This is a genomic window from Photobacterium sp. GJ3, assembly GCF_018199995.1.
Taxonomy (GTDB): Bacteria; Pseudomonadota; Gammaproteobacteria; order Enterobacterales; family Vibrionaceae; genus Photobacterium.
Genome location: NZ_CP073578.1, coordinates 3,055,206 through 3,109,371 on the forward strand (window position 1 = coordinate 3,055,206; position 54,166 = coordinate 3,109,371).

72 protein-coding genes and 1 pseudogene (2 of these 73 only partly in view) are annotated in these 54,166 nt (G+C 51.8%); 9 read left to right on the plus strand and 64 right to left on the minus strand.

Annotated elements, in window-relative coordinates; all coding sequences use genetic code 11:
- The 38 genes from rpoA to fkpA all read right to left on the minus strand — a co-directional run.
- On the minus strand, positions 1-884 hold the 5' portion of the coding sequence (gene rpoA / locus KDD30_RS14100; RefSeq protein ID WP_211646401.1) for a DNA-directed RNA polymerase subunit alpha. 106 nt of this gene lie to the left of the window's left edge; the window shows 884 of its 990 coding nt (coding positions 1-884); its start codon is at positions 882-884; its stop codon lies beyond the left edge, outside the window.
- Between the two features lie 23 nt (positions 885-907).
- On the minus strand, positions 908-1,528 hold the full coding sequence (gene rpsD / locus KDD30_RS14105; protein ID WP_036751101.1) for a 30S ribosomal protein S4: 621 nt from the start codon (positions 1,526-1,528) through the stop codon (positions 908-910).
- A 32-nt stretch (positions 1,529-1,560) separates the two neighbouring features.
- Complete coding sequence (gene rpsK / locus KDD30_RS14110) at positions 1,561-1,950, minus strand: 30S ribosomal protein S11 (protein ID WP_027251961.1); 390 nt, start codon at positions 1,948-1,950, stop codon at positions 1,561-1,563.
- A 19-nt stretch (positions 1,951-1,969) separates the two neighbouring features.
- Positions 1,970-2,326 carry a 30S ribosomal protein S13 gene (rpsM, locus tag KDD30_RS14115; RefSeq protein WP_211646402.1) on the minus strand — a complete coding sequence of 119 codons (357 nt, stop codon included), beginning with the start codon at positions 2,324-2,326 and terminating at the stop codon, positions 1,970-1,972.
- Between the two features lie 144 nt (positions 2,327-2,470).
- A complete protein-coding gene (gene rpmJ / locus KDD30_RS14120) occupies positions 2,471-2,584 on the minus strand; it encodes a 50S ribosomal protein L36 (RefSeq protein WP_000868186.1) in 114 nt (37 codons plus the stop codon).
- A gap of 29 nt (positions 2,585-2,613) precedes the next feature.
- Complete coding sequence (gene secY, locus KDD30_RS14125; protein ID WP_211646403.1) at positions 2,614-3,945, minus strand: preprotein translocase subunit SecY; 1,332 nt, start codon at positions 3,943-3,945, stop codon at positions 2,614-2,616.
- Positions 3,946-3,967: 22 nt separating this feature from the next.
- On the minus strand, positions 3,968-4,402 hold the full coding sequence (gene rplO / locus KDD30_RS14130) for a 50S ribosomal protein L15 (RefSeq protein WP_211646404.1): 435 nt from the start codon (positions 4,400-4,402) through the stop codon (positions 3,968-3,970).
- 5 nt (positions 4,403-4,407) lie between these two features.
- Entirely contained in the window at positions 4,408-4,587 is a 180-nt protein-coding gene (gene rpmD / locus KDD30_RS14135) for a 50S ribosomal protein L30 (protein ID WP_211646405.1), read from the minus strand.
- A 5-nt stretch (positions 4,588-4,592) separates the two neighbouring features.
- Positions 4,593-5,090, minus strand: coding sequence for a 30S ribosomal protein S5 (gene rpsE / locus KDD30_RS14140; protein ID WP_036751114.1), 498 nt, complete (start codon positions 5,088-5,090; stop codon positions 4,593-4,595).
- A 12-nt stretch (positions 5,091-5,102) separates the two neighbouring features.
- Complete coding sequence (gene rplR, locus KDD30_RS14145; RefSeq protein ID WP_211646406.1) at positions 5,103-5,456, minus strand: 50S ribosomal protein L18; 354 nt, start codon at positions 5,454-5,456, stop codon at positions 5,103-5,105.
- 9 nt (positions 5,457-5,465) lie between these two features.
- Entirely contained in the window at positions 5,466-5,999 is a 534-nt protein-coding gene (gene rplF / locus KDD30_RS14150) for a 50S ribosomal protein L6 (protein WP_211646407.1), read from the minus strand.
- Positions 6,000-6,012: 13 nt separating this feature from the next.
- On the minus strand, positions 6,013-6,405 hold the full coding sequence (gene rpsH / locus KDD30_RS14155; RefSeq protein ID WP_211646408.1) for a 30S ribosomal protein S8: 393 nt from the start codon (positions 6,403-6,405) through the stop codon (positions 6,013-6,015).
- Between the two features lie 35 nt (positions 6,406-6,440).
- Positions 6,441-6,746, minus strand: a complete 306-nt coding sequence (rpsN, locus tag KDD30_RS14160; protein WP_211646409.1) for a 30S ribosomal protein S14 — start codon at positions 6,744-6,746, stop codon at positions 6,441-6,443.
- 15 nt (positions 6,747-6,761) lie between these two features.
- Complete coding sequence (gene rplE / locus KDD30_RS14165; RefSeq protein WP_211646410.1) at positions 6,762-7,301, minus strand: 50S ribosomal protein L5; 540 nt, start codon at positions 7,299-7,301, stop codon at positions 6,762-6,764.
- Positions 7,302-7,316: 15 nt separating this feature from the next.
- Complete coding sequence (gene rplX / locus KDD30_RS14170) at positions 7,317-7,631, minus strand: 50S ribosomal protein L24 (RefSeq protein WP_211646411.1); 315 nt, start codon at positions 7,629-7,631, stop codon at positions 7,317-7,319.
- A gap of 12 nt (positions 7,632-7,643) precedes the next feature.
- Positions 7,644-8,015: a 50S ribosomal protein L14 gene (rplN, locus tag KDD30_RS14175; protein ID WP_211646412.1), complete on the minus strand. Its 372-nt coding sequence runs from the start codon at positions 8,013-8,015 to the stop codon at positions 7,644-7,646.
- A 163-nt stretch (positions 8,016-8,178) separates the two neighbouring features.
- Positions 8,179-8,433, minus strand: coding sequence for a 30S ribosomal protein S17 (rpsQ, locus tag KDD30_RS14180; RefSeq protein ID WP_211646413.1), 255 nt, complete (start codon positions 8,431-8,433; stop codon positions 8,179-8,181).
- Positions 8,433-8,624, minus strand: a complete 192-nt coding sequence (gene rpmC / locus KDD30_RS14185) for a 50S ribosomal protein L29 (protein WP_027251947.1) — start codon at positions 8,622-8,624, stop codon at positions 8,433-8,435. Before rpmC ends, rpsQ begins: the two co-directional genes overlap by 1 nt.
- Positions 8,624-9,034, minus strand: coding sequence for a 50S ribosomal protein L16 (gene rplP, locus KDD30_RS14190; RefSeq protein ID WP_027251946.1), 411 nt, complete (start codon positions 9,032-9,034; stop codon positions 8,624-8,626). The genes rpmC and rplP overlap by 1 nt, the downstream gene beginning before the upstream one ends.
- Positions 9,035-9,045: 11 nt before the next feature.
- A complete protein-coding gene (gene rpsC, locus KDD30_RS14195) occupies positions 9,046-9,738 on the minus strand; it encodes a 30S ribosomal protein S3 (protein ID WP_036751135.1) in 693 nt (230 codons plus the stop codon).
- Positions 9,739-9,757: 19 nt separating this feature from the next.
- Positions 9,758-10,090, minus strand: a complete 333-nt coding sequence (gene rplV, locus KDD30_RS14200; protein ID WP_211646414.1) for a 50S ribosomal protein L22 — start codon at positions 10,088-10,090, stop codon at positions 9,758-9,760.
- 14 nt (positions 10,091-10,104) lie between these two features.
- Positions 10,105-10,383, minus strand: coding sequence for a 30S ribosomal protein S19 (gene rpsS, locus KDD30_RS14205; protein WP_007469141.1), 279 nt, complete (start codon positions 10,381-10,383; stop codon positions 10,105-10,107).
- 20 nt (positions 10,384-10,403) lie between these two features.
- On the minus strand, positions 10,404-11,228 hold the full coding sequence (gene rplB / locus KDD30_RS14210) for a 50S ribosomal protein L2 (protein ID WP_211646415.1): 825 nt from the start codon (positions 11,226-11,228) through the stop codon (positions 10,404-10,406).
- Positions 11,229-11,246: 18 nt separating this feature from the next.
- Positions 11,247-11,549: a 50S ribosomal protein L23 gene (rplW, locus tag KDD30_RS14215; RefSeq protein WP_036751141.1), complete on the minus strand. Its 303-nt coding sequence runs from the start codon at positions 11,547-11,549 to the stop codon at positions 11,247-11,249.
- Complete coding sequence (gene rplD / locus KDD30_RS14220; protein WP_211646416.1) at positions 11,546-12,148, minus strand: 50S ribosomal protein L4; 603 nt, start codon at positions 12,146-12,148, stop codon at positions 11,546-11,548. Before rplD ends, rplW begins: the two co-directional genes overlap by 4 nt.
- Positions 12,149-12,164: 16 nt before the next feature.
- Positions 12,165-12,794, minus strand: a complete 630-nt coding sequence (gene rplC / locus KDD30_RS14225; RefSeq protein WP_211646417.1) for a 50S ribosomal protein L3 — start codon at positions 12,792-12,794, stop codon at positions 12,165-12,167.
- Positions 12,795-12,808: 14 nt separating this feature from the next.
- Entirely contained in the window at positions 12,809-13,120 is a 312-nt protein-coding gene (rpsJ, locus tag KDD30_RS14230) for a 30S ribosomal protein S10 (protein WP_005501283.1), read from the minus strand.
- Positions 13,121-13,463: 343 nt separating this feature from the next.
- The gene (bfr, locus tag KDD30_RS14235) at positions 13,464-13,940 is read right to left on the minus strand and encodes a bacterioferritin (RefSeq protein ID WP_211646418.1); all 477 of its coding nucleotides are present in this window, start codon (positions 13,938-13,940) and stop codon (positions 13,464-13,466) included.
- An 82-nt stretch (positions 13,941-14,022) separates the two neighbouring features.
- On the minus strand, positions 14,023-14,256 hold the full coding sequence (locus tag KDD30_RS14240) for a (2Fe-2S)-binding protein (protein ID WP_211646419.1): 234 nt from the start codon (positions 14,254-14,256) through the stop codon (positions 14,023-14,025).
- A 261-nt stretch (positions 14,257-14,517) separates the two neighbouring features.
- Positions 14,518-15,702 (minus strand): elongation factor Tu, encoded by a 1,185-nt coding sequence (gene tuf, locus KDD30_RS14245; protein WP_211646420.1) that lies wholly within the window; start codon positions 15,700-15,702, stop codon positions 14,518-14,520.
- Positions 15,703-15,807: 105 nt separating this feature from the next.
- On the minus strand, positions 15,808-17,904 hold the full coding sequence (gene fusA, locus KDD30_RS14250; protein ID WP_211646421.1) for an elongation factor G: 2,097 nt from the start codon (positions 17,902-17,904) through the stop codon (positions 15,808-15,810).
- An 87-nt stretch (positions 17,905-17,991) separates the two neighbouring features.
- A complete protein-coding gene (gene rpsG, locus KDD30_RS14255; protein WP_211646422.1) occupies positions 17,992-18,462 on the minus strand; it encodes a 30S ribosomal protein S7 in 471 nt (156 codons plus the stop codon).
- Between the two features lie 98 nt (positions 18,463-18,560).
- Positions 18,561-18,935 carry a 30S ribosomal protein S12 gene (gene rpsL / locus KDD30_RS14260; protein ID WP_004399892.1) on the minus strand — a complete coding sequence of 125 codons (375 nt, stop codon included), beginning with the start codon at positions 18,933-18,935 and terminating at the stop codon, positions 18,561-18,563.
- 176 nt (positions 18,936-19,111) lie between these two features.
- Positions 19,112-19,402: a sulfurtransferase complex subunit TusB gene (gene tusB, locus KDD30_RS14265; protein ID WP_211646423.1), complete on the minus strand. Its 291-nt coding sequence runs from the start codon at positions 19,400-19,402 to the stop codon at positions 19,112-19,114.
- 21 nt (positions 19,403-19,423) lie between these two features.
- A complete protein-coding gene (tusC, locus tag KDD30_RS14270; protein ID WP_211646424.1) occupies positions 19,424-19,777 on the minus strand; it encodes a sulfurtransferase complex subunit TusC in 354 nt (117 codons plus the stop codon).
- A 16-nt stretch (positions 19,778-19,793) separates the two neighbouring features.
- Positions 19,794-20,186, minus strand: coding sequence for a sulfurtransferase complex subunit TusD (gene tusD / locus KDD30_RS14275; RefSeq protein WP_211646425.1), 393 nt, complete (start codon positions 20,184-20,186; stop codon positions 19,794-19,796).
- Positions 20,183-20,905 carry a transcriptional regulator gene (locus tag KDD30_RS14280; RefSeq protein ID WP_211650032.1) on the minus strand — a complete coding sequence of 241 codons (723 nt, stop codon included), beginning with the start codon at positions 20,903-20,905 and terminating at the stop codon, positions 20,183-20,185. The genes tusD and KDD30_RS14280 overlap by 4 nt, the downstream gene beginning before the upstream one ends.
- A gap of 223 nt (positions 20,906-21,128) precedes the next feature.
- Positions 21,129-21,947 (minus strand): FKBP-type peptidyl-prolyl cis-trans isomerase, encoded by an 819-nt coding sequence (gene fkpA, locus KDD30_RS14285; protein WP_211650041.1) that lies wholly within the window; start codon positions 21,945-21,947, stop codon positions 21,129-21,131.
- 194 nt (positions 21,948-22,141) lie between these two features.
- Here fkpA and KDD30_RS14290 point away from each other — a divergent pair, with 194 nt between their 5' ends.
- Positions 22,142-23,143, plus strand: a complete 1,002-nt coding sequence (locus tag KDD30_RS14290) for a hypothetical protein (protein ID WP_211646426.1) — start codon at positions 22,142-22,144, stop codon at positions 23,141-23,143.
- Positions 23,140-23,364: a SlyX family protein gene (locus KDD30_RS14295; RefSeq protein ID WP_211646427.1), complete on the plus strand. Its 225-nt coding sequence runs from the start codon at positions 23,140-23,142 to the stop codon at positions 23,362-23,364. The genes KDD30_RS14290 and KDD30_RS14295 overlap by 4 nt, the downstream gene beginning before the upstream one ends.
- A 57-nt stretch (positions 23,365-23,421) precedes the next feature.
- On the opposite strand, the gene slyD is transcribed toward KDD30_RS14295, so the two are convergent.
- The 4 genes from slyD to kefG all read right to left on the minus strand — a co-directional run bounded on the left by slyD (position 23,422) and on the right by kefG (position 26,655).
- Positions 23,422-23,943, minus strand: a complete 522-nt coding sequence (slyD, locus tag KDD30_RS14300) for a peptidylprolyl isomerase (protein ID WP_211646428.1) — start codon at positions 23,941-23,943, stop codon at positions 23,422-23,424.
- Positions 23,944-24,034: 91 nt separating this feature from the next.
- Entirely contained in the window at positions 24,035-24,244 is a 210-nt protein-coding gene (locus KDD30_RS14305; RefSeq protein WP_211646429.1) for a YheV family putative zinc ribbon protein, read from the minus strand.
- Positions 24,245-24,290: 46 nt separating this feature from the next.
- On the minus strand, positions 24,291-26,096 hold the full coding sequence (gene kefB, locus KDD30_RS14310) for a glutathione-regulated potassium-efflux system protein KefB (protein ID WP_211646430.1): 1,806 nt from the start codon (positions 26,094-26,096) through the stop codon (positions 24,291-24,293).
- Positions 26,086-26,655, minus strand: a complete 570-nt coding sequence (kefG, locus tag KDD30_RS14315) for a glutathione-regulated potassium-efflux system ancillary protein KefG (protein WP_211646431.1) — start codon at positions 26,653-26,655, stop codon at positions 26,086-26,088. The genes kefB and kefG overlap by 11 nt, the downstream gene beginning before the upstream one ends.
- 248 nt (positions 26,656-26,903) lie before the next feature.
- On the opposite strand from kefG, the gene KDD30_RS14320 reads away from it, so the two are divergent.
- Positions 26,904-28,832, plus strand: coding sequence for an ABC transporter ATP-binding protein (locus KDD30_RS14320; RefSeq protein WP_211646432.1), 1,929 nt, complete (start codon positions 26,904-26,906; stop codon positions 28,830-28,832).
- Positions 28,819-29,304 (plus strand): TIGR02444 family protein, encoded by a 486-nt coding sequence (locus tag KDD30_RS14325; protein ID WP_211646433.1) that lies wholly within the window; start codon positions 28,819-28,821, stop codon positions 29,302-29,304. The genes KDD30_RS14320 and KDD30_RS14325 overlap by 14 nt, the downstream gene beginning before the upstream one ends.
- 19 nt (positions 29,305-29,323) lie before the next feature.
- On the opposite strand, the gene KDD30_RS14330 is transcribed toward KDD30_RS14325, so the two are convergent.
- Positions 29,324-29,926 (minus strand): LysE family translocator, encoded by a 603-nt coding sequence (locus tag KDD30_RS14330; protein WP_211646434.1) that lies wholly within the window; start codon positions 29,924-29,926, stop codon positions 29,324-29,326.
- 128 nt (positions 29,927-30,054) lie between these two features.
- Between KDD30_RS14330 and KDD30_RS14335 the strand changes: the two genes are divergently transcribed.
- Both KDD30_RS14335 and KDD30_RS14340 read left to right on the plus strand, forming a co-directional pair.
- Positions 30,055-31,455, plus strand: coding sequence for a PLP-dependent aminotransferase family protein (locus tag KDD30_RS14335; protein ID WP_211646435.1), 1,401 nt, complete (start codon positions 30,055-30,057; stop codon positions 31,453-31,455).
- Between the two features lie 14 nt (positions 31,456-31,469).
- A complete protein-coding gene (locus tag KDD30_RS14340; RefSeq protein WP_211646436.1) occupies positions 31,470-32,441 on the plus strand; it encodes a hydrolase in 972 nt (323 codons plus the stop codon).
- Between the two features lie 65 nt (positions 32,442-32,506).
- Here the strand turns inward: KDD30_RS14340 and KDD30_RS14345 are convergent, their stop codons facing one another.
- From KDD30_RS14345 to KDD30_RS14355, 3 genes are all read right to left on the minus strand, one after another.
- Complete coding sequence (locus KDD30_RS14345) at positions 32,507-33,376, minus strand: phosphoribulokinase (protein WP_211646437.1); 870 nt, start codon at positions 33,374-33,376, stop codon at positions 32,507-32,509.
- 125 nt (positions 33,377-33,501) lie between these two features.
- The gene (locus tag KDD30_RS14350; RefSeq protein WP_211646438.1) at positions 33,502-33,723 is read right to left on the minus strand and encodes a YheU family protein; all 222 of its coding nucleotides are present in this window, start codon (positions 33,721-33,723) and stop codon (positions 33,502-33,504) included.
- A 32-nt stretch (positions 33,724-33,755) separates the two neighbouring features.
- Positions 33,756-34,160, minus strand: a complete 405-nt coding sequence (locus tag KDD30_RS14355) for an OsmC family protein (RefSeq protein ID WP_211646439.1) — start codon at positions 34,158-34,160, stop codon at positions 33,756-33,758.
- Between the two features lie 274 nt (positions 34,161-34,434).
- Between KDD30_RS14355 and crp the strand changes: the two genes are divergently transcribed.
- A complete protein-coding gene (crp, locus tag KDD30_RS14360) occupies positions 34,435-35,067 on the plus strand; it encodes a cAMP-activated global transcriptional regulator CRP (RefSeq protein ID WP_027250650.1) in 633 nt (210 codons plus the stop codon).
- A 207-nt stretch (positions 35,068-35,274) separates the two neighbouring features.
- Entirely contained in the window at positions 35,275-35,484 is a 210-nt protein-coding gene (locus KDD30_RS14365; RefSeq protein WP_211646440.1) for a hypothetical protein, read from the plus strand.
- A gap of 73 nt (positions 35,485-35,557) precedes the next feature.
- Here KDD30_RS14365 and KDD30_RS14370 read toward each other — a convergent pair whose 3' ends face one another.
- From KDD30_RS14370 to rpe, 9 genes are all read right to left on the minus strand, one after another.
- Positions 35,558-36,352: a DUF1338 domain-containing protein gene (locus tag KDD30_RS14370; RefSeq protein ID WP_211646441.1), complete on the minus strand. Its 795-nt coding sequence runs from the start codon at positions 36,350-36,352 to the stop codon at positions 35,558-35,560.
- Between the two features lie 33 nt (positions 36,353-36,385).
- Positions 36,386-37,843 carry a succinylglutamate-semialdehyde dehydrogenase gene (gene astD / locus KDD30_RS14375; RefSeq protein WP_211646442.1) on the minus strand — a complete coding sequence of 486 codons (1,458 nt, stop codon included), beginning with the start codon at positions 37,841-37,843 and terminating at the stop codon, positions 36,386-36,388.
- Between the two features lie 17 nt (positions 37,844-37,860).
- The gene (gene astA, locus KDD30_RS14380; RefSeq protein WP_211646443.1) at positions 37,861-38,877 is read right to left on the minus strand and encodes an arginine N-succinyltransferase; all 1,017 of its coding nucleotides are present in this window, start codon (positions 38,875-38,877) and stop codon (positions 37,861-37,863) included.
- 139 nt (positions 38,878-39,016) lie between these two features.
- Positions 39,017-40,234 (minus strand): aspartate aminotransferase family protein, encoded by a 1,218-nt coding sequence (locus KDD30_RS14385; RefSeq protein ID WP_211646444.1) that lies wholly within the window; start codon positions 40,232-40,234, stop codon positions 39,017-39,019.
- 378 nt (positions 40,235-40,612) lie between these two features.
- Positions 40,613-41,203: an aminodeoxychorismate/anthranilate synthase component II gene (locus KDD30_RS14390; protein WP_211646445.1), complete on the minus strand. Its 591-nt coding sequence runs from the start codon at positions 41,201-41,203 to the stop codon at positions 40,613-40,615.
- A gap of 108 nt (positions 41,204-41,311) precedes the next feature.
- On the minus strand, positions 41,312-43,660 hold the full coding sequence (locus KDD30_RS14395; protein WP_211646446.1) for an ExeM/NucH family extracellular endonuclease: 2,349 nt from the start codon (positions 43,658-43,660) through the stop codon (positions 41,312-41,314).
- A gap of 236 nt (positions 43,661-43,896) precedes the next feature.
- Positions 43,897-44,901 carry a tryptophan--tRNA ligase gene (trpS, locus tag KDD30_RS14400; RefSeq protein ID WP_211646447.1) on the minus strand — a complete coding sequence of 335 codons (1,005 nt, stop codon included), beginning with the start codon at positions 44,899-44,901 and terminating at the stop codon, positions 43,897-43,899.
- Between the two features lie 90 nt (positions 44,902-44,991).
- Positions 44,992-45,675, minus strand: coding sequence for a phosphoglycolate phosphatase (locus KDD30_RS14405; RefSeq protein WP_371826048.1), 684 nt, complete (start codon positions 45,673-45,675; stop codon positions 44,992-44,994).
- Positions 45,672-46,349, minus strand: a complete 678-nt coding sequence (gene rpe / locus KDD30_RS14410; RefSeq protein ID WP_211646448.1) for a ribulose-phosphate 3-epimerase — start codon at positions 46,347-46,349, stop codon at positions 45,672-45,674. The genes KDD30_RS14405 and rpe overlap by 4 nt, the downstream gene beginning before the upstream one ends.
- Positions 46,350-46,546: 197 nt before the next feature.
- Here rpe and KDD30_RS14415 point away from each other — a divergent pair, with 197 nt between their 5' ends.
- A complete protein-coding gene (locus KDD30_RS14415; protein ID WP_211646449.1) occupies positions 46,547-46,744 on the plus strand; it encodes a DUF2970 domain-containing protein in 198 nt (65 codons plus the stop codon).
- Here the strand turns inward: KDD30_RS14415 and KDD30_RS14420 are convergent.
- From KDD30_RS14420 to KDD30_RS14460, 9 genes and pseudogenes are all read right to left on the minus strand, one after another.
- Positions 46,722-47,549 carry a Dam family site-specific DNA-(adenine-N6)-methyltransferase gene (locus tag KDD30_RS14420; RefSeq protein WP_211646450.1) on the minus strand — a complete coding sequence of 276 codons (828 nt, stop codon included), beginning with the start codon at positions 47,547-47,549 and terminating at the stop codon, positions 46,722-46,724. The genes KDD30_RS14415 and KDD30_RS14420 overlap by 23 nt on opposite strands.
- Before the next feature lie 134 nt (positions 47,550-47,683).
- On the minus strand, positions 47,684-49,288 hold the full coding sequence (locus tag KDD30_RS14425) for an AAA family ATPase (protein WP_211646451.1): 1,605 nt from the start codon (positions 49,286-49,288) through the stop codon (positions 47,684-47,686).
- A 14-nt stretch (positions 49,289-49,302) separates the two neighbouring features.
- On the minus strand, positions 49,303-50,376 hold the full coding sequence (gene aroB, locus KDD30_RS14430; RefSeq protein WP_211646452.1) for a 3-dehydroquinate synthase: 1,074 nt from the start codon (positions 50,374-50,376) through the stop codon (positions 49,303-49,305).
- Positions 50,377-50,396: 20 nt separating this feature from the next.
- Positions 50,397-50,915: a shikimate kinase AroK gene (aroK, locus tag KDD30_RS14435; RefSeq protein WP_211646453.1), complete on the minus strand. Its 519-nt coding sequence runs from the start codon at positions 50,913-50,915 to the stop codon at positions 50,397-50,399.
- A 206-nt stretch (positions 50,916-51,121) separates the two neighbouring features.
- Positions 51,122-52,358, minus strand: a pseudogene (locus KDD30_RS14440) (type IV pilus secretin PilQ); the annotation flags it as partial.
- A 125-nt stretch (positions 52,359-52,483) separates the two neighbouring features.
- Entirely contained in the window at positions 52,484-52,915 is a 432-nt protein-coding gene (locus KDD30_RS14445) for a hypothetical protein (RefSeq protein WP_211646454.1), read from the minus strand.
- On the minus strand, positions 52,906-53,427 hold the full coding sequence (locus KDD30_RS14450) for a type 4a pilus biogenesis protein PilO (protein WP_211646455.1): 522 nt from the start codon (positions 53,425-53,427) through the stop codon (positions 52,906-52,908). The genes KDD30_RS14445 and KDD30_RS14450 overlap by 10 nt, the downstream gene beginning before the upstream one ends.
- Before the next feature lie 105 nt (positions 53,428-53,532).
- Positions 53,533-54,096 (minus strand): PilN domain-containing protein, encoded by a 564-nt coding sequence (locus KDD30_RS14455; RefSeq protein ID WP_211646456.1) that lies wholly within the window; start codon positions 54,094-54,096, stop codon positions 53,533-53,535.
- Positions 54,090-54,166: the end of a pilus assembly protein PilM gene (locus KDD30_RS14460; RefSeq protein ID WP_211646457.1), read on the minus strand. The gene runs 685 nt beyond the window's last position; 77 of the gene's 762 nt are visible here — the last part of the coding sequence; its start codon lies off the right edge, out of view; the stop codon is at positions 54,090-54,092. Before KDD30_RS14460 ends, KDD30_RS14455 begins: the two co-directional genes overlap by 7 nt.

Sequence of the window (54,166 nt, forward strand, 5' to 3'; positions counted from 1 at the left end):
AGGTTTGGCGTTTTCAGAAGCTCAACCTCAGTGCGCTGAACAAGATCACCGATGTAGTGGATCGCTTCTGCTTTCAAACAGTTAGCAGAGCGAACAGTTAGTTCAAGATCGTCTACAGGACGCAGTAGGATCGGATCGAACTCCGGCTTCTCTTCTTTCTCTTCAGGAACACGTACATCACGCAGATCTACGAATGCATCCAGCTGTTCAGCCAGAATCGTAGCGGCACGACGAATCGCTTCTTCAGGATCAAGAGTACCATTGGTTTCCATATCGATAACCAGTTTATCAAGGTCAGTGCGCTGTTCAACACGCGCAGCCTCGACTGAGTATGCGATACGATCAACTGGGCTGAAAGTTGCATCAACTAACAGACGACCAATTGGACGCTCATCTTCATCATTATGAATACGAGCAGATGCTGGTACATAGCCGCGACCACGCTCTACCTTGATGCGCATGCTGATGTCAGCATTGTCATCAGTTAAATGGCAGATCACGTGCTCTGGGTTCGCAATCTCAACATCACCATCATGGGTGATGTCACCTGCAACAACAGGGCCTGCACCAGATTTGCTGAGAGTCAGGGTGACTTCGTCTTTTCCTTCAACCTTAACGGCCAGGCCTTTCAGGTTCAGTAGGATTTCAAGAACGTCCTCCTGGACTCCCTCTTTGGTGCTGTACTCGTGTAACACACCGTCGATCTCGACTTCAGTCACTGCGCAACCTGGCATAGATGACAGAAGAATACGACGTAGAGCATTACCCAGAGTGTGGCCAAAACCACGCTCCAGTGGCTCAAGAGTTACTTTTGCATGCGTCGTGTTAACTTGTTCAATATCAACAAGACGCGGCTTAAGAAATTCTGTTACAGAACCCTGCATTGTGTCCTCTCTTAACTATAGCCTTACTTAGAGTAAAGCTCGACGATCAGGTGTTCGTTGATGTCGGCAGACAAATCAGAACGTTCTGGAAGACGCTTGAACGTACCTTCCATCTTGTTGCTGTCTACTTCGACCCAAGTCGGCAGTTCACGCTGAGTAGCAACTTCAAGAGCTGCTTTGATGCGTGCTTGGTTCTTAGCTTTCTCACGAATGCTAACAACGTCGTTCGCAGCCACCTGGAAAGATGGGATGTTTACGACTTTGCCGTTAACCAGGATCGCTTTGTGGCTTACCAGCTGACGTGCTTCAGCGCGAGTTGCACCGAAACCCATGCGGTAAACTACGTTGTCCAGACGACCTTCCAGAAGTTGCAGCAGGTTTTCACCTGTATTGCCTTTCAGGCGAGCAGCTTCTTTGTAGTAGTTACGGAATTGCTTTTCCAGTACGCCATAAGTACGGCGAACTTTCTGCTTCTCACGAAGCTGAACGCCATAGTCAGACAGGCGGCCACGACGAGCACCATGCTGGCCCGGCGCGTTATCAATTTTACACTTGGTATCAATCGCGCGAACACCAGACTTGAGGAACAAGTCAGTGCCTTCACGACGGCTAAGCTTCAGCTTAGGACCCAAATATCTTGCCATGTTCTTTCTCCAATATTCCTAGAAACGAAACGTTATACGCGACGTTTCTTAGGTGGACGACAACCGTTATGAGGGATCGGAGTCGCATCAACAATGTTAGTGATACGGAAACCCGCTGCGTTCAGAGCACGGATTGTAGACTCACGACCAGGACCAGGGCCCTTCACCATAACTTCCAGGTTCTTAACGCCATATTCTTTGGCCATTTCACCACAACGTTCTGCAGCAACCTGTGCAGCAAACGGAGTAGATTTACGAGAACCACGGAAACCAGAACCACCGGCAGTTGCCCAAGCCAGAGCATTACCTTGACGGTCAGTAATGGTAACGATTGTGTTGTTGAAAGAAGCGTGGATGTGCGCTACGCCATCAGCAACTTGCTTGCGTACGCGCTTACGAGCGCGTGTTGGTTGTTTTGCCATTGTACTCTACCTTATCCGATTATTTTTTGATCGGCTTGCGCGGACCCTTACGGGTACGAGCGTTGGTTTTAGTACGCTGTCCACGTAGAGGTAGACTGCGACGATGACGAAGACCACGGAAACAACCAAGGTCCATCAGACGCTTGATGTTCATGGAAACTTCACGACGTAGATCACCTTCTACAGTGTACTTAGCTACACCATCACGCAGTTGATCGATCTGCTCTTCAGTCAGTTCACTGATCTTAACACTTTCAGCAATACCCACTTCAGCTAGAATAGCTTTAGAACGAGTTTTACCGATGCCGTAAATCGCAGTCAGTGCGATTACAGCATGTTTCTGATCAGGAATGTTAATGCCTGCAATACGGGCCACTATTCACTCCTAGTACTTATCAAGAATAACCGCTGCAAAGCCCGTTTAGGATACGCAGCGGTGTCACAATTCTTTTGCACACACAAAAGATGGTTGGCTAATGTAGCCAACCTACCTTCAATTTGCAAGAAATATTTCTGCTGATTAGCCTTGGCGCTGCTTGTGCTTTGGCTCACTGCAAATTACACGCACAACACCGTTGCGCTTGATAACTTTACAGTTACGGCAGATTTTCTTAACGGAAGCACGAACTTTCATTGCTAAACTCCGTAAATGGATAACCAAACTTAACGGCCGGGGCCTTTAAGATTAGCCTTTTTCAAAACCGACTCATACTGTTGAGACATTAGGTGCGTCTGAACTTGAGCCATGAAGTCCATAATAACCACAACTACAATCAGTAGTGACGTACCGCCAAAGTATAAGCGAACGTTCCAAGCAATCATCATGAACTCGGGGATCAGACAGATAAAAGTAATATACAGTGCACCTGCCAATGTCAGGCGTGTCATTACTTTATCGATGTACTTTGCAGTCTGCTCGCCCGGACGAATACCAGGTATGAACGCACCGGATTTCTTCAGATTATCTGCTGTTTCACGCGGGTTGAACACCAACGCGGTATAGAAGAAACAGAAGAAGATAATCGCAGCCGCATAGAGCATAACGTACAGTGGTTGACCTGGGCTGAGTGCGATAGACACATCAGTCAGGAAGCCAAATGTACCCTCATTATTTCTGCCGAACCACTGAGCCAGTGTCCCCGGAAAAAGAATGATGCTTGATGCAAAAATTGCTGGAATCACGCCTGCCATGTTGATTTTCAACGGCAGATGAGTGCTCTGGCCGGCATAGACACGACGTCCTTGCTGGCGTTTGGCATAGTTCACGACGATACGACGCTGACCACGCTCCATAAACACTACAAAATAGATTACAGCAAAAGAAATCACTGCAATTAACAGTAGAAGAAGTACGTGCAATTCACCTTGACGCGCTTGCTCTACGGTCTGTCCAATAGCAGGTGGCAATCCCGCAACGATACCCGTGAAGATAATCAGAGATATACCGTTACCAATGCCACGCTCTGTAATTTGCTCACCTAACCACATCAAGAACATGGTACCGGTGACCAAACTTACGACCGCAACAAAGTAGAAACCAAGACCTGGGTTATGAACCAGACCAGGAATCATACTCGGTAACCCCGTTGCAATACCAATTGCTTGGAAGGTTGCCAACACAAGCGTGCCATAGCGAGTATACTGACTGATCTTACGGCGACCAGACTCACCTTCTTTCTTCAACTCGGCTAAAGCCGGATGAACAACCGTTAGCAGCTGAACAATAATCGAGGCCGAGATATACGGCATAATGCCCAGCGCCAATATGGAAGCACGCTCAAGTGCACCACCAGAGAACATGTTAAACAGTTCAATGATGGTGCCCTTTTGCTGTTCGAACAGATCGGCTAGTACAGCAGCGTCAATACCAGGAATTGGCACAAAAGAGCCCGCTCGGAAAATTAAGATAGCTCCTATTACAAATAATAGGCGAGTCTTAAGCTCTGCTAGGCCACCTTTTGCGCTGTTAAAATCTTGTCCTGGTTGTTTAGCCATCTGTACCTCATCCTCGAGTTAATTATTCCTCGATTTTACCGCCTGCAGCTTCGATTGCAGCTTTAGCGCCTTTAGTCACGCGTACGCCTTTCACTGTAACAGCGCGGTTGATCTCACCAGACAGGACAACTTTAACAGTTTCCATGTTTTTGGTGATCACGTTAGCAGCTTTCAGTGTTTCCAGACTTACTACGTCACCTTCAACTTTCGCCAGTTCTGACAGGCGAACTTCAGCTGTTACCAGGCTCTTGCGAGAAGTAAAACCGAATTTTGGTAGACGCTGTTTCAAAGGCATTTGACCGCCTTCAAAACCTGGGCGAACAGAACCACCTGAACGTGATTTCTGACCTTTGTGACCACGGCCACAAGTTTTGCCCAGACCTGAACCGATACCACGGCCTACGCGCTTCGCAGAAGGCTTAGAACCCGCAGCCGGAGATAGAGTATTCAAACGCATTCTGATTACTCCTCTACTTTAACCATGTAATGAACTTTGTTGATCATGCCGCGTACGCAAGCAGTATCTTCCAGTTCAACAGTGTGGTTGATGCGACGAAGGCCCAAGCCACGCAGGGTAGCTTTATGCTTCGGCAAACGGCCGATAGAGCTACGAGTCTGAGTTACTTTGATAGTTTTAGCCATGTCGATTACTCCAGAATTTCTTTAACAGAAAGACCACGCTTCGCAGCGATCATTTCTGGAGAGTTCATACCACTCAAACCGTCAATAGTCGCGCGAACGATATTGATTGGGTTTGTAGAACCATATGCTTTTGCCAGAACGTTGTGAACGCCAGCAACTTCCAGCACTGCACGCATTGCACCACCGGCGATGATACCCGTACCTTCTGATGCAGGCTGCATGTACACTTTAGAACCAGTGTGGCGACCTTTAACAGCGTGGTGCAGAGTACCCTCGTTCAGGGCAACAGTAACCATGTTACGACGTGCTTTTTCCATTGCTTTCTGAATTGCAGCAGGCACTTCACGTGCTTTGCCGTAACCGAAACCAACGCGACCATTACCGTCGCCAACAACAGTCAGGGCAGTAAAGCTGAAAATACGACCACCTTTAACCGTCTTAGATACACGGTTAACAGCGATCAGCTTTTCTTGCAGATCTGATTGGGTTTTTTCGTTAGCCATCTTCCGCCTACCTTAGAATTTCAGACCAGCTTCACGGGCAGCTTCTGCCAGTGCAGCCACTCGGCCGTGGTATTGGAAACCGGAACGATCGAAAGCAACGTTAGAGATGCCTTTTTCAATCGCGCGCTCAGCGATGATTTTACCCACAGCTGCAGCAGCGTCTTTGTTACCGGTGCTCTTCACTTGCTCACGGATCGCTTTTTCTACGGTAGAAGCGGCAGCGATAACCTCGGAGCCATTTGGTGCGATTACCTGAGCGTATACATGGCGAGGAGTACGATGTACTACCAGGCGAGTTGCACCCAATTCAGCAATCTTACGACGTGCTTTGGTCGCACGACGGATACGAGATGCTTTCTTATCCATAGTGTTACCTTACTTCTTCTTAGCTTCTTTAATACGCACGACTTCGTCGGCGTAACGAACACCTTTACCTTTGTAAGGCTCAGGGCTACGGTAAGCGCGAATGTCTGCAGCTACTTGGCCAACCAACTGCTTATCAGTACCAGTCAGTACGATTTCAGTTTGAGTAGGACACTCAGCTTTAACGCCTGCAGGCAGTTCATGCTCAACTGGGTGTGAGAAGCCCAGAGTTAGGCCAACTGCGTTGCCTTTGATAGCAGCACGGTAACCTACACCCTTCAGGGTCAGCTTCTTAGTGAAGCCTTCAGTAACACCAACAACCATGTTGTTTACCAGTGCACGAGCTGTACCAGCCTGTGCCCAAGCATCGTTGAAGCCGTCGCGAGGACCGAACTTAATGGTGTTCTCTTCCTGGGTTAGTACAACTGCTTCGTTGATTACACGAACCAGTTCACCCTTACCACCTTTTACAGTGATTTCCTGACCGTTGAGTTTAACTTCTACGCCGGCAGGAACAACTACAGGTGCTTTTGCAACACGTGACATTTTCCTACTCCTATTAAGCTACGTAGCAGATAATCTCACCACCAAGACCTGCTTTACGAGCAGCACGGTCAGTCATCAGACCCTTGGAAGTGGACACAACAGCAATACCCAGACCACCCATCACAGTCGGCAGCGCATCTTTTTTCTTATAGATACGCAGGCCAGGACGTGATACACGCTGGATTTGCTCGATTACAGCTTTAGTTTCGAAGTACTTCAGAGTAACTTCGAGTTCAGGCTTAACTTCACCAGAAACGGCGTAGTCAGCCACATAACCTTCTTCTTTCAGCAGAGCTGCGATAGCAACTTTCAGCTTAGAAGACGGCATTTTAACAGCAACTTTCTTCGCTGCCTGACCGTTACGAATGCGGGTCAGCATATCCGAAATCGGATCTTGCATGCTCATAAGTCAATACTCCGTGATTCTTAATTGGTAACGAATTACCAGCTAGCCTTACGCAGACCCGGAATCTCGCCTTTCATGCAAGCTTCACGAACCTTGATACGGCACAGACCAAACTTACGTAGGTAGCCGTGTGGGCGTCCAGTCTGGTTACAGCGGTTACGCTGACGCGATGGACTTGAATCACGTGGCAGAGACTGAAGTTTAAGCACTGCATTCCAGCGATCTTCTTCAGACGCGTTCACGTCGCTAATTAGAGCTTTAAGCGCAGCACGCTTTTCAGCGAACTTAGCTACCAGCTTGGCACGTTTTACTTCGCGTGCCTTCATAGATTCTTTAGCCATTAGTAACCCTTACTTTTACTTACGGAATGGGAAGTTAAAAGCAGACAGCAGAGCACGAGCTTCTTCGTCAGAGTTCGCAGTAGTAGTGATAGTGATATCCAAACCACGTACACGATCTACTTTATCGAAATCGATTTCTGGGAAGATAATCTGCTCACGAACGCCCATGCTGTAGTTACCACGACCGTCGAATGATTTCGGGTTCAGACCACGGAAATCACGGATACGAGGAACAGCAATAGAGATCAGACGCTCGAAAAAGTCCCACATACGTTCGCCACGCAGGGTTACTTTACAGCCGATCGGGTAGCCCTCACGGATCTTAAAGCCAGCAACAGACTTACGAGCTTTGGTAATCAGCGGCTTTTGACCGGTAATTGCGGCCATATCAGCAGCTGCGTTTTCCAACAGCTTCTTGTCGTTCAAGGCTTCACCGACACCCATGTTCAGGGTAATCTTTTCGATCCTTGGGACTTGCATGATGCTCTTGTACTCGAACTTGTCAGCAAGTTCTTTTACAACAGACTCTTTGTAGTAATCATGCAGTTTCGCCATAGTACTACTCCAAAATTACTTGATAGTTTCGCCATTAGACTTGAAGAAACGAACTTTTTTGCCGTCTTCAAATCGGAAGCCTACACGGTCAGCTTTACCAGTTGCCGCGTTGAAGATTGCAACGTTAGAAGCATCAATTGTTGCTTCTTGTTCAACGATGCCACCCTGGATGCCCATAGCCGGAACAGGCTTCTGGTGCTTCTTAACCAGGTTGATACCTTCAACAACGATTTTACCAGTTGCCAGGACCTTAGTTACTTTACCTTTCTTACCTTTATCTTTACCGGCAAGAACGATAACTTCGTCGTTACGACGGATTTTAGCTGCCATTTTCGTCACTCCTTACAGTACTTCTGGCGCTAGTGAAACAATTTTCATGAATTTCGCAGAGCGAAGTTCACGAGTCACTGGGCCAAAGATACGAGTACCGATTAGTTGCTCAGTGTTGTTGTTCAACAGCACGCAAGCATTACGGTCGAAGCGAATGACAGAGCCGTCTGGACGACGAACGCCTTTACGGGTGCGCACAACCACCGCTTTCAGTACATCACCTTTTTTCACTTTACCGCGAGGAATTGCTTCCTTCACAGTAACTTTGATGATGTCACCGATATGTGCATAGCGACGGTGAGAACCACCCAGAACCTTAATACACATTACGCTACGAGCGCCGGAGTTATCGGCTGCATCTAGCATACTTTGCATTTGGATCATGTTAGTGCTCCGCTTATCAAAAACATCTAGACCCATCTCGGGTCGAATTCGCCTTTTTTACAAGGGCGGCGAATAATAACACCATTTATTGAGAATGGGTAGATAAAAATAAACGGCCCCAATTTTCCAGGGGCCGCTCAGTTATGTTATTGCTAAAGTTCGCTTAGATGCGCGCTTTTTCAATAACGCGTACCAGAGTCCAAGATTTCTTCTTAGACAGTGGACGGCACTCACGAATCTCAACTGTGTCGCCAAGGCCACACTCGTTGTTTTCGTCGTGAACATGCAGCTTAGTCGTACGCTTGATGAACTTACCATAGATTGGGTGCTTCACGAAACGCTCGATAGCAACCACGATAGACTTGTCCATCTTGTCGCTAACTACACGACCCTGCTGAGTACGAATATTCTCGCTCATTATGCGCCAGCCTTCTCATTCAGAACGGTTTTAACACGTGCGATATCGCGACGTACTGCTTTCAGAGTGTGAGTCTGTTGCAGCTGACCAGTTGCAGCCTGCATGCGCAGGTTGAACTGCTCACGCAGCAGGTTCACAAGTTCAGCATTCAGTTCTTCAACGCTTTTAGCGCGCAGATCTTGTGCATTCATCACATCACCGCCTTAGTTACGAAAGTGGTTTTAACAGGAAGCTTACGTGCGGCCAGTTTAAAGGCTTCGCGTGCAAGATCTTCTGAAACACCATCCATTTCATAAAGAACTTTACCTGGTTGGATTTGGGCTACCCAGTACTCAACGTTACCTTTACCCTTACCCTGACGAACTTCCAACGGCTTGCTTGTAATCGGCTTGTCCGGGAAGATACGAATCCAGATTTGGCCCTGACGTTTGATATGACGAGTCATAGCACGACGAGCAGCCTCGATCTGACGCGCAGTAATACGGCCACGGCCAACTGCTTTCAGACCGAAAGTACCGAAGCTTACGTCAGTACCGTTCGCCAGACCGCGGTTACGACCCTTATGAGTCTTGCGGAATTTAGTGCGTTTAGGTTGCAGCATCGATAAACTCCTTATTTACGGCCTTTGCGTTGCTTCTTAGGCTTGTTATCAGCCTTAGGCTCAGCAACTGGCATGCCACCCAGAACTTCGCCTTTGAAGATCCAAGTTTTGATACCAATTACACCGTATTGGGTGTGAGCCGAAGAAGTCGCGTAATCAATGTCAGCACGCAGAGTGTGCAGAGGCACACGGCCTTCACGGTACCACTCAGTACGTGCGATTTCAGCGCCGCCCAGACGGCCGCTTACTTCAACTTTGATACCCTTGGCACCCAGACGCATTGCGTTCTGTACCGCACGCTTCATTGCGCGACGGAACATTACACGACGCTCCAGCTGAGAAGCGATGCTGTCACCAACAAGCTGTGCATCCAGCTCTGGCTTACGTACTTCAGCGATGTTGATCTGTGCTGGAACACCAGCGATCTTAGCAACGCGAGCGCGCAGTTTTTCTACGTCTTCGCCTTTCTTACCGATAACAACGCCAGGACGAGCAGTGTGAATCGTCACACGGATGCTCTTCGCTGGACGCTCGATAACGATGCGAGACAGAGACGCTTTTGCTAATTCCTTGGTCAGGAATTGACGTACCTTGAAGTCGCCGTCTAGGTTGTCAGCGAATTCGTTGCTGTTAGCATACCAAGTGGTATTCCAAGGCTTCACGATGCCAAGACGAATACCATTAGGATGTACTTTTTGACCCATTGCTTTGTCTCCTACTCTCTTAGCGATCCGCTACAACAACAGTGATGTGGCTAGAACGCTTCAAGATGCGATCGGCACGGCCTTTAGCACGAGGCATAATACGCTTCATGGTTGGGCCTTCATCAACGAAGATTTTCGCAACATTCAGATCATCGATGTCTGCGCCTTCGTTGTGCTCAGCATTAGCGATAGCAGATTCCAGAACCTTCTTAACCAGGTCAGCAGCTTTTTTGTTGCTGAAAGTCAGAATTTCCAGTGCTTGTGCTACGGTTTTACCGCGCACCAGATCTGCAACCAAACGAGCTTTCTGCGGTGAGATGCGAGCAAAGCGATGTTTAGCGATAGCTTCCATTACCTATACTCCTCTTAGCGCTTCTTAGCTTTCTTATCTGCAGCGTGGCCGCGATAAGTACGTGTTGGTGCAAACTCGCCCAGCTTGTGACCGATCATTTCTTCAGAAACGAAAACGGGTACGTGCTGACGACCATTATGGACAGCGATGGTCAAACCGATCATCTGTGGGATGATCATTGAGCGACGGGACCAAGTCTTAACAGGCTTCTTGTCACCGCTTTCCACCGCTTTCTCTACCTTCTTCAGCAAGTGCAGGTCAATAAAAGGACCTTTCTTGAGAGAACGTGGCATGGCTTATCCTCTGATATAAATTACTTATTACGACGACGTACGATGTACTTGTCGGTACGTTTGTTCTTACGAGTTTTGTAACCCTTGGTCGGTACGCCCCATGGTGTCACTGGGTGACGACCACCAGAAGTACGACCTTCACCACCACCGTGTGGGTGGTCGATTGGGTTCATTACAACACCACGTACGGTTGGACGAACACCGCGCCAACGTGAAGCACCGGCTTTACCCAGTTCACGCAGCATGTGTTCACCGTTACCAACCTCACCCAGCGTCGCACGACCTTCGGCAAGAACTTTACGCATCTCACCAGAACGCAGACGAATCGTTACGTATGCGCCAGCACGAGCTACGATTTGAGCGTAAGTACCAGCTGAACGAGCCAGCTGTGCACCTTTACCAGGCTTCAGTTCAACACAGTGTACAGTTGAACCTACTGGGATGTTGCGCATTGGCAGGGTATTACCTACTTTGATCGCAGCATCTGCGCCAGACTGGATCGTATCACCAGCTTGGATGCCTTTTGGTGCAATGATGTAACGACGCTCACCATCTGCGTACAGAACCAGAGCGATGTTTGCGCTACGGTTTGGATCGTATTCCAGACGCTCAACTTTCGCTGGGATACCATCTTTATTACGCTTAAAGTCGATCAGACGGTAATGTTGTTTGTTACCACCACCGATATGACGAACAGTAATACGACCGTTATTGTTACGACCACCAGTCTTAGAGTTTTTCTCCAGCAGTGGTGCGTACGGCTTACCCTTATGCAGGTCAGAGTTAACCACTTTAACTACGTGGCGACGACCTGGGGAAGTCGGCTTACATTTTACAATAGCCATTCTTCTTTGCTCCTAGCCTTACTCTGCACTACCAGCGAAGTCGATGTCTTGACCTTCTTTCAGGGTCACGTACGCTTTTTTCCAGTCGCTACGACGGCCTTGGCGCATACCTTGACGCTTAGTTTTACCTTTAGCAATCAGAGTATTTACAGACTTAACTTCAACTTCAAACAGTTTCTCAACTGCCGCTTTGATCTCACGCTTAGTTGCGGTCATCGCTACTTTGAAAACGATAGTGTTACCGTTCTCAGCAGCCATGGTCGCTTTTTCAGAGATGTGCGGAGCACGTAGAACTTTTAGGATACGCTCTTCGGTGATCATGCCAGCATCTCCTCAACTTGCTTAACTGCCGCAGCAGTCATCACTACTTTGTCGAATGCGATCAAGCTCACTGGATCGATTGCAGCTGCATCACGAACGTCAACCTTGTACAGGTTACGTGCTGCCAGGAACAGATTTTCATCCAGTTCACCGGTTACGATCAGAACATCGTTCAGCGCCAGCTCATTCAGCTTAGCAACCAGTTCTTTCGTTTTCGGCGCTTCTACAGAGAAGTTATCAACAACGATCAGACGCTCTTGACGAACCAGCTCAGACAGAATGCACTTCATCGCACCACGGTACATTTTCTTGTTAACTTTCTGGCTGTGGTCCTGTGGACGAGCTGCGAAAGTTACACCACCTGTACGCCACAGTGGGCTACGGATAGTACCGGCACGAGCACGACCAGTACCTTTTTGACGCCATGGCTTAGCACCGCCACCAGACACGTCTGAACGAGTCTTTTGTGCACGGCTACCTTGACGGGCACCTGCTGCGTACGCAACAACTACTTGGTGTACCAGCGCTTCGTTGAACTCACGCCCAAAAGTAGTTTCGGAGACAGTTAGCGCATCAGCGCCTTTGACTACCAATTCCATTACTAACTCCTCGACGTTACGCTTTAACAGCTGGTTTTACGATCACGTTGCCGCCAGTTGCGCCTGGTACTGCACCTTTGATCAGAAGCAGGTTGCGCTCAGCGTCAACACGTACGATCTCAAGGTTTTGAGTCGTTACACGCTCAGCACCCATGTGACCAGCCATTTTCTTGCCTTTAAATACGCGACCTGGAGTCTGACATTGACCGATAGAACCAGGGGCACGGTGAGACAAGGAGTTACCGTGGCTCATATCTTGAGTACGGAAGTTCCAACGCTTAACAGCGCCTTGGAAACCTTTACCCTTAGAAGTGCCAGTAACGTCTACTTTCTTAATTTCGTTGAACAGTTCAACTTTCAGCTCAGCGCCTACTTCGAACTCTTCACCATTGTCCAGGCGGAATTCCCACAGACCGCGGCCAGCTTCAACACCTGCTTTCGCAAAGTGACCAGCTTCAGCTTTATTTACACGGCTTGCTTTCTTAGAACCAGCAGTTACCTGGATAGCGTTATAACCATCAGTGTCAACAGACTTAACCTGAGTAACACGGTTATTTTCTACTTCAACCACAGTAACTGGGATAGAAGTGCCATCTTCGGTAAAGATGCGGGTCATACCCACTTTACGACCGATTAGACCAATCATTCTCTTATCTCCCCTTAACCTAGGCTGATCTGAACGTCAACGCCAGCAGCTAGATCCAGACGCATCAGAGCATCGACAGTTTTATCTGTAGGCTCAACGATGTCGATAAGGCGCTTGTGAGTACGGATTTCGTACTGATCACGGGCGTCCTTATTTACGTGTGGAGAAATAAGAACAGTGAAACGCTCTTTACGAGTAGGCAGTGGGATTGGACCACGAACCTGCGCGCCAGTACGCTTAGCTGTTTCAACGATTTCCGCGGTAGACTGATCGATCAGACGGTGATCGAAAGCCTTCAGGCGGATACGAATACGTTGGTTCTGCATGAGACAGAGCTCCAATTATCAAAAATTTACACAAACAATATCGCCACTCAGACTCGTAAAGACGAGAGAATGCCGATTGATTCATGTGAACGTAGTACCCCTTTTGGGCACATTGTCAGCCAATTGAATGACTGCGAACATAAGTCAGAGTATACATTACCGAATCAGTTGTCTGATTCCTTCCTCAACGCTTATTGGTTCACAACCGTCTTCTTGAGACAGTGCGGGGCATTATACCGATCACAAAATGAAACGCAAGCAGTGATGGGAAATTAAACAATCAATGAAAAAAGCCCCCGCCCATCAAAGATGGACAGGGGCTGATGAAGGCTGAAGAACTAGACTATTCTTCGTCGACAATCTGTGCCTGGTTGTAGTTGTTAATTCCCATTCGCTCAATCAAACCGAGCTGGGTTTCAAGCCAGTCGACATGCTCTTCTTCATCTTCCAGAATATCTTGGAACAAATCTCTGGAGACATAATCCCGCACTTCTTCGGCGTACTGAATTGCGTCGCGTAAATCCGGAATTGCATCCATCTCCAGGGAGAGGTCACATTCGAGCATTTCTTTGGTGTCTTCGCCAATGCGAAGCTTGCCCAAGTCCTGCAGATTCGGTACACCCTCCAGAAACAAAATCCGCTCAATCAGATGATCGGCATGATTCATTTCATCGATTGATTCATGGTATTCCTTGTCGGCGAGATGCTTAAGCCCCCAATCCTTATACATACGGGCATGGAGGAAGTACTGATTAATGGCAACCAGTTCATTACCCAGGATTTTGTTGAGATGCTGAATGATTTTGGGGTCGGCTTTCATTAGGGAACACTCCTCTCTCGGTCCATATAAGCTTAGAACCGATTTGAAGAGTGTCAAAATTGAGTCGTTACTCGTCCTGAGATTAACTTGCCTTTTTCAAGGCGACCTCAGTGATATCAATCACATGAATTGCGCGAGCAGCTTCCCGCTCCAATACCACATGCTGAATGATGCCTTTTGCCTGTCGGATGCATTTTCCACACTGTGAACCAAGAGGTGTGATCGCTTTAATATCACGAATATCCGCCACGCCTTCTTCTTCAATCAGCTTTACAATCTTTTTATCGGAAATTCCATGGCACAGGCAAACGTACATAACAACTCTCTGCTTTTCATCTGCCTCAAAATATAAACGAGAACGGTTAGCATTACCACTTTTGTTCGTTGTGTTTGCTAGATGAATTAGTTATCAATAATGAGTAAAAATTCGCCTATGGAATATGTAATAAAGAGAGGCAGTTAGCAGAGCATCTTGGTGGCGGCTTTCTACCAAACCGGAAAAATCGCTGCTTTTTCTGAATCAGAAAAACAAAAAGGGAGCCGAAGCTCCCTTTTGTGTTGATTCAATCTTTGCTAATTAAGCAACGATCTTAGCAACAACACCAGCACCAACGGTACGGCCACCTTCACGGATTGCGAAGCGCAGACCTTCGTCCATTGCGATAGGTGCGATCAGAGTAACAACCATCTTGATGTTGTCACCTGGCATAACCATCTCAACGCCTTCTGGCAGTTCGATAGTACCGGTCACGTCAGTTGTACGGAAGTAGAACTGTGGACGGTAGCCTTTGAAGAACGGAGTATGACGGCCACCTTCGTCTTTAGACAGAACGTATACTTCTGACTCGAAAGTTGTGTGCGGAGTGATTGAACCAGGCTTCGCCAGAACTTGACCACGCTCAACTTCGTCACGCTTAGTACCACGCAGCAGAACACCAACGTTCTCACCTGCACGGCCTTCGTCCAGAAGCTTACGGAACATCTCAACGCCAGTACAAGTTGTCGTCGTGGTCTCTTTGATACCAACGATAGCAACTTCGTCACCTACGCGAACGATACCTTGCTCAACACGACCAGTAACTACAGTACCACGGCCCTGGATTGAGAATACGTCTTCGATTGGCAGGATGAACGGCTTGTCGATTGCACGCTCTGGCTCTGGGATGTAGTTGTCCAGCGCTTCAGCCAGCTCAACGATTTTCTCTTCCCACTGAGCTTCACCATTCAGCGCGCCCAGAGCAGAACCCATGATTACTGGGCAGTCGTCACCTGGGAAGTCGTACTCAGACAGAAGTTCACGAACTTCCATCTCAACCAGCTCTAGCAGCTCTTCGTCATCAACCATGTCACACTTGTTCATGAACACGATGATGTAAGGGATACCAACCTGACGACCCAGCAGGATGTGCTCACGCGTCTGTGGCATTGGGCCATCAGTCGCAGCAACAACCAGGATACCACCGTCCATCTGAGCAGCACCGGTGATCATGTTTTTCACGTAGTCGGCGTGTCCTGGGCAGTCAACGTGTGCGTAGTGGCGAGTCGGAGTATCGTACTCTACGTGAGAAGTAGAGATGGTGATACCACGCTCACGCTCTTCTGGCGCATTATCGATAGATGCGAAGTCACGCGCAGAACCGCCGTATACTTTAGACAAAGTAGTACAGATTGCAGCAGTCAGAGTTGTTTTACCGTGGTCAACGTGGCCGATAGTACCAACGTTAACGTGCGGTTTCGTACGTTCAAATTTTTCTTTAGACACGATCGTGTTCCTTCCTAGTTGTGATTCGCCCCACTGACTGGTGGGACGCGTCAGAAGTTGTATTTTATGCGCCAACCGAAGTTGACGCAATATTTCTGCTGATGTTTAGCCACGCTCAGCGACGATACCGTCGGCGATATTCTTCGGAACTTCAGCATATTCGCTGAACTCCATCGAATAGGATGCGCGACCTTGCGTTGCAGAACGAAGATCCGTTGCGTAACCGAACATCTCGGAAAGCGGAACCTGAGCACGGATAATTTTCAGTCCAGCAGGACCTTCATCCATACCACCAATGATGCCGCGACGACGGTTCAGGTCACCCACGACATCACCCATCCAGTCTTCCGGTGTCGTTACTTCAACTTTCATCATAGGTTCAAGGATCACAGGTTGTGCCTCAAGAGCACCTTTCCTGAACGCCATAGAACCGGCGATCTTAAACGCCATTTCGCTCGAGTCAACATCGTGGTAAGAACCATCGAACAGCGTCGCTTTGACGTCCAATACCGGATAACCGGCAAGCACACCATTTTTCATCTGCTCTTCGATACCTTTAGCAACAGCACCGATATATTCTTTCGGTACCGTACCACCGACAACTTCGTCAACAAAGACGAAGCCAGCATTCGGCTCTGAAGGTTCAATCTTCAGCCAGACGTGACCGTACTGGCCGCGACCACCAGATTGACGTACGAACTTACCTTCCACTTCCGTTTTACCACGGATAGTTTCACGATAAGCAACCTGAGGTTTACCAACGTTACATTCTACGCTGAACTCACGCTTCATACGGTCAACGATGATATCCAAATGAAGCTCACCCATCCCTGAAATCAGGGTCTGGCCGGATTCTTCATCGGTTTCTACCCGGAAAGATGGATCTTCTGCCGCCAGTTTACCCAGCGCAATCCCCATTTTTTCCTGGTCGGCTTTCGACCTTGGTTCAACAGCAATCTGAATGACCGGTTCAGGGAATTCCATACGCTCCAGAACCACTTTATGATCCGGATCGCACAGGGTATCCCCCGTGGTCACGTTCTTCAGACCAATCGCTGCCGCGATGTCGCCAGCTCGAACTTCTTTGATTTCTTCACGCTTGTTGGAGTGCATCTGTACGATACGACCAAAGCGTTCACGCTTATCTTTCACGGTGTTGTAGACGGTATCGCCTGAATTCACAACGCCAGAATAAACGCGCATAAAGGTCAACGTGCCCACGAATGGGTCAGTCGCAATCTTGAACGCCAGTGCAGCAAATGGTTCATCATCGCTAGAGTGACGTTTCACTTCGTTCCCGTCCATGTCCTCGCCACGGATAGATTTCACTTCCGTTGGCGATGGCAGGAACTCAACGACTGCATCCAGGACCGCCTGAACACCTTTGTTTTTAAATGCAGAACCACAGGTCGCCAGAACAATCTCATTGTTCAGCGTACGCTGGCGCAGACCGGCTTTGATTTCAGCTTCAGACAGCGTGCCTTCTTCCAGGTACTTGTCCATCAGCTCTTCGGTCGCTTCCGCCGCTGACTCCACCAGATTGGTGTGCCACTCGTCGGCCAGATCCTGCAGTTCAGCTGGAATCTCTTCATACGTGAAGCTCATGCCTTGATCGGCTTCATTCCAGTTGATCGCTTTCATTTTAATCAGGTCGATCACACCTTTAAATTCTTCTTCCGCACCAATGTTCAGCTGAATTGGTACTGGATTTGCGCCAAGACGGTTCTTGATCTGCTCAATCACGCGCAGGAAATCAGCACCCGCACGGTCCATCTTGTTGACGAAGACCATACGTGGCACTTCGTATTTATCAGCCTGACGCCATACAGTTTCAGACTGGGGTTCGACACCGGATGAGCCGCAGAAAACAACCACTGCACCATCAAGTACGCGTAGGGAACGCTCTACTTCGATAGTGAAATCAACGTGTCCTGGGGTGTCGATGATATTGATGCGATGCTCAGGGAACTGAGCGTCCATACCACGCCAGAAGGTTGTGGTGGCAGCAGAGGTAATGGTGATCCCACGTTCCTGCTCCTGCTCCATCCAGTCCATGGTAGCGGCACCGTCGTGTACTTCACCAATTTTATGGGAAAGACCTGTGTAGAACAGGATACGCTCGGTCGTGGTTGTTTTACCGGCGTCTACGTGAGCGCAGATACCGATGTTACGGTAACGCTCAATAGGAGTTTTGCGAGCCACGGTTGAATCCTCTTACTAAGGTGAACCTTAGAAAATGGTACGGGCGCAGCAGGCCAAGCCTGCTGCGCCCATTCGCTAATAATGGAATTACCAGCGGTAGTGTGCGAACGCTTTGTTCGCTTCTGCCATACGGTGAACGTCTTCACGTTTCTTAACAGCAGAACCTTTGTTGTCAGCAGCATCCAGCATTTCAGCAGCCAGACGACCCGCCATAGATTTTTCACCACGCTTACGCGCAGCTTCAACCAACCAACGCATAGCCAGAGCATTACGACGTACTGGACGTACTTCTACTGGTACCTGGTAAGTTGAACCACCAACACGGCGAGATTTAACCTCTACCGCTGGGCGAACGTTCTCAAGAGCTTTTTCGAAAATAGACAGGTGCTCTTCACCAGAGCGCTCAGCCATAGTATCCAGTGCAGTGTAAACAATTTTTTCTGCAGTAGATTTCTTACCGTCAACCATCAGGATGTTGACGAATTTTGCCAGCAATTCAGATTTGAATTTAGGATCTGGAAGGATCTTACGCTGACCAATTACGCGACGACGTGGCATGGAAATTCTCCGTTGTCTTCTTCAGGTTTTATCCAAAACTTTTCAGTTTTTTCAAAATTACAATTAATTTAGTGTTTGGCCTTACTTAACGGATTCCATTAAGACTTAGGACGCTTCACACCGTACTTAGAACGACCTTGTTTACGGTCGTTAACGCCTGCACAGTCAAGTGCACCACGAACAGTGTGGTAACGCACACCTGGAAGGTCTTTAACACGACCACCACGGATCAGAACAACACTGTGCTCTTGCAGGTTGTGGCCTTCACCGCCGATGTATGAAGTCACTTCAAAACCGTTGGTCAGACGTACACGACATACTTTACGCAGTGCGGAGTTAGGTTTTTTAGGAGTAGTAGTGTATACACGAGTACATACACCACGCTTTTGTGGACACGCTTCTAGCGCAGGCACGTTGCTTTTAACAACTTGCTTTGCACGTGGTTTGCGTACCAGCTGGTTAATAGTTGCCATTAAATAGCTCCTGATTATTTACTTTCGTAAAGGTGAAAAATCCGCCTCCCAACAACAGGAGGACGCGAAATTTTAGGCGTCGCGATATAAGGTGTCAAGATCTATACAGCGATCACAGCAATGATCATTTCTTAATCAGCTGTTTCAAGGCGGTTCAAGCCTGTCTCAGACCGGGATCAGGCCCATTTCAGACTATTGGGATGCCGCACCGTCAGTTCGACGAATTCCTGATGATCAATCACAGTCACAGCTTCACTGACACGAGCCGCCAGTCCCCGGGCCATCAAATCAGACGCCAAAGCGTAGACACTGACACCCTGTGCGGAAAACCCATCAAGCAGGTTGGGCGACACTGCCGCAACCACGGCATCTTGCAGCAACAACACTTCATCCCCGGGCAGGAGCTGAGCCTCACATTGCTGCAGGGAACGATTCTGAAAGGGAGAAGAAAAGACCATGTGTAGCATAAACGCCTCGGTGCGAAGGATTTAGTAGCTCAGAAGTTTCTGGCAGCGGTGTAATTTCGTTTGCAGGGAAACCGGAGTTAACCGCTCTGCGTCAATCAGCAAGTCATCTTCATTCAGGCCACGCTGGTCAAGAGATTCCCCACAAACGAAGATCTCCTCGATGTCATATAAAGAGAGCATTTTAAAGGCAGCGCTGTATTCACGGCTCAGAATGGCGTCACTTTGCTGCCCTTTCACCAGTTGCCAGACCCCGTCGCCGATAAAGAACAATTGCAACGCTTCGCTGTAGGCTGAGGTGGCCAGCACGGCATCCAACCCTTCACGGCCACTGTTCTGGCCGTGAGGGACGGTGCGAAACACAAATCCGATGGACATAAAAATTCCGAAGTCGTTAAAACTGAATGACACGATCTGCACTGAGCAGGACTTCTGCCAGCCCGCCCAACCCGGCCTGTTCAAAACCTTCAGCCAGATTATTCCCCGGCAGGCTGTTCTGAAGCGCTTCCTGCTCACTGACAACCCCACGACGTAGCGCGGCTGCCACACAGGTTTGTAACTCCACCTGATGCTCACGCCCGAGTTGCTGCCAGGCACGCAACAGGTCGAACTCATCAGAAGCTGGCGCGGTCAGCGCCGAACCGTTGTGCACACCATCCTGATAAAAAAACACCCGCTGAAGCTGATGCCCGGCGGCAACGATCGCCTGTGCAAACTGATAGGCACTGCGGGCGTTTTGCGTCCCGTACGCCGGGCCGTCCACCACCAGAGCAAAAGTCAGGCTCATTTTTCGCCGTCCTCAGTTTTGCGCTGGCGGATATAGAGATACACCGTATGTTTAGAAATGTTCAGACGGTCCGCCACCCGGTTGATGGCGTCTTTAATATCAAAAATACCTTTGTCGTACAGCTCCATCACGATCTGACGGTTCTTGGCATTGTTCGACACATTCTTGTCTGCATTGATTTCTTCAATGGTCCGTTCGACAGTCTGATCCACCAGCTCATCGACGTCACTGGCAAAGTTCACACTGGAAGCCGCCTGCTTGGCTTCATCGGTCGGCATGAAAGATTGCAGGATCTGAGAAAAAGGGGCATCCAGATTCACGTTGATACACAGCAGTCCAATGATATTGTCATCCGCATTGCGAATCGCAATGGTGATGGATTTCATCAGTGCCCCACCTTTGGCGCGGGTAAAGTAAGCCCGGGAGAAGTTTCGTTCTGACCCTTCAATATCACGCAGCATTCGCAATGCGAGATCGGTGATTGGCGAACCCACTTTACGACCCGTATTTTCACCATTGGCAATTTTGATTGCGGATGTATTCAAATCGGCCAGCGAATGCAGGACGATTTCACAAAACGGGCCGATCAATGCGGCCAGACCATCTACCACGGCTTCGTATGAACGTAAAATGGCAAAGTCGTGCTCGGTGAAGGTCCGGGTTTCAATTAAGTCACTTTCCACCATGACTTCTGAGCCAAAGTTATCTGTCGATACCACTTTCCTGTCTTCCTTGCTCACGCCCGTCTCTTCACACAGCAGTCGCGCTGCAGTTCAACGAAACGGGGAAAATTTCAATTCTTGCTTGCAAGTTTATCAGAATATGAATACAGGTCTTCACAAAATGAAAATTCAAATGCATAAAATTGCTGGCTGAACAACGAAAAAAGCCCGGCGATGGATGTGCCGGGCTTCTTGCTGTCACAATTCAGTGTTCTGCGGATTATTCGTGGTTGTGCGCGCCAGCCGTCGCTTCTGCGTCTTGATCCGGCTGGATGATATCCAGCAGTTCCACTTCAAACACCAGCGTAGAGTTCGCCGGGATGCTTGGGTTTGCCTGAGAACCGTAAGCCAGCTCTGGCGGGATCACAAACTTGAACTTCGAGCCGACTTGCATCAGCTGAACACCTTCCGTCCAGCCCGGAATCACTTGATTCAGCGGGAATGTTGCTGGCTGATCGCGTTTGTAAGAGCTGTCAAACTCGGTACCGTCAACCAGCGTACCTTTATAGTGTACCTGAACGGTATCGGTCGCTTTTGGCTTCTCGCCTTCACCTGCTTTTTCAACTTGATACAGCAAGCCGGACTCAGTCTTCTTCACGCCTTCCTGCTTTTCAAATTCAGTGCGGAAATCATCACCAGCCTGAGTGTTCTTTGCTGCTTCTTCTTTTGCTTTCGCCTGCATCATGTCAGAGACACGCTTATCCAGCTCTTGCAACGCTTGTTGCGTCTCGTCCTGAGACAGGCGGCTGTTGCCGGCAAAGACATCACTCACACCCGCCAGCACATCTTCTTTATTCAGATCCAGACCCAGCTCTTTTTGCTGCTCCAGATTGGCAGACAGATATTGCGCCAGGGACGCACCAATTGCGTAAGCCGCTTTCTGGTCTTCAGAATCAAACGCTTGGGCCGACTCTGCTGCCGTCTGCTCAACCTGAGCTGGCGCTGCAGTGTCCGCTGGTGCCGAAGTTTTCTCATCCTGACAGCCAACAGCCAGCAGAATTGTTGCTGCCAGTGCAGACATTTTCAGAACTGGTTTCAGAACTGGTTTCATGTATCTCTCCATTTATTCAGAGTCTAAGCTCTTAATTTTATGCATGGTTTTTCACAGCTGTGTTAAAACCATGCCATATCAATATACTAATACCAAATTTTTTCTTACCTTGAGTCACAACGCTCAAGGTTCTGTCGGATTTTTATCCGACACCCCAGAAAGAAATACGGAAAGTTTAGAACATGCGTCAAACTTTATTTACAGTCACATTCATTCTGGCACTGTTTACCCTTTCGGGATGTGATATTTCAGGGCCGGAACGTCAGCGCTGGACCCTGGCGGCTGACGGGGCAACCACATTCAGCCTGAGCCGGGATGGTCGCTTCGCATTATTTTATTCAGCCCAACAAGGTATCGTGCTCTGGGATCTTCAGCAAAACAAAAAGTTAGCGGATTTAGGTTCTCAAGATCCAAATCACACAACCGTGACAAACAGCGCAATTTCCGACAATCAACGTTTTGCGATCACCGCAACCGCACAGAACTTTGCCGTCTGGGATCTGGCCTGGGGGCAAGCCAGAGGACTCTGGTCTGTCTCTGATGCCGTCATCCGGGATGCCGCCATTGCCAATGATGGTCAGCAGGTCCTGCTGGCGCTCTCAAACGGTAAAGCTTTATACGTCCACTTGGGCAACGGCAGACGGCTGGAGTTCCTCGCCCATCGGGAAAAAGTGAATGCAGTCGCGCTGGCTCCCAATGGTCACTACGCCTTGTCTGGCGGCGACGATAAACATGCCTATTTATGGGATACCGAAAGCGGACAAATCATTTATCAATTTGATCATCCGTTACGGGTCAACCGGGTCAGCCTGCAACGTGACGGGAAACTGGCCATGACGGCAGACAGCGGGAACGATGCCTTTATCTGGGATCTGACAAATGGACAACAGCAGACGGCTTTGAAGATTCGTCTGAGACAGCAGAATTTTTCCAGCGCCCGTTTCTCCGATAGCGGTGAACTGCTGGCAACCGGCACCCCATCCCGCCGGGTAGAACTATGGCGGACCGCGACAGGAGAGCGGCAAGGCTACTGGCAAGCAGCCGTACAAGAAAACGAGCGTCCGGGCTCTGCGGTAGTGTATGATGTCGCCATTACACCGGAAGGTGATGTCCGTTCTGCCAGCTCGGCCGGGATCGCGCAGGACTGGCTCAGCCCCAAAGACACAGCAGACAGCGAAAAATGACAGAAATCGAAATGAAGCTTCAGGCACAGATTGATGAGCTGGAAATGAAACAGGCTTTTCAGGATCAGACCATTGATGAGCTCAATGAGGCGCTGACACAACAGCAGTTCCTGATCGACAAAATGCAGGTCCAGATGCGATATCTGGTTGGAAAAGTCAAAAGCGGGCAAGTGTCTCAGATGGCCAGCGAGAGCGAAGAAACACCGCCGCCCCATTACTGAGTTCAATTCACAGTGACAAAAACGGGAAGCCTGAGCTTCCCGTTTTCCCGTCATGACTTAGTGGTCATGTCCGCAGCAACCGCCTTCATGGTCGTGATCATGGTCATGACCACCTTCCTGATGGATATGGCCGTGAGCAACCTCATCTTCCGTTGCAGCACGCGTTGCCATAATTTCCACATCAAAGGTCAGCGTCTGGCCAGCCAGCATGTGGTTGCCGTCGACAACCACTTCGTCACCGTCAACTTCAGTCACTTCCACTGGAATCGGACCCTGATCCGTATCCGCCAGGAAGCGCATACCCACAGTGATTTCGTCAACACCCTGGAACACTTCAGCAGGAACACGCTGAACCATTTCTGCATGGTGCTCACCGTAAGCTTCTTCCGGACCAACAGTCACTTCGAATTTGTCGCCCACTTCACGACCTTCCAGTGCTTTCTCCAGACCAACGATCAGGTTGTTGTGGCCGTGCAGGTAATCCAACGGTGCATCTGAGGTTGACTGATCAACAACAACGCCGTCTTCGGTTTTCACTTGGTAAGCCAGGCTTACTACGGTGTCTTTAGCGACTTTCATGTTTACTCCGAATTTGAGCATAGGGTTAACCTGTAATGATAACGGATCTGCCCTGCCGGACGCCAATCCTGTTCGCAGATTCCGCCATCATTTATTCTGGCTTGAAGATACCAATCACCTGCGCCTCCGCTGTGCCGGCAACATGTTTGCTGTCTTCAACCGACTTCGGCAAACGGGTGTCGGTATGCTGGCAGGCAACGCATTCCACCTTCTCCACTTCATTTTCAAGCCACCAGCGTAACGTATCCTGCTGCTGACAAGCCGGGCAAACCGCACCGGCAATAAATCGTTTCTTCGTCATGGTTCCCTTCCTTCAACTGCCTGGGATTTTCTCTCTTCAGGCTGGATCAGTCCCAGCCGTTATGCCGCTCGCGCTCGCCGCGCATCTCCCGGTCAAAAATTTCTTCCAGCTCTTTGCGTGCTTCCTTGGCCCGGGTCGCCAGATGCACATCCTCAGAATGCTGCGGTAACAAATCCCGTAATGCTGTCGTATCCAGTTTACGAAAGTGAGCTTCCGCACGTTTGGCTTTATACGGATGCATTCCCAGCGCAATCAGCGCCTGACGTCCCAGATCCAACGCTCCGGCAAAGGTCTCCCGGGAGAAGCGATCAACCCCGTGACTGAGCAACTGATGGGCTTCCACCCGGCTCCTGGCCCGCGCCAGAATTTTCAATCGCGGAAAATACTGCTGGCACAATGCCACCACCTGCATGACCTCTTCCGGGCTATCCGTACAGATAATAATGGCTTCTGCTTTCTCGGCGCCGGCCGCACGCAAAAGATCGAGCTGCGTTGCATCGCCATAATACACCTTATAGCCGAACTTACGCAGGAACTGGATCTGACCGGGATCCCGTTCCAGTATCGTCACCCGGATCTTATTGGCAAACAGCAATCGCCCGACCACCTGACCAAAGCGACCAAATCCAGTAATAATCACACGGGGCTCGCGGTCAATCACATCCGACGCAGGCTCATCCCCTGCTTCCGCTCTGAAGGTACGGATAAACCATTTCTCCTGCAGTCGCAATATCAGCGGTGTGGTCATCATGGAAAGACTCACCACCACCAGCAGGAAACCAGTCAGCTCAGCACTGAGCAGGCCTTCACTACGCGCTGCGGTAAAGAGAACAAAGGCAAATTCACCGCCCTGACTCAAAATCGCGGCCATCTGACTACGGGATTTGGCCTGAATGCCAAACAGCCGGGCCAGCAGGTACAGCAGTAATCCCTTCACGACCACCAGAGCCACCACCGCAGCCAGAATCTGGAGCGGGAATTTCAGCAGCAACCCCAGGTTGACGGCCATCCCGACCGAGATGAAAAATAGCCCCAGCAATAAACCTTTAAAAGGCTCGATGGCAATTTCAAGCTCATGCCGATACTCGCTTTCTGCCAGCAGCACACCCGCTAAAAAAGTGCCCAGTGCCATCGACAGCCCCAGCGTTTCCATCCCCAGCGCAATGCCAATAACCAAAAGCAATGCGGTCACGGTGAACAGTTCCCGCACCCCGGACATAACCACCCAGCGGAACAAAGGTCGCAGCAGAAAATGTCCACCGACCAGCAACACCACAATTCCGGCAATCATCGCACCCAAATCGAGCCAGCCGCCCCCTTCACTGCCAGCCAGTAAAGGGAGAAACGCCAGCATCGGAATGACCGCGATATCCTGAAACAACAGCACGGCAAATCCGGACTGCCCGGTATCGGAGCGGCCAATGCCCTGCTCTTCAATCACCCGCAGCGCAATGGCGGTTGACGACAACGCCAGCCCCATGCCAATCACCAGAGCAATCCGCCAGTCCAACGGACCAATCAGGGATTCACACAACAGCACGACGGAGGCTATCACCAGGCTGGTCAGCACCACCTGACTGCCGCCTAAGCCCAGAATCGGCTGCCGCATCTGCCAGAGCTTTCGGGGGTTCAGCTCCAGACCAATCAGAAACAGCAGCAGCACCACCCCGAATTCCGAAAAGTGCAGCACTTCATCCACATCATCAATCAGTCCCAGCCCCCAGGGACCAATCCCAATCCCGGCCAGCAGGTAGCCCAGTACCGATCCCAGTCCCAGCCGCTGCGCTACAGGAACAGCCACCACAGCGGCAGCCAGAAAAACCACACTGGCACTTAACACATCAGACGCCATGCTGAACCTCCTTGCTGACCTCACTCAAAGGATCCATCAGCCAGTCCCGGTACAGCTGCGCATGGTCACGTCGTTCCTGCGCCGGGATCCTTCTGGCCCAGTGCAGAACCAGTGGCGGCAACCAGTGCATCTGGCAGAGTTCTGCAGTTAATTCAAAGGGCTTGAGGATATCCGCCACGCTGCTGCGGTTGTAACCGTCCGGTGTATAAGCTTCGGCCGCACCGCCTGTGGTGATCACCGAGCGCCAGTACTTACCCTTGGTGGCCGTGCCGTCGCCATGCGCGAACCCTTTGCTGAGCACGACATCAATCCATTCCTTCAACAGTGCCGGACAGGAATACATATAAAGCGGATGCTGAAAGACCAGAATGTCGTGTTGCGTCAGCAAAGCGCGCTCAAACGACACATCAATAAAAAAATCAGGATATTTGCCATAGAGGTCATGAAAAGTGACATGTGGCAGATTTGCCACTGCGGACAGCATGGCTTTGTTGGCGACAGACGCATCCGGATCCGGGTGCGCATAAATCAGAAGAATACGTGGTGGGGCTTGTTCCATCGGCCTGATCCTCATGTCCCTGAGTCATCTGGTGAGCCTGACCGGGCTCGTTCAAGCATCATACCGAATTATTGCGGTCATGGGCGCATATTTCCTGAGATTCCCTTTTTACTGAGAATTCAATGGCAAAATTCGCATCGCACTACCCGGCAGTGCTGCACCTGTTCGCAGTTCAACGCAGTTTGTTATAGACTGCCGCCCCAGTAACCCATTTGTTGTGGAGCGGCTTCAGCCGGTAGTAACAGGCGATGATCACCTTTTCTGATATTCAATTACTGCGGGGCGGAAACATCCTGCTGGATCAAGCAACTGCAACCATTCACCCGGGCGATAAAGTCGGCCTGGTCGGTAAGAATGGCTGTGGTAAATCCACCTTATTTGCCCTGATCAAAGGCGAACTGAGTGTCGATGCCGGCCAGCATAGTGTGCCATCCCATTGGGAGCTGGCTTGGGTGGCTCAGGAAACACCGGCACTTGAACGACCGGCGCTGGAATATGTGATCGACGGCGATCGCGAATACCGCCAGCTGGAACAGTCATTGCTGGCTGCCGAGCAAGCCGACGACGGTAACAAAGTTGCCCTGCTGCACGACAAACTGGATGCCATTGGCGGATACAGTATTAAAGCCCGGGCTGCTGAGCTGCTGGATGGTCTGGGGTTCTCTCAGGAACAGATGAACTGGAATCTGACCCAGTTTTCCGGTGGCTGGCGGATGCGACTCAACCTGGCGCAGGCGCTGCTGTGCCGCTCTGATCTGCTCCTGCTCGATGAACCGACCAACCACCTGGATTTGGATGCCGTGCTGTGGCTGGAAAAATGGTTACAGAACTATCGTGGCACGCTGGTTCTGATTTCCCACGACCGTGATTTCCTCGATCCGGTCGTCGGACGCATTATCCATGTTGAAAATCAGCACCTGAATGAATACACCGGGAACTACTCGTCGTTTGAAAATCAGCGCGCCGAGAAACTGATCCTGCAACAGTCGATGTACCAGAAGCAGCAGAAGCAGATGGCACACATGCAGTCCTATATCGACCGTTTCCGCTATAAAGCCAGCAAGGCCCGTCAGGCACAGAGCCGGATTAAGGCGCTGGAGCGGATGGAGAAAGTGCTGCCAGCGCAGTTTGATAACCCGTTCAGTTTTGAATTCCGTGAGCCCGATTCGCTGCCCAATCCGATTATCATGATGGATCAGGTCGCGGCGGGATACGGTGACGTCCAGATTCTCGATAAGATTCGCCTGAATCTGGTGCCGGGCAGCCGCATTGGTCTGCTGGGCCGTAACGGAGCCGGTAAATCAACGCTGATCAAACTGCTGTCGGGCGAACTGTCGCCTCAGGCAGGTGATCTCACCTACTCACAGGGCGTCAAAATTGGCTATTTCGCGCAGCATCAGCTGGAAACCCTAAGACTGGACGAAACGCCGCTGCAACACATGAACCGTCTGGCGCCGGAAGCAACAGAGCAGCAGTTGCGTGATTACCTCGGCAGCTTCGGTTTCAAAGGCGACAAAGCACTGGATTTGGTGGGCCCGTTTTCCGGCGGAGAAAAAGCCCGGCTGGTGCTGGCGCTGATTGTCTGGCAGCGGCCCAACCTGCTGCTGCTCGATGAACCGACCAACCACCTGGATCTCGATATGCGTCAGGCATTGACGCTGGCACTGCAGTCCTTCGAAGGTGCCATGGTCATTGTCAGCCACGATCGGTATCTGCTGCGGGTCACAACGGACGACCTGTATCTGGTGCATGATCGCAAGGCTGAACCCTTTGATGGCGATCTGAACGATTACCACAAATGGCTGACGGAACAACAGCGCAATGAGCGCCGTGAACAGCAGGCAGCAAAACCAGAATCAGCCAGCAAAGACAACAGCGCCGCCTCCCGCAAGGAGCAAAAGCGCCTGGAAGCTGAGTTCCGTAAACAAACGGCCCCTCTGCGAAAGCAAATCGACAAGCTTGATGCGCGGATGGAAGCACTTGGCAAAGCACTGGCTCAGGCCGAAGCGGCATTGTCAGACAGCTCGATTTACGAAGCCGACAACAAAGCCCGGCTGAATCAGGCCCTGCAGGAACAAAGCCAGGCAAAAAGTGAGCTGGAAGACGTAGAGATGACCTGGATGGAACTTCAGGAACAATTAGAAAGCATGGAGCAGGAATTCAATGCCAACGTCTGATCATCGAACAAAACAAAGCTTTCAGGCCGATCAATTCTGGCGCTTCTGCCTGCAGCATTATAGTCAGGCTGGCGTGAGTGACGCCTGTCTTGCGCTGCAGGACAGGTTTGCCGGAAACGTCAATCTGGCACTCTTGCTCCACTGGCTCGACACTCAGCAGTTTGCTTTGTCGACTACGGAAATGCGTCAGCTGGAGCAGACCCTGTCGGCGACCGATACGCAGTTGTCAGCCTACCGCCGTCTACGACGAGCGCTGAAACCTCAGTTGGATGCGGCCGGTTATCAGCAGATGCTGGATTTTGAACTCCTGCTGGAACAAAGCCAGCAGGAGGATCTGATCCAGTGTCTGAATCAGCAGACTCAGCAAGCACGGGCCGCCCTGCCCCCGCCTGCCGATAATCTGGGCCAGTACTGTGTTCGACTGGCTGCTGCCAGCCTGACTGATGCAATTCGCGGCACTGACGCAGCCTGACCCGCAGTTCAAGGCTGACTTACCAGATCATCACCACACACCCGGCAGTCAGACCGCCCATCGCCAGATTGAAGATTCGCCGGGCTTTTGCCTGATTCAGCCAGCGCCCCACCAGCGTCCCGAATCCGGCCCAAATCGAGACACAGGGAAATCCCACCACAAAAAATATCCCAGCGACCGCGAGCGCGGACAACCAGTACCCCTCACCACTGAAGGTAAATGTGCTGACTGCCGTCACCGACATCATCCAGGCTTTGGGATTGACATACTGGAACAGCGCCGCTGACAAAAACGACATCGGCTGACGCTCTTCGGCGTCCAGCTGCAACCGTCCTCCTGAAGCCGCAATTTTCCAGGCCAGATACAGCAGATAAGCACTGCCCACCCAGCGCAGCACTTCATGCAATACAGGATAACGGATAAACAACACCCCTAACCCGGCTGCCACCAGCAAAATCATACTGACCACTCCAAACCCAATCCCAAAAATGTGCGGCAAGGTACGCCAGTAGCCAAAGTTCACGCCGGAAGCCGTAACCATCAGGTTATTCGGACCAGGTGTTCCGGTCATGGTAGCGGCAAACGCCACAAGTGAGATCAGAAAATGCCACTCCAGGATCATGAGTTACTCCGTTTGTTATTGTGATTGTATCGGTACAATTTAAAATTTAGCTTGCATTAGACCAGACAATCCGGTCAAATCGCAGCCTATCAGGCGTTATTTTTCGGATCAAAGGATTTATTGTCACCATGACAATCGACACAATTGTGCAGGCATTTCACAGTCGGTATGAAGATGGGCTGCCGATATACCGCCGCCTTGCAGAAGCCATCACCCAGCTCATAGAAGCGGGCGAACTCGCGTCCGGTACCAAACTGCCAACTCACAGAGCGCTGGCCGATGCACTGGCGGTCACCGTCGGAACCATTACCCGTGCGTATGCTGAAGCGGAGCGGCGTGGTGTCGTCGAAGCCAGAGTGGGCGCAGGCACTTATGTCTGTTCGCACCAGCGCCCCAGTTGGGTGTTCAGCTATCCGGATCAGACCCCGGATGAGTACAATTTTGGCTACAATATTCCACCATCCCTTGATCGGTCACATGAACTGGCTGAAGCCATGCAGTCGCTGTCGCAGAGGCCTGAACAACTGAATCACCTGATGTTATATCAGGATCCCCAAGGGCTGGCCGGACACCGCAGTGTCGTCTGTCGCTGGCTGCAAGCATACGGCGTCTCACTTGACCCGGATCGGCTTTACTTTACGTCCGGAGCACAACATGCCATTCAACTGGTCCTGTCTGCATTCTGTCGCAGCGGCGATACCCTGCTGACCGAGCAAGTCTCCTATCCCGGATTTCTGGGACTGGCCCGGCAGATGCAACTGAGTGTCAAAGGGGTCGAGATTGATGAGGAAGGCCTGATCCCGGACAGTCTGGAAATCGCATGCAGGCAATACCAGCCCCGGATGCTGTACTGCACTCCGACACTGCAGAATCCGACGGCCGCTGTGATGAGTGAAACACGCCGTAAAGCAATTATTGACGTCTGTCGCAGGCATCAGGTGCTGATCATTGAAGATGATGTCAACGGATTACTGCCGGAAAAAGCACCTGCGCCTCTGGTGAACCACGACAGCGAACAGGTCATTCATTTTGGCAGTCTGTCGAAGTGTCTGGCTCCTGGTCTGCGGCTCGGATACATTCAGTTACCAACACGGCTTCAGGCGCATTTCAACACGGCCCTGCATCATCACTGCCTGATGATCAGTCCGCTGCTCAGTGCGCTGGCGTGTGAACTCATCGATACGGGCACCGCAGATCGTATGCTGCAGAAAATCCGGGCCGACATGCAGCTGAGAAATCAGCGGGTGACGCAATATCTGTCGGCATATCAGTACCACAATCACCCGCAAGGTTTTCACACCTGGCTGACGCTGCCGGATCACTGGCGGCTCAGTGATTTTGTTGCGGCTGCCGAAGCCCGGGCTGTCATTGTCAAATCAGCGGAGCTCTTCACCCCGCCCGGCGGAACCATCTCTCAGGCTGTCCGGCTGGCCGTCAGCGCTCCGCAAAGCCATGATACACTTGAACAGGGCCTGAGCTTGCTTGCTGAACTGCTGGCACAGGATCCGTTTCCGGACTTCCCGCTCTGATGTTGGAGAACCAGATGAATCTTTTTGAGCCTGCAGCCGGTCTGCGCAACGCCCACCTCCAGACGATTCTGCCCCGCATCATGCGACGGGAGATCCTGTTCCGTCCGGTCACCGAACGGCTGATGACGCCGGATGATGATTTTCTTGATCTGGCCTGGACTGCCGATCCGGCCCGTCACCCCAGCGGGCAACCCGTGATGATTCTGTTCCATGGTCTGGAAGGCAGCTTACACAGCCCTTATGCCCACAGCCTGCTCTTTGCCGCAAAAACACAGGGCTGGCTGGGCGTGATCATGCACTTCCGAGGGTGCAGCGGTGAAATCAACCGCCAGGCCCGCAGTTATCATTCGGGTGAAACCAGTGATGCGGCTTTCTTTATCCGCCATGTGCGTGAGCGATTTCCCGGCCATCCCTTGCTGGCCGTCGGTGTCTCTCTGGGCGGGAACATGCTGGTGAACTATCTGGCTGAAACCGGTGCACAATCCGAACTCACTGCCGCGCAGGTCATTTCGCCCCCGTTGGATCTCGCCGCCTGTTCGGCCCGGATCGAACAGGGTTTTTCTCGGGTGTATCAGCGCTATCTGCTGGGCTCAATGAAAAGAAACATACTGAAGAAAATCGCCACACTGCCTGATACGCTGCCCTTTCAGCCCGCCCAAATCAGCGGGATTCGCTCTCTGAGGCAGTTCGATGATACCGTCACCGCCCCGCTGCACGGCTTTTCCAATGCAGCCGATTATTACCATCGCTGCAGCGGACTGGGCAAACTGGCGCGGGTGGAAACGCCCCTGCGGATTATCCATGCAGCGGATGATCCCTTCATGACCGAGGCCGTGATCCCGACAGCGCCCTTACCAGCACATATCGACTATCACCTGACTCAATACGGCGGCCATGTCGGCTTTATCAGTGGCAGCTGGCGAGCCCCTGTGTTCTGGCTGGATCACACGGTCCCGGCCTGGTTTCAGACCCGGCTCAATCCCTAAGCGTAAAAAAACGCCTGAGCACAGACTCAGGCGTTTTCCGATCAGCGGGCTCGACTCGCAATGATTTAACCAATTTTTCCGGTATCAATCAGTTGCTGGATCAGCGGCCGCATAATCAGCTCCATCGCGAAGCTCATCTTACCGCCCGGCACCACCAGCGTATTATGACGGGACATAAATGAGCCCTGAATCATCGCCAGCAAATAGGGGAAATCCACATTCTTGATGCCGCGAAAGCGGATCACCACAAAGCTCTCATCCAGACTGGGAATGGCTTTCGCACTGACCGGGTTCGAGGTATCCACCGTCGGTACACGCTGAAAGTTAATATGGGTACGGGAGAACTGCGGGGTAATGTAGTTCAGGTAATCGTCCATCGACCGGACAATTGATTCCATCACCGCTTCTCTGGAGTGGCCCCGATCGCGCGTATCCCGCACAATCTTCTGGATCCATTCCAGGTTAACAATGGGCACCATGCCAATCAGCAGATCCACATGCTGGGCGACATTCACATCCCCATCGACGACGCCACCGTGGAGCCCTTCGTAAAACAGCAGATCTGTGTTTTCCGGCAAATCCTGCCAGGGCGTGAATGTCCCCGGCATCTGATTGTAGGGAACGGCCTCATCAAAGGTATGCAGATAGCGGCGGAATTTGCCGCTGCCATCTTCACCATACTGACGAAAAAAGTTTTCCAGTAACGCAAAGTCATTGGCCTGACCGCCAAAGTAACTGATATGGCGACCCTGCTCTTTCGCTTTGCGGATTTCCACATCCATTTCCGGGCGGGTAAAACGATGGAAACTATCCCCTTCCAGCCAGGCCGCATGAATGTTCAACATATTGAACATCTTGCGAAAGGCTTCAGAAGTGGTGGACGTCCCTGCACCGGAAGAACCTGTTACTGCAATAATCGGGTGTTTTGCAGACATGACATACCTTGTCGTTTATCCAAACGGAACAGTTATTAACAGGGCAATTGAAAGCCGTCAAGTTTCAAGGGCCTGTCTTCCGACGCCAGCTTCCGTTTTCTGACGCCAGTTTCAGTTTCACGCATTTATTCTGTATGCAGTGTCCGACGCAGCTTGATATCCACGGTTTCGTGTAATTCAGAGTACATAATGACTGCCTCGCCACAGGCCAGTTGCTGCCGGACCCGGTTCACTTTCTGCTCAAGACTCAGCTCACGCTCACCGTAATCCGTTCCTTCCCGCAGCACAAAATGCTCAATCAGATGGGTCAGGGTGTCCGGGTCGATCTCTTGCCAGGGAATTATCATACAACTTACCTGATATTCACCGTTCGCGGCATTTAAGCCGCGACAATTTCATAAGAATGGGTCAATGCCACGCCTTTGCCCAGCATCAGGCAGACAGAGCAGTATTTTTCCAGCGACTCTCCCACAGCTTTCGCCACCGCCGCTTCGTCCAGATCATGACCCGTGACCACAAAGTGCAGGTTTGCAGATGTGAAATAACGCGGCGCCTGCTCGCGGCGGACTGAACTGATCTGCGCTTCACAGGCCGTAATCGCCTGTCCGGCAGTTTTCAGGCCGTCGACCACATCGACAGAACTGCAGCCACCTGCAGCCATCAGGACCAGTTCCATTGGACTGGGTGCGGTGCTGCCGCCGTTCCCGTCCATCACCACACTGTGACCTGAGTTTGACTGTCCAATGAAAGTCAAACCTTCTACCCATTTAACACGTGATTGCATGCAATACTCCTTACATCAAAAAACCGGATTTAATCACTAAGTCACAACGGTGTGATCATGTGCACAGTAAAGTGTCCAAAATGTTCATTTATCCCCGCGCAATATCAAGCAAAGCGTGACGAAAAAAGTTAAACTCATGGTCTGAATGTTCACATGCGCTTGCAGCCCAGCCGTTGACTGAATATGCTAGTTGGCAAACAATCGTATTGTTCTACCCAACCCCAATTCAAGGAATGACGCCGTTGGGCAACACACTGCAGAGGAAGTAAGTAATATGGTTCCAGGTAAACCGCAAACAGATCCAACTTTGGAGTGGTTCCTTTCTCACTGCCACATTCATAAGTACCCTTCAAAGAGTACACTGATCCATGCTGGCGAGAAAGCAGAGACCCTCTACTACATCGTAAAAGGCTCCGTGGCCGTTCTGATCAAGGATGAAGAAGGCAAGGAAATGATCCTGTCCTACCTGAATCAGGGCGACTTCATCGGTGAACTGGGCCTGTTTGAAGAAGGCCAGGAGCGTACTGCCTGGGTTCGTGCGAAAACCCCTTGTGAAGTAGCAGAAATTTCCTTCAAAAAATTCCGTCAGCTGATTCAGGTCAACCCGGATATCCTGATGCGTCTTTCTGCGCAGATGGCACGTCGTCTGCAAGTCACCAGCCAGAAAGTTGGCGACCTGGCTTTCCTGGACGTCACAGGCCGTATCGCTCAGACGCTGCTGAACCTGGCAAAACAGCCAGATGCGATGACTCACCCGGACGGTATGCAAATCAAAATCACCCGTCAGGAAATTGGTCAGATTGTTGGCTGTTCCCGCGAAACCGTTGGCCGCATCCTGAAGATGCTGGAAGAGCAGAACCTGATTTCTGCCCACGGTAAAACCATTGTTGTTTACGGGACTCGCTGAACCAATGGGGCTGCAGCCCCTGAAGTAATGCAACCAGTGTGAGTACTCAAAAAGCCGCCATTGCGGCTTTTTTTGTGCCTGTCAGTCGTCCCCCGGAAGCTCTCTCCACGTTGCATCCGGATTCTCTAGGCATATCACATTATTGCAGTTGCCTTCCTTTGCTGCCTTGCTACATTTGGCATATCAGACCGATGTGGATGCGACGAGATGGATATCGAACGTTTTGCCCCGAATGCACAGCACAGCCAACTGCCTCCCCGCCCAATGATTACCATGGGCCGCTTCCTTGCTTCCTCCGTAGAAATGACCGGCTTTCAGTCGCCCCGCCAACTGCTGGAGCAAGAGGCTGATGTGCGCCCGGCCGATCTTTCAGCACGAGAAGATGACTGGATGCTGCCTCTGGATCGCCAGCACTGAACATCCGTTTCTGTTCTGTCGCAGCTAAAAAAACAGCGGCCCTGAGGCCGCTGTTTTCTTTATCAAGAATCCGTTACATATTCGTACTTTCGAAGATCTTGTCTGCCGATGCTTCCACAAAGCCAGGGTAAAGCACTCCGTCTGCCTGCGGATAACGCTTGGCAAACTCATAGAAGCCACCCGGGATGGTGCGGACACCGTCCGTAAAAGCAACATCAACACGGTCGGCCATGGTCGAGGACTGCTCCAGCATGACTTCCGGGTTTCCTTTCACTTCACCACCAGAGGTGTTGATGCTGAAGCCATTGTGGCGCAGCAGGCTGTTCACCGCTGAGACTTCAGTAAACTGCTCCAGCTGATTCACACTCACGGTGAAATGGTTGGCACCATAGCCATGTGCTGCAACCCAGCCAGCGTACTCGCTCTCTTCCGCTAGTTTCTCGTAGGTTGCAAAATCCAGCTCCCACAAACGACCGCCGTAGAGGAAACTGCCGTTATCCATCGCACCCTGAGGAATTTGCTTCACCAGACTGCGCACGGTATTTTGCAGATCCGCAGAGCACTGACCCACCAGCAGCTCACTGATAAACACTTTCGGTGCAGCCGGATTCGGATGCTCAAAATGTTCAGCGTACAGCTTTTTCTTTTCGAAATGGTAAGTCCCACATGGCTTGTAACCAATCGCAATAAAAGGTGCAGCCAGCACATCCAGACTCACACCCGGCAGATTAAGCGTCCGCAAAGCGATATGATCGTTGAGCAGCGGAGCATCCTCTGTCAACAGATCATGTACCTGTGCAGCCGACGGGCAAAGACGGTTTGTGAAGTCTTGCCACAGGGCATCAAACAATTTTTCCACTCTTTCCATGATGCGGTTCCCTCGAAAATACGGGTAAGCAAATTATAGTTGGATTCCCGGAGACAGCTGAGCAGGCAGTTCGGTTGCCTCTCCTTCCATAGAAGCCATCGGATACGCGCAGTAGTCTGCCGCGTAGTAAGCACTTGGACGCAAGTTGCCGGACGCACCCGGACCACCAAACGGCGCATCACCGCTCGCACCCGTCAGCTGACGGTTGCGGTTCACAACACCGGCGCGGATATGATCGATGAAATACTGCCACTCGCTGTCGTCGTTCGAGACCAGACCTGCAGACAAGCCGTAACGGGTGTTGTTTGCCATCTCAACCGCCTGGGTCAGATCCGTATAGCGTGCCACCTGCAGCAGCGGACCGAAGTACTCTTCATCCGGCAGTTCTGCAATCTGGCTGACTTCGATGATACCCGGTGTCACGATCGCACCCTGACCCCGTTCCGCTTTCAGCAGTGACACACCGCCCATCTCCGTCAGACGCGTCTGCGCTGCGATGATGTTGTCTGCGGCCACCACAGAAATCTGCGGGCCCATAAATGGCTGTGGTTCTGCAAACGGGCCATCCACATGAATGGCTTTGGCAGCTTCAACCAGCGCGGCAATCAGCGCATCCCCTTCCGCACCTTCAGGCACGTACAGACGGCGGGCGCAGGTACAACGCTGACCGGCACTGATAAAGGCAGACTGAATAATGGTGTAAACCGTCGCTTTCAGATCGCCGTAATCTTTTGAGATCACCATCGGGTTGTTGCCGCCCATCTCCAGCGCCAGCATCTTGCCTGGCTGACCAGCAAACTGACGGTGCAGGATGTGACCTGTGTTGGCACTACCGGTAAACAGCAGACCATCAATGCCATTCGACTGAGCCAGCGCTTCACCGGTCGCACGAGCGCCCTGAACCAGGTTAATCACGCCCGCAGGCAGACCAGCCTGCTCCCAGAGTTTGATGGTTTCTTCTGCCACTTTCGGCGTCAGATCCGAAGGCTTGAAGACCACGGTATTGCCCGCCAGCAAAGCCGGAACAATATGGCCATTGGGCAAGTGACCCGGGAAGTTGTAAGGGCCGAAAACCGCCATGACACCCAGTGGACGGTGACGCAGCACCGCTTTGGTGCCCGACACATCTTTTTCGCGTTCGCCGGTACGCTCATTGTAAGCACGCAGAGAAATCGCAATTTTACCGACCATGGCACCCGCTTCAGTCCGGGTTTCCCACAAAGGCTTCCCGGTTTCTTCTGCAATCGTGCGAGCAATATGTTCGCTGTTGTCTTTCACCAGGGCAGCAAAACGCTCTACAACTGCCTGACGCTCCGCCAGACTGGTTTTACGCCAGTTGATCAGTGCTTCCCGGGCGCTGGCAACTGCCTGCTCCACCTGCTCGGCGGTCGCGCTTTTGCCTTCCCAGATCACTTCACCACTGAATGGGTTGAGCGATTGCATCGCATCACCCTGACCGGCTTGCCAGTTACCTGCAATCCATTGTGTCATCTTGTATTCCACCCTAGTTATTGGGCAATCAGGCGAACCTGATCCCCGTTTTTCACTTCTAATACCTGAGCCATTTCCGGAGAAATGATGGCCAGATTTCGCTCACCATCCAACGCGGCTTTGCCAACCGTCGCACGGAAATCTGCAAAGCGGGTATTGCTGATGATGTAGTCATGAGAGCTGTGGTGTTCACCAATTTCAACCGTGCAGCGCTTCGACGCCCGCACAGATTCAATATGGCGAACATCACATTCAACCGTTGGGCCAGCGTCAAAGAGATCCACATAGCCGCGATTGACAAAACCTTCCGCTTCCAGCAGCTTCAGTGCCGGACGGGTGTTGTCGTGGACCTGACCGATCACCGCCTGCGCTTCTTTGCTCAGCAGGTTGACGTAGATCGGCAGCTTTGGCATCAGATCGGCAATAAATTCTTTGCGGCCAATCCCGGTCAGATAGTCGGCTTCCGTAAACTCAATGGAGAAGAAGTGCTCTTTGAGCCACTCCCAGAACGGTGAGTTGCCGTTGTCGTCAGATACACCCCGCATTTCAGCGATCACAGTGTCTGCGAAACGATGGCGATGTTCTGCCAGCATGAGGAAACGGCACTTGGACAGTAAACGTCCATTGAGGCCCTGACGCCATTGCGGGCGCAGGAACAAGGTGCACAGCTCACTCACACCCGTGTAATCATTACCAAACGTCAGTACTTTCAGCACTTTGTGCACATCCAGATGATGTGAATTGTGGACCAGCGTGCTGAGGTGATAAGTATAGAAAGGATTGTCCAGACCAACGGCCGCTTCCAGGGCTGTGGTTCCGGCAATTTCACCTGTCTCTGTGTCTTCCGCCACCATGAGGTAGCCTTCCGGGCCAGGTACAGTGACGTCTTTATGAAAGCTGTCAACGGAATGAGCAATCCGGTTACTCAGGATCTCTTCATTCACGGGCAGTGATGTAAAACCGTGGCCTGATTCTTCGGCGCACGTCATCAGTGCAGGTAAATCAGCTTTTTGAATCGGACGTATAACCAGCATCGAACTCCCTCCTGATGCAGGTAGCAACACAGGTTGCTAACTCTGAATATCTAGTTTTCTTGCTCTTCTAACAACGACCCCGGGAACAGGCCCGGGGCAGTCAAGACGGGACCAGCATCCGACCGGCCCCTCATTGTTTTTATTGGTTGTACAGCTTGGCGATTGCACGCTCCAGACGCGCCATGCCTTCTTCGACATCCGATTTTTCAATCACCAGCGACGGTGTGAAACGAACGACGTTTGCGCCAGCAACCAGGACCATCAGACCTTCTTCGCCCGCAGCCAGCAGTACATCACGCGCACGGCCCTGCCATGCTTCGTTCAGTGCCGCACCCAGCAGCAGGCCTTTACCGCGCACTTCTGCAAAAATCGGGTACTGTGCATTGATTTTCTCAATGCCTTCACGGAACCACTGCTCACGCTCTTTCACGCCAGCCAGCACTTCAGGTTTTGCCACTTCGTCGACCACGGCTTCTGCAACGGCACAGGCCAGCGGGTTACCACCGTAAGTTGAGCCATGCGTGCCGATCTTCAGGTGCTGTGCCAGCTCAGTCGTTGTCAGCATGGCACCAATCGGGAAACCACCACCCAGAGATTTCGCGGTGCTCAGGATATCCGGCGTCACGCCCAGCCCCTGATATGCGTAGAACTCACCGGTACGACCGTTACCCGTTTGAACTTCATCGAAAACCAGCAGTGCATTGTGCTTGTCACACAGTTCACGTACGCCCTGGATGAATTCTTTCGTTGGAGAAACAATCCCGCCTTCACCCTGCAGTGGCTCCATCATGACCGCACAGGTGCGATCAGAGATGTGCGCTGCCAGCGCTTCCAGATCGTTGTACGGCAAGTGGGTCACTGCCTGAGGTTTTGGACCGAAGCCATCGGAATAAGCCGCCTGGCCACCCACGGTGACGGTAAAGAAAGTACGACCGTGGAAACCTTGTTTAAAGGCGATGATTTCATCTTTTTCCGGGCCAAATTTGTCAGCAGCATAACGACGGGCCAGTTTCAGTGCCGCTTCGTTGGCTTCCGCGCCAGAGTTTGCGAAGAATACTTTCTCAGCAAAACAGACTTCAGTCAGTTTCTTCGCCAGACGCAGTGCAGGCTCGTTGGTCATCACGTTACTCAGGTGCCAGATTTTGTCTGCCTGATCTTTCAGGGCGGACACCATGACTGGATGGCAATGACCCAAGCAGCTCACCGCGATACCACCGGCGAAATCGATGTACTCACGGTCATCCTGGTCCCACACACGGGCACCTTTCCCTTTCACCGGGATGATTTGCATTGGGGAGTAACAAGGCACCATGACCTCATCAAAGGTTTGACGTCCTACTTTTTGTTCCGTCGCCATCATACTTTCCTTCTGTGTATATCGCTTTGCGCATAGTATTTACATAATTTTAACCGATTCCAATAGCAGAAAATGTTTTTTACAGACCTGTAACCTTCACGGTTTTCTGCTCCGGTTACATATTTATGCGCGATGAAGGAAAAGTTATTAAGACAGTTTTCAGGGAAGGTGTTTTTCCCTGTAGGAATGAATGCCCCTGTTCAGGATTTGGTCAACTGCATAAGCTTGCGGCGGGTAACGGATAAAAATAATTCAGTTAATGTTGAGAAAAGTGACGTTGATCGCGCTTGTGAGACAGTGAAAAACCGCCAAAAACAGGCATTAGCCAAACTAATCGGACATTAGCGAGGCCCCATCTGACAGGGCCTGCGCGTAAATTCAGGCTGTCGTTACAGCGCGTTTCAGGAAGTTAGCCAGCAACTGATGGCCCTGCTCAGTGAGAATACTTTCCGGATGAAACTGGACCCCTTCCAGCGGTAGGGTTTTGTGGGCAATTCCCATAATTTCGTCGCGTTCGCCGTCTCGTTCGGTCCAGGCGGTAATTTCAAAACAATCCGGCAAAGTATCCGGCTGGACCACCAGTGAATGATACCGAGTGACAGTGAGTGGATTGTTCAGACCAGAGAAAACACTGCGGTTGGTGTGGATCACGGGAGACGTTTTGCCATGCATGACCTGGCGGGCACGCACCACTTTGGCCCCGAAAACCTGCGCAATCGACTGATGGCCGAGGCAGACACCCAGAATCGGCAGCTTACCGGCAAAATGTTCGATGGCAGCCAGAGAGATCCCGGCATCATCCGGCGTACAGGGGCCAGGCGAAATCACCAGGTGGGTCGGCGACAAGGCTTCGATGCCGTCAATATCAATGTCATCATGACGCACGACTTTGACCTCTGCGCCCAGTTCACAGAAATACTGGTAAAGATTATAGGTAAAAGAGTCGTAGTTATCGATGATTAACAGCATAAAATGTCCCTGCCCTGCGTGAAACGGCGCCCTATTTTGCAACAGAGAGGGAGAAAGGCAAGCAGGATCGCGCCCGGCTTGCCTTTATCTCATCAGAAACGACTGAGATTAATGTTTCATTCGGCAGCTTACACCGTTATACACCGCCTTCAGACGCCCGTTCAGTTTCAGCGGTGTGTAAGAACATGGGACTTCAAATACGCCGTAGGCCAGCAAACTCAGGCTCACCGAGTCGCCCGCATGAATACCCACATGATTCAGAAAACGATTGTCTTCACGGTAGTGGCGTTTCTGCCCCGGCATCAGCCAGAACTGCGTGCTGTCCCAGTACCAGCGATTGAATACCGGATACACTGGATGCAGACTTTTATTTTTGAAGGTCAGGTGGAAACCCGCGTTCCCCGGCTGTGGGTATTTCAGGCTGACAATCACAGGATCATGGTCCGATGCGGAATAAGGCCCCTGTGACTTCGCCAGATCACCGCTGTAACGATCTGAATACTCAAACAGCGTACTTTCGACAGAGTTGATGTGCCACTCTTCAACCCCGGCCACTTTCCCGGCCAGCGATGCATTGGCCAATACGTGGTCCAGACTGCCCAGCTCTCCGTCATAGCTGTAGGAGTATGCCAGTGCGTCATGACCCTCAGCAGCCAGATTCACCAGACCCAGGCCCGGTCCGGCCTCAATGCCGGTTTCATGCAGGACTTTCCCGGCCACGGAGGTTCCGGAAGCAGAGACAATTTTCCGCGAGGCTGTTGCTGGCGCGTAGTCTGTCAGCACTCGGATCGGATCTTCTTTGGCGTAAGCGTTCATATCGCCCAGCACCAGTAAGTCGCCATCCACATGTTTCAGCGCATCCGACAGCACCATAGCCGCCGAGACACGGAAAGCATTACAGTGGCCCTGCAAATCCGCCGGATCGGTTTCATACTCACCGCTGATCCAGTCTTCGTAGCAACCTGAGCCTTTTGATTTCAGATGGTTCACCACCACCGTCAGCGGTTTGGCATCTTCGATCCCTTTCACGGTAAAAGACTGCATCAGGCTGTCGCGCTGGAAGACTTCCAGATCTTTTGACTCACCCTGCGGGTTGGTCCCGGTCAGTTGCTGATGAGGCATTCGGATCACCTGTGCAGCCTGAGCTGGTTCTGCTTTCGCCGGGCGATAAATCAACGCCACGGTAATGGCGTCTGTGCCCAGGAATTTGCCCTGATACAGATCAGCCTGGTCAATGGTGATATAGCTGTAGTGGTCCGCCGGATCATTGAAGGCTTCATTGAGTGTGGACACCAGGTTTGCCAGCGCGCTGTCTTCAGCAAAACCATTGTTTTCCATTTCCATGATGCCCACGATATCCGCATCCATGGCCGCCAGCGCATTGACAATCTTCGTGCGCTGCAACTGAAAATCTGCCTCAGTTTTCGCCCCGCGGTTGCAGCCTTTCGCCGCATCTGCATCGGCCTGATCTTTACATCTGGCATTCAGCGGACCGCCGATATCGCTGTCACTGGTGAAGAAGTTCAGGACATTAAAACTTGCGACTTTCAGTTGAGCATCCGGCACCACCTGAGGCGCGACCGTCCGGTCACTGGTGTGAATGAAGTCAGCCGCTGAAACCGTATTAGTCGGGATCAGGCGATATTCGCCATAGCTATAGCCAATTACCCCTTCGAGGTTCACGACTGTATCGCCAACGCGAATATAACCCTGTTCAGCATCCAGCCCGGGGAAATACGGGATCACCCCATCCGGAGCTTTGGCATCGGTATCAATATACAGCTGGTTTTTGTCGTTCGCCGCAGCCAGCGCTTTGGCGGCTTCACTGCCTGCCACATGCAACTGTGTCGGTTTCACCAGCGGAGCCTCGTGCGACAGCACCATGTTGTTACGGTAGGAGTCGTAATCAAAGCCAAAGTTACGGGTCACTTTCAGGTTACTGTCCTCGTTCAGACGCACACGCATGCCTTCATAGCGTTCCATCGCATCGGCCAGCTGCTCTCCGTCTTCCAGTTCAATGGCAACCGGAGCCGGCACCGCGCCTGAGGATCCAATTTGCACTTTGCCTTGTTCTGCCACCAGTTGGGTCAGATCGTAATGCTCTTTCACTTTGGCTTGCAGGCAAACGGTCATGCCCGGCTGGACATCTGGCGCGACTTTACCGCCGGTATAAACAAAAATACCGTCCGAGGTTGCAGGATTCTCATCCCCTTCTGCGTCCTGTAAGAAAAAGCCTTTATACAGGCTCTGGGTGGATGCCGTAACGACACCACGAACGAAATACGCTTCATCGCTGGTGTACTTACCTTCCGGGATCATCGGGCTTTTCAGTCCGTCGCCCTGAATGTCATAGATTGGGGTCAGCGTTTGCGCGTCACAGCTAAAAGTGTCCGCCAGCGCGTGAACAGGCAAAAAGCCCATGGCAGCGACGAATGGCAAAAGTTGGGTTCGAAGCATTGTCTGCAATCCTTTACATTTATTGATAGGTATATCTAAAAAGTCATGCATTATTTAGCAGAGATACATCTCATGAATGTGACAAAGGTTACAAATAAGTCGGTTACGCACTAAAACGCTTCGTTTTGGTGATCTTGCTCCAAAAAGAAACCCCATAAAATTGTGCACGACGGGCATAAAAAAAGCAGAAGACAATGCCTTCTGCTTACAGTTGTTCGCTGAGTGTGAGCTGAGCGTTAAGGGCGGCTCACAAAACCAACGGCTTCGTACACTTTTTTCAGCACTTCTGCGGCGCGGGCAGATGCTTTTTCTGCCCCCGTCTTCATGACCTGATCCAGCAGTGCGCGATCGTTGCGGTATTCATGGTAACGGGCCTGCAGCGGCTCCAGCATGGCAACCACAGCTTCTGCGGTATCTTTTTTCAGATGGCCATACATTTTGTCGCTGTATTCCGCTTCAATATCGGTCAGAGGCTTGCCCGTCACACCCGACAGAATGCCCATCAGGTTAGACACACCCGGCTTGTTTTCAATGTCAAAAACTACACGTGGTGGCTCTTCAGAGTCAGTCACCGCACGCTTGATCTTCTTGGTGATGACTTTCGGGTCTTCCAGCAGACCAATCACATTGTTACGGTTATCGTCCGACTTGGACATTTTCTTCAGCGGATCCTGCAGGCTCATGACGCGCGCTCCCACCGGCGGGATGTAAGGTTCCGGCACGACAAAGGTATCGCCATACAGATTGTTGAACCGGATTGCGATGTCACGCGCCAACTCCAGGTGCTGTTTCTGATCGTTCCCAACCGGCACCTGATGTGCGCCATACAGCAGAATGTCTGCCGCCATCAGCACCGGATATGAGAACAAGCCAGCGTTGATGTTTTCTGAGTGACGCTGAGATTTGTCTTTGAACTGCGTCATCCGGTTCAGTTCACCCATCTGAGTGTAACAGTTCAGAACCCACGCCAGCTGCGCATGCTCCGGTGCATGAGACTGAACAAACAACGTGCTCTTTTCCGGGCTGACACCCACGGCCAGACATAGAGCCAGCGCATCCAGCGTGGCTTCACGCAGAGCAGCCGGATCCTGACGCACGGTAATCGCATGCAGGTCAACCACACAGTAATGGCAGTTGTAATCATCCTGCATTTGTTCCCACTGACGCAGCGCACCCATGTAGTTACCAATACTTAACTCACCGGAAGGCTGTACGCCACTAAATACAATGGGTTTACTCATGATGGGATATTCCTGTTTTTCCTAAACTTCTCCGGTAACACCTGTCACCGGACAAAACGATAAGACAATAAATGAATGGACTCGACCGGATCAGCTCAGTGTCACCACATCCAGCAATTGGCTGAACTGAGTCAGCACCCGATCCGGGTTGCTGTCACTGATTGGCTGGCCGTAGTTATAGCCGTAAGTCAGGCCGACAACATAGCATGAGGCTGCCTGTGCTGCCAGAACATCATTCCGGGAGTCGCCAACCATCAACATCTCTTTGCAACTCACGCAATGTTTTTCCATCAGCCAGTGCAGTGCGTAGGGATCCGGTTTCTTTTTCGGGAAAGTATCGCCACCAATCACATCGGTAAAATAATGATCGATACCGTACTCTGCCAGAATATGCGGCACGAACTGAAACGGCTTGTTCGTCACGATAGCCATCGGCATCCCCGCCTGATGCAGCGCTTCCAGCGTTTCTTTCACACCCGGATACAAGATCGTTTTCTGATGCCCGCCTTCCTGATAAAAGCGGTTGAACATCGCGAGCGCCTGCTGATGCAAAGCCGGGTCCAGCTCAGGGTCTAAATCTATACTCTGGCTCAGCGCACGGCCAATCAGAATTTCGGCACCGTTACCGATCCAGGTTTGGACCTGAGCTTCTGTGACGCCCGGCAGGCCCAGTGCCTGCATGGTTTTATCTGCGGCATCTGCCAGATCAGGCACGCTGTCGAGCAGCGTACCGTCGAGATCGAATGCAATCAGCTTGATGTTGTTCATTTTCATCCGCGATTCACCTTCGCCAGCTCGGCACGCATTTCATCGATCACGGCTTGATAGTCCGGTTCGCCGAAAATGGCCGAACCTGCGACAAACATGTCGGCACCGGCTTCTGCGATCTCACGAATATTCTCGACCTTGACCCCACCGTCGATTTCGAGGCGTATCGCCCGACCAGACGCTTCAATTCGTTCGCGTACCTGGCGCAGTTTTTCCAGCGTATGCGGAATGAAAGACTGGCCGCCGAATCCCGGGTTCACCGACATCAGCAAAATCATGTCCAGCTTATCCATCACATGATCCAGATAATGCAGGGGCGTGCCCGGATTAAAGACCACACCGGCCTGACAGCCGTGGTCTTTGATCAACTGCAGGCTGCGATCCAAATGCTCTGTCGCTTCGGCATGAATGGTGATCATCGTGGCACCCGCTTTAGCAAAATCCGGAATAATCCGGTCGACAGGTTTCACCATCAGATGAACGTCAATCGGCGCGGTAATGCCGTAATCACGCAACGCTTTACAGATCGGCGCGCCAAACGTGAGATTCGGGACGTAATGGTTATCCATCACGTCAAAGTGAATCACATCGGCGCCCGCTGCCAGCACTTTTTCAACGTCTTCACCCAGGCGGGCAAAGTCAGCAGACAGAATGGAAGGGGCGATCAGAAAATCCGTCATGTTCAGCCTCTGTACTCAATTGGTTTCCCCGGACTTCACCGAGGCGGATATGAGGCAAAATTCTACCCGATCTGAACCGGGATGTCTTAGGCTCTGTGGCGCTTTCACCATTGATTTTTGCCGGGATAAAAACGCAGAGACGGCTATGCTATAAGAAATGAAGTTCAGGCGCTGGTTTCACAAACAGGGAAAAGTCCATGACCAAGTCCTCCCCACGCAAAAAGAGCAATGTCTTTCGCAGTGTCGCTGCTGCCATGTTTGGTGTGCAGTCCGATCGGAACCGGCAACAGGATTTCAGCCAGCCCAGCGCCCTGCCGTTCATTCTGGCAGGGGTGGTTTTCATCGTGGTGTTTGTGATGATTCTGGTTGGGATCAGTCAGCTGGCGGCGGGCTGAAAAGCGCCAGGAGTTCGTTGACTTTATTACGGCCGCTGCCGTTGCGGCTGATGGTTCGTTTGACCTTCACCACCGACAAGTCCGCTCCGTGATATAAACGCCGGGTCAGTGTGGTGTCATGATTCGAAATCAACACCGGGATCCCACGTTGTGTTGCCGTGTTTTCAGCCACATCTGCCAACGCGGCCTGATCGTCGAGACTGAAACCGTTCCCGGCATAAGAGGTAAAGTTTGCTGTGGTTGAAAGCGGCGCATACGGCGGATCGCAATAGACCACACTGCCCTTGCGAGCCCGGGAAAATGTCTGATGATAGCCTTCGCAGATAAAGGTGGCTTTCTTCGCCTTTTCGGAAAAGAAAATCATCTCTTTTTCAGGGAAATACGGTTTCTTATACGACCCAAAAGGCACATTGAATCCACCTTTTTTGTTATAGCGGCACAGGCCGTTAAAGCCGTGGCGGTTCATATACAGAAAATACAGCGAACGCTGATAAGGATCCTGAGTCTGATTGAAAGCTTCCCGAATGGCCAGGTAAGCGCCTTTTTGATTGTATTCCGGCGTAAAAAACGCCTGCGCGTCTTGAATGTAACGCTCAGGTTCATGTTTCAGCACGTTATACAGATTGATCAGATCCGGGTTGATATCGGCCAGCAGATAATCTTCATAATCCGTGTTGAGAAACACGGAACCCGCTCCGACAAAAGGTTCAACCAGTTTACGCGCAGGGGGCAGATGTCGTCTGATATCTTCGACCAGAGAGAACTTACCTCCGGCCCATTTCAGAAAGGCACGCTGCTTTTTCATTTGGTTAACCTACCACCCATAGCGACTGTTTTTGCAAAGGTGGCGGATTGTAACCTATTTCTCACCTGACCCCTACTGCTAGAGCGCATTTATCGCCCTTGTCTGTTGAATTCCTGCTGCGGATTCAGTCCGGATTACTGTGACCGGTCGATTTCACGATGAATCTGCGTATAAGACTTCACCCAGGGCTGAACAGCCTGCACTTTATCCGGCAATTGCGACTGTGCCTGACGGGCTGCTGCCACCGTGGCAAAATCGCCGGTGACAACAATGTACCAGCGTACACCCTGACGTTGTGTCTGATACACCTGGGCGATCTCCTGAATGCCGTATTCGGTCAGGAAACTACGGGTCGCTTCCAGAGAATGCATCGCGGCCAGTTGCAGCGCATAATGTCGGCTGTTCACCGCTTTCAGCGTTTCTTTATCTGCCTGCATCGCAGCCTGCAACGCGGCAAAAGGTGCAACAGGTTCAGTCTCCGCCTGCGTTTGTGTAGGCGCAGGGGTTTCCGTCACTTGCGGCGCGGTGTCGGATTCAGCTTGTGCTTCCGGCGGCGCATTTATCACATCCTGAATGGCGGCATTCAGCGCTGCACTGCCTGCCACCGCCTGTTCACCGGAGCCCCCGGTTTCCTGTTCGGTGATCATGGCATCGACGAGATCAGACGGCACCACAACCCGCTTACCGGTATCGCCGGAGCGGCCTACCGTCAGCCCTTCAAATTTGACCGGCGGCGGCAAGGTGTCTGCGCTCTCGGTATCCTGCGGCAGACCGTCTGACACTTCGGTCTCGGACGCATCCAAGACTGAAGGAGCCGCCTCGTCCACCACAAGAGTCGTGTCTGCAGTGGCTTGCGGCAGTTGCGTCTCAGATTCGGCCAACGCCTCATCAAGGGCGACAGGTGCCGGTTCATCCGTCTCCGGCTCGCGTTGCTGCGCAGCGTCCTGCCCTGAGGGAAAATACCAGAACACGCCCGCTGCAACCACCAGTGCCAGTAAAACAGCCAGCAATGATAAAGGAGAAAAAGTACGTGACGAGGATGAAGCCATATTTTCGACCTCCGTGCGATTGAGTGCAGTCAGAGCACCCGGTGTCGGGGGAACCTGTTCAGCCTGCGCTTTGAGTGTCCGCCGCTGATTGGCATCCAGTGAATGACTGGAAAGCACCAGCTCAAGAAATGTCTGAACTTCCGGTTCGGACAACGGGGGAATTTCCAGCTCCAGTGGCGCCTGCCCCTGCCCATGGGAAACCTGACGTAATGCTTTGGTTAACCGACCTGTCTGACTAAAGAGTAGTACATTGACCTGCCAGTCTGCAGCCGACTGTGCCTTGGTGACCAATGCCCAGAGCTCCCCGATTAACGCCGGGCTCAACATCTGGGCGTCATCGATCACCAGCAATAACTCAACCGGCTTCCCTTCAAGCAACCGCTCCAGCGATTGCTGCAAGGGATCGGTATCGTTAAACACCGCATTGGGGATCAACTGATTGAGCAAGATAGAGCGATGCTGATTGTCTTGCTGTGCCGGGTGGCACATCAGCAGCGCTTGTCGGGCCTGACTGCCATCGGCATCGGCCCATTGTTCAAGATATCGTTGGGCCAGCCAGGTTTTACCGGCCCCTTCATCGCCGCTGATTTGGATCAAATGGGAGCCAAAACGGGTCAGAAACTGTACCCGGGAGAGGAGATGGATCTGGCTGTCCAGATCCAGAGACGTCAAAGAAGCGGCTATCGTCATGCAATATTACAACATCAGGATTCGATCACCTGACGCAGGAGGTCATGAGGTACATCAGCAACCACTTCAGCACTGCCGATTCCGGTTGGCAGTACCAGTCTGAGTTTGCCCGACAACACTTTCTTATCCCGCATCATGTGCTTGATATAATGGTCAAAGGTCATGGTTTCCGGTGCCTGAACCGGTAAGTCCGCAGCCACCAGCAATTGGCGAATGTGTGCCACTTGCTCCGGTGTCAGCAGTCCCAGCAGACAGGCTGTTTGTGCAGCCTGAACAGTACCGGCTGCAACAGCTTCACCGTGAAGCCAATTACCATACCCCATCTCAGCTTCAATCGCATGACCAAAAGTGTGACCCAGATTCAGCAGCGCGCGTACACCTGACTCTTTCTCGTCAGCCGCGACTACATCGGCCTTAATTTGGCAGCATCGGGCAATCGCCTGACTCAGCGCCTGGGGTTCCAGCGCACGCAGCTGCGCCATGTTTTTTTCAAGCCACTCAAAGAAATCCAGATCGACAATCACACCATATTTGATCACTTCGGCCATCCCGGCTGCAAATTCACGTGCAGGCAGGCTTTTCAGACAATCGGTGTCGATCACGACGGCCTGAGGCTGATAAAAAGCCCCGATCATGTTTTTGCCCAGCGGATGATTCACGGCAGTCTTACCGCCGACAGAGGAATCAACTTGTGCCAGCAGCGTGGTCGGGACCTGAATGAAGTCGACGCCCCGTTGAAAACAGGACGCGGCAAAACCCACCACATCGCCAATAACACCGCCGCCCAAAGCAACGAGCACGACATCACGGCCATAACTGCCTTCGAGCAGAAAGGTCATGATTTGATTGAAGGTATCGAGGTTTTTATACTGTTCGCCGTCTGGCAGATTCAGCAGGGCCACATCTTTCGCCAACGGGCGAAGCGTGGCCTGCAGTGTCTCGGCATAAAGCGGTGCAACGGTGTCGTTGCTGATGATCACAACCTGGCGACCAGCCACAGAGGAGAAATAGTCCGGATTCGACAGTAATCCGGTGCCAATTGAAATGTTGTAACTTCTTTCACCCAGATTAACTGTAATCCGCTCCATGGCTCGCTGTGTCTCCGTAGTTAACGCTCTTCCAGCATTTTAATGATTTGATTGGCGACGACCTTTGCACTCTGGTCATCGGTCCGTACGACGTAATCCGCCACTTCTTCATACAATGGATTACGCTCCTGCGCAAGCGCTTCAAGCACTTCGCGGGGATTATCTGTCTGCAACAGCGGGCGCTTCTTGTCACGCTGTGTGCGTGCCAGTTGCTTCTCAATGGTGGTTTCCAGATACACCACAATACCGCGGGCAGAAAGACGGTTCCGGCTCTCTTTGCTTTTCACCGAGCCACCCCCGGTCGCCAGCACAATACCCTGCTCCTGAGTGAGATCGTCAATGACCGCTTCTTCACGGGCACGGAACCCGTCCTCGCCTTCCACATCGAAGACCCAGCTGATATCAGCACCGGTTCGATCTTCGATCACAGAATCTGAGTCCAGAAACTCCATATGTAACTGCTGTGCTAGGTGTCTGCCAATGGTGCTTTTACCGGCTCCCATTGGGCCTACCAAGAAAATATTTCGTTTTTCAGCCATGTTTAGCAAATATACGCGCGGTTAAAAAATAGACAAAAAAGCCCACAGGCTTTTGATTTACAAGCCCGAGGCGCCAACTTCCTCACATTTCATTCGTGATAAGACCGAAAATTATCTCAGGACTGACAGCTGTTTGGCAATAGCCAGTCGCCGTCAAGAGGGTGATCTCTGGCAACAGATAGCGCTGTGGGCTGCGTATCACCTCGCTATCGCAGGATTTTTGGCGTGACAAAAATTAATAGTTCCCGCCGTGCATCCCGCTCCATCGTCTGCCGGAACAAGGTACCGATCAAGGGTAAATCCCCAGCAAGGGGACCTTGCGGACCGACTGACTGAACTGATGCTGAAAAATTCCGCCCAGCACGATGGTTTCTCCATTCTCCACCAGTACCTGAGTGCCGATCCGTTGTGTATCAATGGCAACCGCCTCCCCCGTGCCGGTATTCACCGACTCACCCGGCTTGTTCTGGGTCACCTCCAGATCCAGCACCAGCTTGTCATCCGGCGTGATTTGCGGGGTCACCATCAAGCTGAGCACTGCTTTTTTAAAGGACACCGAAGTCGCGCCGCTGGAAGCCGCTTCCAGATACGGAATTTCTGTGCCCTGTTCAATATAGGCCATTTTCTTATTGGTCGTCACCAGGCGGGGCTGGAAATAATTTCGGCTTTGTCTTCCGCCTGTAAGGCGGACAGTTCCAGATCGAGCAACTGATCCCCCAGTTTCGCGACCTGAAAAGCGATTCGGGCTGCACCTGCCTGAGCGCCGAGATTCACATTCAGCAATTCATGAAGATCGGGGGAGCCCGCCTCCGGATTGAGTGTGGCAAGATTGGCCTCAATCGAGCCTCCGACCGTGAGGTCGCCCTGCGTATCGGACATGCCCCAGCGAACACCCAGATCAGACATATCTCTTTCGTTCATACTGACAATCCGGGCCTCGATTTGCACCTGCCTGACCGGCTGATCCAATGCCGCGATAATGGCCTGTACACTCTCCAGGTTCTCTACCCGATCTTTCACGATCAATGCATTGGTTCTGTCATCCACATGCAGCGCACCGGAAGCTGTCAGCAGGCTGGCCTGGCCAGCTTTCCCTGCCAGCAGATCAGCCAGTTCTGTCGCTTTCGCATACCGAATGGGTATCACACGCGTATCCAGCGCTGACGGATTGCTATCGGTCAGCCGGTGCTCCGGCGTTTCCATCGCATAATGCGCCAGCTCATCTGGAGTTGCCACCAGCATGACATTTCCCTGCCGGACATAAGCCAGCCCCTTCAGACGTAAGATATGATCCATCGTCTGAGCCCAGGCCACTTCTTTTAAATGCAGTGTGACATTGCCCTGAACGGCGTCTGACACAATCAGGTTGGTCTGCTGGTAGTCCGCCATGACCTGCAACAGTTGCCGGACAGGCACATCCTGAAAATTCAGCGAGATCCGCTTTTGATGTGCTGTGTCGGCCGTCGCTGACGCAGCAACAGCAGAGAGCGACATCAGTCCGCCGCCCCAGATCAAGGCGAGCAAAATACAATATATAGGCATGATGAGTGATGTTCCTGAAGTTGGATTTACAACGGTGGCTGGGGGGTTTCGCCGGAGGCTGGCAGCGTCTCTGGCAACAGCAGTGTTTCGCGGTGTTGTGGGGTACAGCCGCCGGGATCCTGCCATGCAATCACAGTTTGCTCTGGGGTCACCTCAACGACCTGAATCTGCGGGGCTAAGGCATCCCCAACGGTCACCCGCATCAATTGCCCCGACTGATGCCGCACCAGGGCCCAGCGGCCTGATTCATCCTGCAGGCTCCCCAGCATTCGGTATCCGCTCTCCCCGTCAGGTTTCACGCAGACGCTGGCCTGATCTGATTCGGCAATCTCCGGAGCCCCAAACATCCGACGTTCGGGGCGAACTTCGAATACCGGCGCTTCGGCCAGAACGAAAACAGAGGCTGAGGACCAGAAACTGACCAGAAGAACGCAGAGCGCACAGATCTTCATTGCCATGAGAACGGCTCCTGAGCACCCGGTAGATGTTCCGCCTGCGTGGCATGCAGTGTGGATGACACATCCCGGTATAAAATCGCACGACCTTTCAGGATCAGCGGGCCATGTGCCCCATCACCCGCTTGCAATGACAGTGAATGGACAGCAAAGATCCAAGGTTGCGCTGCCAGTGTCGCCAGAAAACGCCCCAGCGCGTCATAGGCGCCGCTGAATTCAAATTGCAGTGGCTGAATGCGATACCAGTCCCGCGCTTCAACAGCCTCCCACTGAAGGTGTTGCAATTGCACACCCAGCTGAGGGGCCTGTTGCTGTAATAGGTTCAGGACACCAACCATCCCGGCCTCGTCCGGCAAGCGTCTCAGTTGCTGCTGGAATTGCGCTTCCAGTGTGCCAGCCTGTGTCTGTAATACCGGCAATTGATTCACCCTGACAACAGACTGGCTCAATTGCACCGTGGCCGCGGCTTCAGCCAGCGCCAGTTGCTGCGTTTGCGCATACAATGGGATCAGCAACCAGTGGCATCCTCCCCCAGCAGCACCAGATTCAGGATCACGCAAAAACACAGCTGATAACGAGCGGGCCAGTCCGCTAAGGTTTCCAAAGTCAGATCACGCCAGTCATTCATCAGCCACCCCGCGTCCTGTTTGCGGTAAATCCATCGACAAATAAAAGCGCTGCCCGCCCGCCAAAGCTCCGGGACGCTCGACTGAATGTAGCCTGAGCCTGCCAGAACCGTACACAGCGTCAGTTTGCGACAGAAATTGTGTGATCGCCGCTGCATCCAACGTCTGAGCCACCAGTCGGATCTGCCCCGACGTCAGCGTCAGGCGCTCCAGATAAACGGACGTGGGAAGTAAAACCGGCAATTGATTCAGCAAGGTGATCAACGGAAACCGGTCATGATGCCACTGAGAAAACTGATCCAGACGGTCATGATAGATCGCCATGTCCTGCTCAAGCGTTGCCATCTGTGCCAGTTGGGGGGCCAGAACCTGCAACTGCTGTGCAAGCTTCTGATGACTGGCCTGCTGTGCCTGGTACTGACGGGTCATTGCAAGCCAGAGCACCCACAAGATCAGAAAAGCCATCCCGATGCCACATCCGACCCACCCGTAAAAACGGCGACGGTGCGCCCGTTGCTGCGCCACCCGCCAGGGCAGTAAATTAACGGCCATCAACATGCCAGTGCACCCCGGATCGCCAGAGCTGCGGCTCTGCACCAGCGCCCATCTTCCGGCAGTTGCACTAAGG

Excerpts from the sequence above, each read along its gene's own strand:
- KDD30_RS14370 (WP_211646441.1), bottom strand. The coding sequence starts at position 36,352 with ATGGAAAGAGTGGAAAAATTGTTTGATGCCCTGTGGCAAGACTTCACA.
- rpsG (WP_211646422.1), bottom strand. The coding sequence starts at position 18,462 with ATGCCACGTCGTCGCGTAATTGGTCAGCGTAAGATCCTTCCAGATCCT.
- rplO (WP_211646404.1), bottom strand. The coding sequence starts at position 4,402 with ATGCGTTTGAATACTCTATCTCCGGCTGCGGGTTCTAAGCCTTCTGCG.
- rpmJ (WP_000868186.1), bottom strand. The coding sequence starts at position 2,584 with ATGAAAGTTCGTGCTTCCGTTAAGAAAATCTGCCGTAACTGTAAAGTT.
- KDD30_RS14390 (WP_211646445.1), bottom strand. The coding sequence starts at position 41,203 with ATGCTGTTAATCATCGATAACTACGACTCTTTTACCTATAATCTTTAC.
- KDD30_RS14385 (WP_211646444.1), bottom strand. The coding sequence starts at position 40,234 with ATGGCGACGGAACAAAAAGTAGGACGTCAAACCTTTGATGAGGTCATG.
- rpsN (WP_211646409.1), bottom strand. The coding sequence starts at position 6,746 with ATGGCTAAAGAATCTATGAAGGCACGCGAAGTAAAACGTGCCAAGCTG.
- tusC (WP_211646424.1), bottom strand. The coding sequence starts at position 19,777 with ATGTCCATCGGATTTGTGTTTCGCACCGTCCCTCACGGCCAGAACAGT.
- KDD30_RS14405 (WP_371826048.1), bottom strand. The coding sequence starts at position 45,675 with ATGAAAATGAACAACATCAAGCTGATTGCATTCGATCTCGACGGTACG.
- rpsL (WP_004399892.1), bottom strand. The coding sequence starts at position 18,935 with ATGGCAACTATTAACCAGCTGGTACGCAAACCACGTGCAAAGCAAGTT.
- rpsH (WP_211646408.1), bottom strand. The coding sequence starts at position 6,405 with ATGAGCATGCAAGATCCGATTTCGGATATGCTGACCCGCATTCGTAAC.
- KDD30_RS14325 (WP_211646433.1), top strand. The coding sequence starts at position 28,819 with ATGCCAACGTCTGATCATCGAACAAAACAAAGCTTTCAGGCCGATCAA.
- rplX (WP_211646411.1), bottom strand. The coding sequence starts at position 7,631 with ATGGCAGCTAAAATCCGTCGTAACGACGAAGTTATCGTTCTTGCCGGT.
- rplR (WP_211646406.1), bottom strand. The coding sequence starts at position 5,456 with ATGGATAAGAAAGCATCTCGTATCCGTCGTGCGACCAAAGCACGTCGT.
- rplV (WP_211646414.1), bottom strand. The coding sequence starts at position 10,090 with ATGGAAGCTATCGCTAAACATCGCTTTGCTCGCATCTCACCGCAGAAA.
- rpsS (WP_007469141.1), bottom strand. The coding sequence starts at position 10,383 with ATGCCACGTTCTCTCAAGAAAGGTCCTTTTATTGACCTGCACTTGCTG.
- KDD30_RS14240 (WP_211646419.1), bottom strand. The coding sequence starts at position 14,256 with ATGTACGTTTGCCTGTGCCATGGAATTTCCGATAAAAAGATTGTAAAG.
- KDD30_RS14420 (WP_211646450.1), bottom strand. The coding sequence starts at position 47,549 with ATGAAAAAGCAGCGTGCCTTTCTGAAATGGGCCGGAGGTAAGTTCTCT.
- slyD (WP_211646428.1), bottom strand. The coding sequence starts at position 23,943 with ATGAAAGTCGCTAAAGACACCGTAGTAAGCCTGGCTTACCAAGTGAAA.
- rpmD (WP_211646405.1), bottom strand. The coding sequence starts at position 4,587 with ATGGCTAAAACTATCAAAGTAACTCAGACTCGTAGCTCTATCGGCCGT.
- KDD30_RS14415 (WP_211646449.1), top strand. The coding sequence starts at position 46,547 with ATGACCAAGTCCTCCCCACGCAAAAAGAGCAATGTCTTTCGCAGTGTC.
- KDD30_RS14350 (WP_211646438.1), bottom strand. The coding sequence starts at position 33,723 with ATGATAATTCCCTGGCAAGAGATCGACCCGGACACCCTGACCCATCTG.
- KDD30_RS14295 (WP_211646427.1), top strand. The coding sequence starts at position 23,140 with ATGACAGAAATCGAAATGAAGCTTCAGGCACAGATTGATGAGCTGGAA.
- rplE (WP_211646410.1), bottom strand. The coding sequence starts at position 7,301 with ATGGCGAAACTGCATGATTACTACAAAGAGTCTGTTGTAAAAGAACTT.
- rplD (WP_211646416.1), bottom strand. The coding sequence starts at position 12,148 with ATGGAATTGGTAGTCAAAGGCGCTGATGCGCTAACTGTCTCCGAAACT.
- aroB (WP_211646452.1), bottom strand. The coding sequence starts at position 50,376 with ATGGAGCGGATTACAGTTAATCTGGGTGAAAGAAGTTACAACATTTCA.
- KDD30_RS14445 (WP_211646454.1), bottom strand. The coding sequence starts at position 52,915 with ATGGCAATGAAGATCTGTGCGCTCTGCGTTCTTCTGGTCAGTTTCTGG.
- rpsE (WP_036751114.1), bottom strand. The coding sequence starts at position 5,090 with ATGGCTAACGAAAAAACCCAATCAGATCTGCAAGAAAAGCTGATCGCT.
- KDD30_RS14340 (WP_211646436.1), top strand. The coding sequence starts at position 31,470 with ATGAATCTTTTTGAGCCTGCAGCCGGTCTGCGCAACGCCCACCTCCAG.
- rpsD (WP_036751101.1), bottom strand. The coding sequence starts at position 1,528 with ATGGCAAGATATTTGGGTCCTAAGCTGAAGCTTAGCCGTCGTGAAGGC.
- rpsK (WP_027251961.1), bottom strand. The coding sequence starts at position 1,950 with ATGGCAAAACAACCAACACGCGCTCGTAAGCGCGTACGCAAGCAAGTT.
- tusB (WP_211646423.1), bottom strand. The coding sequence starts at position 19,402 with ATGCTACACATGGTCTTTTCTTCTCCCTTTCAGAATCGTTCCCTGCAG.
- rplP (WP_027251946.1), bottom strand. The coding sequence starts at position 9,034 with ATGCTGCAACCTAAACGCACTAAATTCCGCAAGACTCATAAGGGTCGT.
- kefB (WP_211646430.1), bottom strand. The coding sequence starts at position 26,096 with ATGGCGTCTGATGTGTTAAGTGCCAGTGTGGTTTTTCTGGCTGCCGCT.
- KDD30_RS14305 (WP_211646429.1), bottom strand. The coding sequence starts at position 24,244 with ATGACGAAGAAACGATTTATTGCCGGTGCGGTTTGCCCGGCTTGTCAG.
- tusD (WP_211646425.1), bottom strand. The coding sequence starts at position 20,186 with ATGAGCCTGACTTTTGCTCTGGTGGTGGACGGCCCGGCGTACGGGACG.
- KDD30_RS14330 (WP_211646434.1), bottom strand. The coding sequence starts at position 29,926 with ATGATCCTGGAGTGGCATTTTCTGATCTCACTTGTGGCGTTTGCCGCT.
- rplB (WP_211646415.1), bottom strand. The coding sequence starts at position 11,228 with ATGGCTATTGTAAAATGTAAGCCGACTTCCCCAGGTCGTCGCCACGTA.
- rplW (WP_036751141.1), bottom strand. The coding sequence starts at position 11,549 with ATGATCACCGAAGAGCGTATCCTAAAAGTTCTACGTGCTCCGCACATC.
- KDD30_RS14355 (WP_211646439.1), bottom strand. The coding sequence starts at position 34,160 with ATGCAATCACGTGTTAAATGGGTAGAAGGTTTGACTTTCATTGGACAG.
- bfr (WP_211646418.1), bottom strand. The coding sequence starts at position 13,940 with ATGAAAGCCGACCCCAAAATCATTCAGCATCTCAACAAAATCCTGGGT.
- trpS (WP_211646447.1), bottom strand. The coding sequence starts at position 44,901 with ATGAGTAAACCCATTGTATTTAGTGGCGTACAGCCTTCCGGTGAGTTA.
- KDD30_RS14425 (WP_211646451.1), bottom strand. The coding sequence starts at position 49,288 with ATGACGATAGCCGCTTCTTTGACGTCTCTGGATCTGGACAGCCAGATC.
- kefG (WP_211646431.1), bottom strand. The coding sequence starts at position 26,655 with ATGGAACAAGCCCCACCACGTATTCTTCTGATTTATGCGCACCCGGAT.
- rpsJ (WP_005501283.1), bottom strand. The coding sequence starts at position 13,120 with ATGCAGAACCAACGTATTCGTATCCGCCTGAAGGCTTTCGATCACCGT.
- rpmC (WP_027251947.1), bottom strand. The coding sequence starts at position 8,624 with ATGAATGCACAAGATCTGCGCGCTAAAAGCGTTGAAGAACTGAATGCT.
- KDD30_RS14365 (WP_211646440.1), top strand. The coding sequence starts at position 35,275 with ATGGATATCGAACGTTTTGCCCCGAATGCACAGCACAGCCAACTGCCT.
- KDD30_RS14320 (WP_211646432.1), top strand. The coding sequence starts at position 26,904 with ATGATCACCTTTTCTGATATTCAATTACTGCGGGGCGGAAACATCCTG.
- crp (WP_027250650.1), top strand. The coding sequence starts at position 34,435 with ATGGTTCCAGGTAAACCGCAAACAGATCCAACTTTGGAGTGGTTCCTT.
- rpsC (WP_036751135.1), bottom strand. The coding sequence starts at position 9,738 with ATGGGTCAAAAAGTACATCCTAATGGTATTCGTCTTGGCATCGTGAAG.
- aroK (WP_211646453.1), bottom strand. The coding sequence starts at position 50,915 with ATGGCTGAAAAACGAAATATTTTCTTGGTAGGCCCAATGGGAGCCGGT.
- KDD30_RS14290 (WP_211646426.1), top strand. The coding sequence starts at position 22,142 with ATGCGTCAAACTTTATTTACAGTCACATTCATTCTGGCACTGTTTACC.
- rplC (WP_211646417.1), bottom strand. The coding sequence starts at position 12,794 with ATGATTGGTCTAATCGGTCGTAAAGTGGGTATGACCCGCATCTTTACC.
- rpsQ (WP_211646413.1), bottom strand. The coding sequence starts at position 8,433 with ATGAGCGAGAATATTCGTACTCAGCAGGGTCGTGTAGTTAGCGACAAG.
- rpe (WP_211646448.1), bottom strand. The coding sequence starts at position 46,349 with ATGACGGATTTTCTGATCGCCCCTTCCATTCTGTCTGCTGACTTTGCC.
- KDD30_RS14455 (WP_211646456.1), bottom strand. The coding sequence starts at position 54,096 with ATGTTGATGGCCGTTAATTTACTGCCCTGGCGGGTGGCGCAGCAACGG.
- rplF (WP_211646407.1), bottom strand. The coding sequence starts at position 5,999 with ATGTCACGTGTTGCAAAAGCACCTGTAGTTGTTCCTGCCGGCGTAGAA.
- KDD30_RS14395 (WP_211646446.1), bottom strand. The coding sequence starts at position 43,660 with ATGCTTCGAACCCAACTTTTGCCATTCGTCGCTGCCATGGGCTTTTTG.
- KDD30_RS14345 (WP_211646437.1), bottom strand. The coding sequence starts at position 33,376 with ATGTCTGCAAAACACCCGATTATTGCAGTAACAGGTTCTTCCGGTGCA.
- KDD30_RS14335 (WP_211646435.1), top strand. The coding sequence starts at position 30,055 with ATGACAATCGACACAATTGTGCAGGCATTTCACAGTCGGTATGAAGAT.
- rplN (WP_211646412.1), bottom strand. The coding sequence starts at position 8,015 with ATGATCCAAATGCAAAGTATGCTAGATGCAGCCGATAACTCCGGCGCT.
- astA (WP_211646443.1), bottom strand. The coding sequence starts at position 38,877 with ATGCTGGTTATACGTCCGATTCAAAAAGCTGATTTACCTGCACTGATG.
- secY (WP_211646403.1), bottom strand. The coding sequence starts at position 3,945 with ATGGCTAAACAACCAGGACAAGATTTTAACAGCGCAAAAGGTGGCCTA.
- astD (WP_211646442.1), bottom strand. The coding sequence starts at position 37,843 with ATGACACAATGGATTGCAGGTAACTGGCAAGCCGGTCAGGGTGATGCG.